Annotated in this window: 62 protein-coding genes, 2 tRNA genes and 2 pseudogenes (1 of these 66 running past the window's edge); 42 read left to right on the plus strand and 24 right to left on the minus strand. The window is 59.5% G+C overall.

Features of this window, described 5'->3' with window-relative positions:
* A pseudogene (locus tag ACTJLA_RS03240) lies at positions 1 to 209 on the plus strand (hypothetical protein); the annotation flags it as partial.
* Positions 210 to 401: 192 nt separating this feature from the next.
* Here the strand turns inward: ACTJLA_RS03240 and hemH are convergent.
* Together hemH and ACTJLA_RS03250 are read right to left on the minus strand one after the other, a co-directional pair.
* Positions 402 to 1427 carry a ferrochelatase gene (hemH, locus tag ACTJLA_RS03245; RefSeq protein WP_034128066.1) on the minus strand — a complete coding sequence of 342 codons (1026 nt, stop codon included), beginning with the start codon at positions 1425 to 1427 and terminating at the stop codon, positions 402 to 404.
* Positions 1428 to 1441: 14 nt separating this feature from the next.
* Positions 1442 to 2341 (minus strand): TIGR01777 family oxidoreductase, encoded by a 900-nt coding sequence (locus ACTJLA_RS03250; RefSeq protein ID WP_054896874.1) that lies wholly within the window; start codon positions 2339 to 2341, stop codon positions 1442 to 1444.
* A 212-nt stretch (positions 2342 to 2553) separates the two neighbouring features.
* On the opposite strand from ACTJLA_RS03250, the gene ACTJLA_RS03255 reads away from it, so the two are divergent.
* The 12 genes from ACTJLA_RS03255 to ACTJLA_RS03310 all read left to right on the plus strand — a co-directional run bounded on the left by ACTJLA_RS03255 (position 2554) and on the right by ACTJLA_RS03310 (position 12543).
* Positions 2554 to 3540 (plus strand): NAD(P)/FAD-dependent oxidoreductase, encoded by a 987-nt coding sequence (locus ACTJLA_RS03255; protein WP_034128068.1) that lies wholly within the window; start codon positions 2554 to 2556, stop codon positions 3538 to 3540.
* Complete coding sequence (locus tag ACTJLA_RS03260; RefSeq protein ID WP_054896873.1) at positions 3537 to 3752, plus strand: TIGR02450 family Trp-rich protein; 216 nt, start codon at positions 3537 to 3539, stop codon at positions 3750 to 3752. Before ACTJLA_RS03255 ends, ACTJLA_RS03260 begins: the two co-directional genes overlap by 4 nt.
* A 112-nt stretch (positions 3753 to 3864) precedes the next feature.
* Positions 3865 to 4824, plus strand: a complete 960-nt coding sequence (locus ACTJLA_RS03265; RefSeq protein WP_054922531.1) for a YbgA family protein — start codon at positions 3865 to 3867, stop codon at positions 4822 to 4824.
* A 3-nt stretch (positions 4825 to 4827) separates the two neighbouring features.
* On the plus strand, positions 4828 to 5757 hold the full coding sequence (locus tag ACTJLA_RS03270) for a MerR family transcriptional regulator (protein ID WP_034128070.1): 930 nt from the start codon (positions 4828 to 4830) through the stop codon (positions 5755 to 5757).
* A complete protein-coding gene (gene phrB / locus ACTJLA_RS03275) occupies positions 5758 to 7200 on the plus strand; it encodes a deoxyribodipyrimidine photo-lyase (RefSeq protein WP_057977386.1) in 1443 nt (480 codons plus the stop codon). It abuts the gene before it with no gap.
* On the plus strand, positions 7193 to 7615 hold the full coding sequence (locus tag ACTJLA_RS03280) for a nuclear transport factor 2 family protein (protein WP_057977388.1): 423 nt from the start codon (positions 7193 to 7195) through the stop codon (positions 7613 to 7615). The genes phrB and ACTJLA_RS03280 overlap by 8 nt, the downstream gene beginning before the upstream one ends.
* On the plus strand, positions 7612 to 8394 hold the full coding sequence (locus ACTJLA_RS03285; RefSeq protein WP_054922540.1) for an SDR family NAD(P)-dependent oxidoreductase: 783 nt from the start codon (positions 7612 to 7614) through the stop codon (positions 8392 to 8394). Before ACTJLA_RS03280 ends, ACTJLA_RS03285 begins: the two co-directional genes overlap by 4 nt.
* Entirely contained in the window at positions 8391 to 9638 is a 1248-nt protein-coding gene (locus ACTJLA_RS03290) for an NAD(P)/FAD-dependent oxidoreductase (protein ID WP_314550826.1), read from the plus strand. The genes ACTJLA_RS03285 and ACTJLA_RS03290 overlap by 4 nt, the downstream gene beginning before the upstream one ends.
* Positions 9635 to 10444: a DUF1365 domain-containing protein gene (locus ACTJLA_RS03295; RefSeq protein ID WP_054922544.1), complete on the plus strand. Its 810-nt coding sequence runs from the start codon at positions 9635 to 9637 to the stop codon at positions 10442 to 10444. Before ACTJLA_RS03290 ends, ACTJLA_RS03295 begins: the two co-directional genes overlap by 4 nt.
* Positions 10431 to 11702, plus strand: coding sequence for an SAM-dependent methyltransferase (locus ACTJLA_RS03300; protein WP_054896866.1), 1272 nt, complete (start codon positions 10431 to 10433; stop codon positions 11700 to 11702). The genes ACTJLA_RS03295 and ACTJLA_RS03300 overlap by 14 nt, the downstream gene beginning before the upstream one ends.
* A complete protein-coding gene (locus ACTJLA_RS03305; RefSeq protein WP_057977391.1) occupies positions 11695 to 12186 on the plus strand; it encodes a DUF2878 domain-containing protein in 492 nt (163 codons plus the stop codon). Before ACTJLA_RS03300 ends, ACTJLA_RS03305 begins: the two co-directional genes overlap by 8 nt.
* Positions 12187 to 12240: 54 nt before the next feature.
* Positions 12241 to 12543, plus strand: a complete 303-nt coding sequence (locus ACTJLA_RS03310) for a YkgJ family cysteine cluster protein (RefSeq protein WP_054922553.1) — start codon at positions 12241 to 12243, stop codon at positions 12541 to 12543.
* Between the two features lie 108 nt (positions 12544 to 12651).
* On the opposite strand, the gene ACTJLA_RS03315 is transcribed toward ACTJLA_RS03310, so the two are convergent.
* The 6 genes from ACTJLA_RS03315 to hemA all read right to left on the minus strand — a co-directional run bounded on the left by ACTJLA_RS03315 (position 12652) and on the right by hemA (position 18017).
* Positions 12652 to 13170 carry an acyloxyacyl hydrolase gene (locus ACTJLA_RS03315; RefSeq protein ID WP_014716838.1) on the minus strand — a complete coding sequence of 173 codons (519 nt, stop codon included), beginning with the start codon at positions 13168 to 13170 and terminating at the stop codon, positions 12652 to 12654.
* Positions 13171 to 13281: 111 nt separating this feature from the next.
* Positions 13282 to 14076 (minus strand): glutamate racemase, encoded by a 795-nt coding sequence (gene murI, locus ACTJLA_RS03320; protein WP_034128078.1) that lies wholly within the window; start codon positions 14074 to 14076, stop codon positions 13282 to 13284.
* Positions 14069 to 14824, minus strand: a complete 756-nt coding sequence (locus tag ACTJLA_RS03325; RefSeq protein WP_034128079.1) for a molybdopterin-synthase adenylyltransferase MoeB — start codon at positions 14822 to 14824, stop codon at positions 14069 to 14071. The genes murI and ACTJLA_RS03325 overlap by 8 nt, the downstream gene beginning before the upstream one ends.
* Positions 14818 to 15648: a peptide chain release factor N(5)-glutamine methyltransferase gene (gene prmC, locus ACTJLA_RS03330; RefSeq protein ID WP_034128080.1), complete on the minus strand. Its 831-nt coding sequence runs from the start codon at positions 15646 to 15648 to the stop codon at positions 14818 to 14820. The genes ACTJLA_RS03325 and prmC overlap by 7 nt, the downstream gene beginning before the upstream one ends.
* The gene (gene prfA, locus ACTJLA_RS03335) at positions 15649 to 16731 is read right to left on the minus strand and encodes a peptide chain release factor 1 (protein WP_440840641.1); all 1083 of its coding nucleotides are present in this window, start codon (positions 16729 to 16731) and stop codon (positions 15649 to 15651) included.
* On the minus strand, positions 16728 to 18017 hold the full coding sequence (gene hemA, locus ACTJLA_RS03340) for a glutamyl-tRNA reductase (protein ID WP_003188356.1): 1290 nt from the start codon (positions 18015 to 18017) through the stop codon (positions 16728 to 16730). Before hemA ends, prfA begins: the two co-directional genes overlap by 4 nt.
* A gap of 316 nt (positions 18018 to 18333) precedes the next feature.
* Between hemA and ACTJLA_RS03345 the strand changes: the two genes are divergently transcribed.
* The 19 genes from ACTJLA_RS03345 (at position 18334) to ACTJLA_RS03435 (ending at position 32644) form a co-directional block, all read left to right on the plus strand.
* Entirely contained in the window at positions 18334 to 20058 is a 1725-nt protein-coding gene (locus ACTJLA_RS03345) for a tetratricopeptide repeat protein (protein WP_314550806.1), read from the plus strand.
* Between the two features lie 4 nt (positions 20059 to 20062).
* The gene (gene lolB / locus ACTJLA_RS03350) at positions 20063 to 20680 is read left to right on the plus strand and encodes a lipoprotein insertase outer membrane protein LolB (protein ID WP_314550803.1); all 618 of its coding nucleotides are present in this window, start codon (positions 20063 to 20065) and stop codon (positions 20678 to 20680) included.
* Between the two features lie 49 nt (positions 20681 to 20729).
* Complete coding sequence (gene ispE / locus ACTJLA_RS03355) at positions 20730 to 21533, plus strand: 4-(cytidine 5'-diphospho)-2-C-methyl-D-erythritol kinase (RefSeq protein WP_232103882.1); 804 nt, start codon at positions 20730 to 20732, stop codon at positions 21531 to 21533.
* A gap of 37 nt (positions 21534 to 21570) precedes the next feature.
* A tRNA-Gln gene (locus ACTJLA_RS03360) sits at positions 21571 to 21645 on the plus strand.
* A 46-nt stretch (positions 21646 to 21691) separates the two neighbouring features.
* Complete coding sequence (locus tag ACTJLA_RS03365; protein WP_003171603.1) at positions 21692 to 22633, plus strand: ribose-phosphate pyrophosphokinase; 942 nt, start codon at positions 21692 to 21694, stop codon at positions 22631 to 22633.
* 137 nt (positions 22634 to 22770) lie between these two features.
* The gene (locus ACTJLA_RS03370) at positions 22771 to 23370 is read left to right on the plus strand and encodes a 50S ribosomal protein L25/general stress protein Ctc (protein ID WP_003188351.1); all 600 of its coding nucleotides are present in this window, start codon (positions 22771 to 22773) and stop codon (positions 23368 to 23370) included.
* Between the two features lie 167 nt (positions 23371 to 23537).
* Positions 23538 to 24122 (plus strand): aminoacyl-tRNA hydrolase, encoded by a 585-nt coding sequence (gene pth, locus ACTJLA_RS03375; protein WP_054921813.1) that lies wholly within the window; start codon positions 23538 to 23540, stop codon positions 24120 to 24122.
* A 22-nt stretch (positions 24123 to 24144) separates the two neighbouring features.
* On the plus strand, positions 24145 to 25245 hold the full coding sequence (ychF, locus tag ACTJLA_RS03380) for a redox-regulated ATPase YchF (protein WP_014716830.1): 1101 nt from the start codon (positions 24145 to 24147) through the stop codon (positions 25243 to 25245).
* 370 nt (positions 25246 to 25615) lie between these two features.
* Entirely contained in the window at positions 25616 to 26533 is a 918-nt protein-coding gene (locus ACTJLA_RS03385) for a sigma 54-interacting transcriptional regulator (protein WP_440840642.1), read from the plus strand.
* 181 nt (positions 26534 to 26714) lie between these two features.
* Positions 26715 to 26882, plus strand: coding sequence for a hypothetical protein (locus tag ACTJLA_RS03390; protein ID WP_034128085.1), 168 nt, complete (start codon positions 26715 to 26717; stop codon positions 26880 to 26882).
* A gap of 53 nt (positions 26883 to 26935) precedes the next feature.
* Positions 26936 to 27298, plus strand: a complete 363-nt coding sequence (locus tag ACTJLA_RS03395) for a hypothetical protein (protein WP_057977397.1) — start codon at positions 26936 to 26938, stop codon at positions 27296 to 27298.
* Between the two features lie 6 nt (positions 27299 to 27304).
* The gene (gene sctJ, locus ACTJLA_RS03400) at positions 27305 to 28093 is read left to right on the plus strand and encodes a type III secretion system inner membrane ring lipoprotein SctJ (protein ID WP_060764129.1); all 789 of its coding nucleotides are present in this window, start codon (positions 27305 to 27307) and stop codon (positions 28091 to 28093) included.
* Positions 28094 to 28262: 169 nt separating this feature from the next.
* Positions 28263 to 28628 (plus strand): type III secretion protein, encoded by a 366-nt coding sequence (locus ACTJLA_RS03405; RefSeq protein ID WP_374935844.1) that lies wholly within the window; start codon positions 28263 to 28265, stop codon positions 28626 to 28628.
* Positions 28629 to 28652: 24 nt separating this feature from the next.
* Entirely contained in the window at positions 28653 to 29225 is a 573-nt protein-coding gene (sctL, locus tag ACTJLA_RS03410) for a type III secretion system stator protein SctL (protein WP_054897137.1), read from the plus strand.
* A 104-nt stretch (positions 29226 to 29329) separates the two neighbouring features.
* Positions 29330 to 29548, plus strand: coding sequence for a hypothetical protein (locus tag ACTJLA_RS03415; RefSeq protein WP_034128090.1), 219 nt, complete (start codon positions 29330 to 29332; stop codon positions 29546 to 29548).
* A 1-nt stretch (position 29549) separates the two neighbouring features.
* Complete coding sequence (locus tag ACTJLA_RS03420) at positions 29550 to 29939, plus strand: type III secretion system chaperone (RefSeq protein WP_034128091.1); 390 nt, start codon at positions 29550 to 29552, stop codon at positions 29937 to 29939.
* 14 nt (positions 29940 to 29953) lie between these two features.
* Entirely contained in the window at positions 29954 to 32092 is a 2139-nt protein-coding gene (gene sctC, locus ACTJLA_RS03425; protein ID WP_440840643.1) for a type III secretion system outer membrane ring subunit SctC, read from the plus strand.
* Complete coding sequence (gene hrpT, locus ACTJLA_RS03430; RefSeq protein ID WP_054897139.1) at positions 32089 to 32292, plus strand: HrpT family type III secretion system protein; 204 nt, start codon at positions 32089 to 32091, stop codon at positions 32290 to 32292. Before sctC ends, hrpT begins: the two co-directional genes overlap by 4 nt.
* A 94-nt stretch (positions 32293 to 32386) precedes the next feature.
* Positions 32387 to 32644, plus strand: a complete 258-nt coding sequence (locus ACTJLA_RS03435; protein WP_332873873.1) for a transcriptional regulator — start codon at positions 32387 to 32389, stop codon at positions 32642 to 32644.
* Here the strand turns inward: ACTJLA_RS03435 and sctU are convergent, their stop codons facing one another.
* The 11 genes from sctU to ACTJLA_RS03490 are packed head-to-tail and all read right to left on the minus strand — an operon-like array spanning position 32645 to position 42787.
* Positions 32645 to 33742, minus strand: a complete 1098-nt coding sequence (gene sctU, locus ACTJLA_RS03440) for a type III secretion system export apparatus subunit SctU (protein WP_034128095.1) — start codon at positions 33740 to 33742, stop codon at positions 32645 to 32647.
* A complete protein-coding gene (sctT, locus tag ACTJLA_RS03445) occupies positions 33739 to 34527 on the minus strand; it encodes a type III secretion system export apparatus subunit SctT (protein WP_054897140.1) in 789 nt (262 codons plus the stop codon). Before sctT ends, sctU begins: the two co-directional genes overlap by 4 nt.
* Before the next feature lie 9 nt (positions 34528 to 34536).
* A complete protein-coding gene (gene sctS, locus ACTJLA_RS03450; RefSeq protein WP_034128097.1) occupies positions 34537 to 34800 on the minus strand; it encodes a type III secretion system export apparatus subunit SctS in 264 nt (87 codons plus the stop codon).
* Between the two features lie 7 nt (positions 34801 to 34807).
* On the minus strand, positions 34808 to 35464 hold the full coding sequence (gene sctR, locus ACTJLA_RS03455) for a type III secretion system export apparatus subunit SctR (RefSeq protein ID WP_034128098.1): 657 nt from the start codon (positions 35462 to 35464) through the stop codon (positions 34808 to 34810).
* Entirely contained in the window at positions 35461 to 36474 is a 1014-nt protein-coding gene (locus tag ACTJLA_RS03460; RefSeq protein ID WP_440840644.1) for a FliM/FliN family flagellar motor switch protein, read from the minus strand. The genes sctR and ACTJLA_RS03460 overlap by 4 nt, the downstream gene beginning before the upstream one ends.
* 2 nt (positions 36475 to 36476) lie before the next feature.
* The gene (locus ACTJLA_RS03465; RefSeq protein WP_054921804.1) at positions 36477 to 36932 is read right to left on the minus strand and encodes a type III secretion system HrpP C-terminal domain-containing protein; all 456 of its coding nucleotides are present in this window, start codon (positions 36930 to 36932) and stop codon (positions 36477 to 36479) included.
* Positions 36929 to 37357 (minus strand): type III secretion system stalk subunit SctO, encoded by a 429-nt coding sequence (gene sctO / locus ACTJLA_RS03470; protein ID WP_054921802.1) that lies wholly within the window; start codon positions 37355 to 37357, stop codon positions 36929 to 36931. Before sctO ends, ACTJLA_RS03465 begins: the two co-directional genes overlap by 4 nt.
* On the minus strand, positions 37344 to 38702 hold the full coding sequence (locus ACTJLA_RS03475; protein ID WP_034128102.1) for a FliI/YscN family ATPase: 1359 nt from the start codon (positions 38700 to 38702) through the stop codon (positions 37344 to 37346). Before ACTJLA_RS03475 ends, sctO begins: the two co-directional genes overlap by 14 nt.
* Positions 38699 to 39604 carry an FHA domain-containing protein gene (locus ACTJLA_RS03480; protein ID WP_054897143.1) on the minus strand — a complete coding sequence of 302 codons (906 nt, stop codon included), beginning with the start codon at positions 39602 to 39604 and terminating at the stop codon, positions 38699 to 38701. The genes ACTJLA_RS03475 and ACTJLA_RS03480 overlap by 4 nt, the downstream gene beginning before the upstream one ends.
* 37 nt (positions 39605 to 39641) lie before the next feature.
* Positions 39642 to 41735, minus strand: coding sequence for a type III secretion system export apparatus subunit SctV (gene sctV / locus ACTJLA_RS03485; protein ID WP_054921797.1), 2094 nt, complete (start codon positions 41733 to 41735; stop codon positions 39642 to 39644).
* Positions 41732 to 42787 carry a TyeA family type III secretion system gatekeeper subunit gene (locus ACTJLA_RS03490; protein ID WP_096144145.1) on the minus strand — a complete coding sequence of 352 codons (1056 nt, stop codon included), beginning with the start codon at positions 42785 to 42787 and terminating at the stop codon, positions 41732 to 41734. The genes sctV and ACTJLA_RS03490 overlap by 4 nt, the downstream gene beginning before the upstream one ends.
* Positions 42788 to 43050: 263 nt before the next feature.
* Between ACTJLA_RS03490 and ACTJLA_RS03495 the strand changes: the two genes are divergently transcribed.
* From ACTJLA_RS03495 to ACTJLA_RS03520, 6 genes are all read left to right on the plus strand, one after another.
* Positions 43051 to 43602 (plus strand): RNA polymerase sigma factor, encoded by a 552-nt coding sequence (locus tag ACTJLA_RS03495; RefSeq protein ID WP_034128106.1) that lies wholly within the window; start codon positions 43051 to 43053, stop codon positions 43600 to 43602.
* Between the two features lie 235 nt (positions 43603 to 43837).
* Positions 43838 to 43914, plus strand: a tRNA-Met gene (locus tag ACTJLA_RS03500).
* Between the two features lie 128 nt (positions 43915 to 44042).
* On the plus strand, positions 44043 to 44822 hold the full coding sequence (locus ACTJLA_RS03505) for a PhzF family phenazine biosynthesis protein (protein WP_440840645.1): 780 nt from the start codon (positions 44043 to 44045) through the stop codon (positions 44820 to 44822).
* Positions 44823 to 44860: 38 nt separating this feature from the next.
* A complete protein-coding gene (gene ggt / locus ACTJLA_RS03510; RefSeq protein WP_440840646.1) occupies positions 44861 to 46690 on the plus strand; it encodes a gamma-glutamyltransferase in 1830 nt (609 codons plus the stop codon).
* A gap of 194 nt (positions 46691 to 46884) precedes the next feature.
* Positions 46885 to 47205 carry a hypothetical protein gene (locus tag ACTJLA_RS03515; protein ID WP_056786992.1) on the plus strand — a complete coding sequence of 107 codons (321 nt, stop codon included), beginning with the start codon at positions 46885 to 46887 and terminating at the stop codon, positions 47203 to 47205.
* Positions 47192 to 47506, plus strand: a complete 315-nt coding sequence (locus tag ACTJLA_RS03520; RefSeq protein ID WP_019817027.1) for a helix-turn-helix domain-containing protein — start codon at positions 47192 to 47194, stop codon at positions 47504 to 47506. Before ACTJLA_RS03515 ends, ACTJLA_RS03520 begins: the two co-directional genes overlap by 14 nt.
* Before the next feature lie 22 nt (positions 47507 to 47528).
* On the opposite strand, the gene ddlA is transcribed toward ACTJLA_RS03520, so the two are convergent.
* A complete protein-coding gene (gene ddlA / locus ACTJLA_RS03525) occupies positions 47529 to 48626 on the minus strand; it encodes a D-alanine--D-alanine ligase (protein WP_440840647.1) in 1098 nt (365 codons plus the stop codon).
* 162 nt (positions 48627 to 48788) lie between these two features.
* Between ddlA and ACTJLA_RS03530 the strand changes: the two genes are divergently transcribed.
* Entirely contained in the window at positions 48789 to 49598 is an 810-nt protein-coding gene (locus tag ACTJLA_RS03530) for an AraC family transcriptional regulator (RefSeq protein ID WP_440840648.1), read from the plus strand.
* Positions 49599 to 49706: 108 nt separating this feature from the next.
* Here the strand turns inward: ACTJLA_RS03530 and ACTJLA_RS03535 are convergent, their stop codons facing one another.
* The 4 genes and pseudogenes from ACTJLA_RS03535 to ACTJLA_RS03550 all read right to left on the minus strand — a co-directional run bounded on the left by ACTJLA_RS03535 (position 49707) and on the right by ACTJLA_RS03550 (position 52088).
* The gene (locus ACTJLA_RS03535; protein ID WP_072446965.1) at positions 49707 to 50282 is read right to left on the minus strand and encodes a flavin reductase family protein; all 576 of its coding nucleotides are present in this window, start codon (positions 50280 to 50282) and stop codon (positions 49707 to 49709) included.
* 60 nt (positions 50283 to 50342) lie between these two features.
* Positions 50343 to 50774 carry a methyl-accepting chemotaxis protein gene (locus ACTJLA_RS03540; protein ID WP_370712620.1) on the minus strand — a complete coding sequence of 144 codons (432 nt, stop codon included), beginning with the start codon at positions 50772 to 50774 and terminating at the stop codon, positions 50343 to 50345.
* A gap of 108 nt (positions 50775 to 50882) precedes the next feature.
* Positions 50883 to 51659: pseudogene (locus tag ACTJLA_RS03545) on the minus strand (PAS domain-containing protein); the annotation flags it as partial.
* 96 nt (positions 51660 to 51755) lie between these two features.
* Positions 51756 to 52088 (minus strand): DUF2790 domain-containing protein, encoded by a 333-nt coding sequence (locus ACTJLA_RS03550; protein WP_014716799.1) that lies wholly within the window; start codon positions 52086 to 52088, stop codon positions 51756 to 51758.
* A 226-nt stretch (positions 52089 to 52314) separates the two neighbouring features.
* Here ACTJLA_RS03550 and ACTJLA_RS03555 point away from each other — a divergent pair, with 226 nt between their 5' ends.
* From ACTJLA_RS03555 to ACTJLA_RS03565, 3 genes are all read left to right on the plus strand, one after another.
* Complete coding sequence (locus tag ACTJLA_RS03555) at positions 52315 to 53634, plus strand: OprD family porin (protein ID WP_054921782.1); 1320 nt, start codon at positions 52315 to 52317, stop codon at positions 53632 to 53634.
* A 336-nt stretch (positions 53635 to 53970) separates the two neighbouring features.
* Positions 53971 to 54645: a heavy metal response regulator transcription factor gene (locus ACTJLA_RS03560; RefSeq protein ID WP_032893695.1), complete on the plus strand. Its 675-nt coding sequence runs from the start codon at positions 53971 to 53973 to the stop codon at positions 54643 to 54645.
* Positions 54642 to 55627, plus strand: partial view of a heavy metal sensor histidine kinase gene (locus ACTJLA_RS03565; protein WP_072446962.1) — the 5' portion only. The gene runs 406 nt beyond the window's last position; 986 of the gene's 1392 nt are visible here — the first part of the coding sequence; the start codon lies at positions 54642 to 54644; its stop codon lies beyond the right edge, outside the window. Before ACTJLA_RS03560 ends, ACTJLA_RS03565 begins: the two co-directional genes overlap by 4 nt.

Raw genomic sequence — 55627 nt, forward strand, 5'->3', positions numbered from 1 at the left:
CGAACGCAGGCTTGAATTCGTGGGTAACCCGGCAGGACGCCGGGTTAGCCGCCCCGCGCCATGGATGGCGCGTGGCGGCGACCCACGGATTCAAGCCTGCGTTCGGGCACACCGAGCCTAGGCGAGGTGCCGAGTGGTGGGGCAAGAGCCCTTTGGTTACTTTGGGCTGGGCCGGCATTCCGGCTCTTTTCCAAAGTGACCCGCTGTAAAAGCGGAACCCTAAGCAGCCGTTACCGCAGGAATGGATATGTACACAATCCAACTGTGTTGACTGCCATGCCGCCTTCGCGAGCAAGCCCGCTCCCACAATTGGTCCGCGGGGGGGCAAGTAGGGAAGCGTCGCGGTTAGGCCGCCATCGCAGGCAAGCCAGCTCCCACAATTGGATCACCGCAGGGCTCGATTACAAGGCAACCGGCGCTCGTTCGCACAGGGTATTAAGCGCTGCCGCCCACTGCGGCTCGTCATTCAGGCAAGGCACCAACACCAGCTCCTCGCCCCCCGCTTCACGAAATTGCTCGCGACCGCGATCGCCAATTTCCTCCAACGTTTCAATACAGTCGGCGACGAACGCCGGGCACATCACCAGCAGCTTCTTCACGCCTTGCTGGGCCAATGCCTCAAGGCGTGCCTCGGTGTAGGGTTCGATCCACTTGGCCCGGCCCAGGCGGGACTGGAACGCCACCGACCATTTGCCCTCCGGTAAACCCAGCCGCTCGGCCACATCCCGCGCCACGCTGAAGCACTGCGCGCGGTAACAGGTGGCAAGCACTTCAGGGGATGCGTTCTTGCAGCAGTCGGCATCCTTGAAGCAGTGCTGGCCCGTGGGGTCGAGCTTGGTCAGATGACGCTCAGGCAAGCCATGGAAACTGAGCAGCAAGTGATCGTAATCCTGCTCCACATAAGAGCGCACACTCGCCGCCAGCGCATCGAGGTACTCAGGCTGATCGTAGAACGGTTGCAGGATCGAAAACTGCACATTCAGTTGCTTGTCGCGCACCACTCGCTTGGCTTCCTCTATCACCGTGGTGACGGTGCTGTCGGCAAACTGCGGGTACAACGGCGCCAGTGTGATTTTTTGAATACCCTGGGCGGCCAGGCGTGTCAGGACCGTTTCCAGGGACGGCTCGCCGTAACGCATCGCCAATTCCACCGGGCCCTGGGTCCACTGCGCGGTCATCTGCTGCTGCAGGCGGCGGCTCAGCACCACCAACGGCGAACCCTCGTCCCACCAGATCGACGCATAGGCATGGGCCGATTGCTCGGGGCGCTTGATCAGGATCAGCGATACCAGCAAGCGCCGCACCGGCCACGGCAAGTCGATCACATAAGGGTCCATCAGGAACTGATTGAGGTAGCTGCGCACATCGGCCACTGAAGTGGACTTTGGCGAACCCAGGTTGACCAGTAACAACGCGTGATCGGTCATGCAACATCCTATCTTTAGAGGCGGCTGGACAAGTCGTCCAGAGCCGCACGCAACTCAGTGAACTGGAAAGTGAAACCTGCGGCCTGCAGCCGTTCAGGCAAAGCCTTTTGCCCGCCCAGCAACAAGCCGGACAACTCACCCAGGCCAACCTTCAACGCAAATGCCGGCATCGGCATGAACGCCGGGCGGTGCAGCACCTGGCCCAGGGTCTTGGCAAATTCGCGGTTGCGCACCGGGTGCGGCGCGCAGGCATTATAAGGACCGTTGGCGTCTTGCTTGTGCAGAAGAAAATCAATCAGGGCGATTTGATCCTTGATATGCACCCAGGGCATCCACTGCCGTCCATTGCCAATCGGCCCGCCCAGCGCCAGTTTGAACGGCAGCAGCAGGCGCGACAAAAAGCCGCCCTCGGCAGACAGCACCAACCCCGTACGCACCAGCACCACGCGAATGCCCAAGGCTTCGGCACGCTGGGCGGTTTCCTCCCAGGCGATACACAACTGGCTGGGGAAGTCATCCAGCACCGGGCCGCTGGCTTCGGTCAGTTCGCGCTCGCCGCCGTCGCCGTACCAACCCACCGCAGAGCCGGAGATCAGCACCGCCGGTTTTTGTTCCAGGCTTTCCATCCAGGCCAGCAAGGTTTCGGTGAGGTGAATGCGACTGTTCCACAGCAATGCCTTGCGCTTATGGGTCCAAGGCCGGTCCGCGATAGGCGCGCCTGCCAGGTTGACCACCGCGTCCACCGTGCCAATCACCTCTTGTAGGCGAGCCACTCCGAGCACCTGCGCACCGCACACCCGGGCGACCGTTTCCGGTTGCCGGCTCCACACCGTCAGGCGGTGGCCTTGCGCGAGCCAGTGCTTGCAGAGTTGACGGCCGATCAAGCCGGTACCGCCGGTCAGCAAAATATGCATGGGACTCTCCTCATGTAACGTTCGCCGCCGCTCACTGGTCTATTTTATAAGCAGGGATCAATTTGATAATTGAGCGTGACGGGGGTTCAAGCCTTAGCTTAACCATAGGTCACGCCACACAATCAGGCACGCCAAAACTTATACCAAAAAACAATATTGTACAGCTATTGGTGTCGGCGTAGTCTGTACCCAACGGTAAAACGAGGCCTCCCATGACTGTTCCCATCGCGATCATTGGTACCGGCATCGCCGGTCTCTCCGCCGCCCGAGCGTTACAAGACGCTGGGCATGCAGTGCATCTCTTCGATAAAAGCCGCGGCAGCGGTGGCCGCATGTCCAGCAAGCGCAGCGACGCCGGCGCGCTGGATATGGGCGCGCAATACTTCACCGCTCGCGACCGGCGCTTCGTCAACGAAGTGCAGCGCTGGCAAAGCAACGGCTGGGCCGAGCAGTGGAAGCCCCAGTTGTATAACTTCAAGTCCGGGCAATTGACGCCCTCCCCCGATGAGCAGATCCGCTGGGTGGGCACGCCGCGCATGAGCGCCATCACTCGCGCCCTGCTCGACGACTTGCCGGTGGAGTTCGGTTGCCGCATCACCGAAGTCTTCCAGGGCACGCAGCACTGGAACCTGCTCGACGCGGACGGCGGCAATCACGGCCCTTTCAGTCACGTGATCATTGCCACGCCGGCGCCCCAAGCCACCGCCCTGCTGGCCGCCGCGCCCAAGCTGGCGAGCGCCGCCGCCGGGGTAAAAATGGACCCTACCTGGGCCATCGCCCTGGCGTTCGACAAGCCCCTGGATACGCCGATGGAGGGCTGCTTCGTGCAAGACAGCCCCCTCGACTGGCTGGCGCGCAACCGCAGCAAGCCCGGGCGCGATACCACCCTCGACACCTGGGTGCTGCACGCCACCAGCGCCTGGAGCAAGGCCCACCTGGACCTGCCCAAGGAAGCGGTGATCGAACACCTGCACGGCGCCTTTGCCGAATTGCTGCACAGCGCCATGCCTGCGCCGTCGTTCAGCCTGGCGCACCGTTGGCTCTACGCGCGCCCATCGAGCAGCCATGAATTCGGCGTGCTGGCCGACGCCGACCTGGGCCTGTTCGTCTGTGGTGACTGGTGCCTCTCCGGCCGGGTGGAAGGTGCCTGGTTGAGTGGCCAGGAAGCGGCGCGACGCTTGATCGAGCACTTGCAATGAACCGCATCAACCCCGCCAAACTGCTGCTGTCAAAATGGACGGCAGCTCATCCCCGCCACAAGGAAAAACACTTCCTGGTCACCGAATTGTTCCGTGACGACGAGGGCACGGTGCTGGACATCGAACTGCAGGCCATCCTTACTCGGCGCGCCGAACGCCTGCCCTGGCAGACCCTGAAAAACGCTGAGGACTGGACAATCGGCTGGAAATAAAGCGGCGGCACAACCCTGTACAAAATATTTGACTTGTACAACATCGAGCCTATGATGAGATTTAGTTGTACAAGATTTGTAGCTTGTACAGGATTCTTGCAGAGGTTTGCTTATGTCCAGCCGTGTGAAACCGAAGATCGCCATCAGCGCCTGCCTTCTGGGTGAGAACGTGCGCTTCAATGGCGGTCATAAACAGTCCCTGCTATGCAGTCAGACCCTCAGTGACTATTTCGATTTCGTCCCGTTGTGCCCTGAAGTTGCCATCGGCCTGGGCATTCCTCGGCAAGCGATCCGCCTGGTCGGGGACCCCAACCACCCGCAGGCCGTGGGCAGCGTAAACCCTGCGCTCAATGTCACTCAGCCACTGGATGATTACGGCCAGCAAATGGCCCGGGAACATACCGACCTGTGCGGCTACATCTTCATGCAAAAGTCACCGTCCTGCGGCCTGGAGCGGGTCAAGGTGTACCGCGACAACGGCACGCCCGTCGACGGTGGCGGGCGCGGCATTTACGCCCAGGCGTTTTGTGCTCGACACCCCAACCTGCCGGTGGAGGAAGACGGTCGCCTGAACGACCCGGTGCTGCGGGAAAACTTCCTCACCCGCGTATTCGTGTACGCCAGTTGGCAGCAACTGTTGGCCGACGGCCTTACCCGTCACCGCTTGCTGACGTTTCACTCGCGCTACAAGTACCTGCTGATGGCACACAGCCCGGCGCATTACAAAAGCCTGGGCCACTTGCTCGGCAGCATGGGCAAGGGCATTGACCTGCAAGCTTTGGCCGACGGCTATTTCAGCGAACTGATGGCGGGCCTGAAAAAATGCGCGACTCGCGGTACCCATACCAATGTGCTGCAACACATCAGTGGCTATCTCAAGCAAGCCATCAGTGCCGATGACAAACAGGAAATGCAGACCGTCATCGGCCAATACCGCCACGGCATCGTGCCACTGGTGGTGCCGCTGACCCTGCTCAAACACCACTTTCGCCAACATCCGGACCGCTACATCGCGCAGCAGGCCTACCTGCAACCGCACCCGGAAAACCTCAGCCTGCGTAATGCGATCTAACCCATGAAACCTGCCCTGCTCGACGAACCCGGCGAAGACCTCGCCCTGGCCCTGGAAAACGGCTGGCTGCCGATCCGCGAGGTGGCGCGCCAGACCGGCGTGAATGCGGTGACGCTGCGCGCGTGGGAGCGCCGCTACGGCCTCATCGTGCCCCAGCGCACGCCCAAAGGGCATCGGTTGTTCAGCGCCGAACATGTGCAACGCATCCAGGCCATCCTCACCTGGCTCAATCGCGGCGTGCCGGTCAGCCAGGTCAAAGGGCTGATCGACTCCGCCCAAGGTAGCCCGGAGCCGATGGAAAACGAGTGGCAGAGCCTGCGCCAGCATTTGGTGAGTGCCATCAGTGAACTGGCCGAGCGCCGGGTCGATGACGCCTTCAACCAGGCCATGGCGCTTTACCCGCCACGCACCTTGTGCGAGCAATTGATGCTACCGCTGCTCAACGAGCTGGAACAACGCTGGCAGGGCCAGTTCGGCGCGCAGATGGAGCGGGTGTTCTTCCTGTCCTGGCTGCGCAGCAAGTTTGGCGCACGGATCTATCACAACAATCGTCAACTCCACGGCGCGCCCCTGTTGCTGGTCAATCATTCCGACCTGCCCCTGGAACCGCACCTGTGGCTCAGCGCCTGGCTGGCCAGCAGTGCCGATTGCCCGGTGGAAGTATTCGATTGGCCACTGCCTGTCGGCGAACTGGCCCTGGCGGTGGAACACCTGCAACCCCGTGCGGTGCTGCTGTACTCAAGCAAGGCGTTGCAAGTGTCGGCACTCAGCAAACTGCTGGGCGGCATCCATTGCCCAACGGTGATTGCCGGACCAACGGTGTGCATCCACCACGCCGAGTTGGGCGTATTAACCCAGGACATCCCTGAGTTGTTCGTGGCCGAGGACCTGTTGGCGGCCCATCAATTATTGATCCAGCGTGGAATTGTCTAAATGCATCTGATCTGGCTGCGCACCGACTTGCGCCTGCACGACAACACTGCCCTGGCGGCCGCGTGCCAGCGCGGCCCCGTCGCGGCTGTTTACCTGATCACGCCCGAGCAATGGCAGGCGCATGATGACGCGCCGTGCAAAGTCGATTTCTGGCTGCGCAACTTGCAGCACCTGAGCCAGGCACTGGGCAACCTCAACATTCCGCTGTTAATCCGCCACGCCGCGACCTGGGACCAGGCGCCGACGGTACTGAGCCAACTGTGCCGCGAGCTGTCGGTGGAGTCGGTACACGTCAACGAGGAATATGGCGTTCACGAGAGCCGCCGCGACCGCGCCGTGGCCCAGGCCCTGGAAGCTGACGGCGTGACCTTCCACAGCTACCTGGACCAACTGTTTTTCCAGCCGGGTAGTGTGCTGACCAAGACCGGCACCTACTTCCAGGTGTTCAGCCAGTTCCGCAAGGTCTGCTACAGCCGCCTGCACAGCGCCCTGCCCCGCGTGGTGCCGACGCCAAAGGCCCAGGCCGAGCCTGGCGTGAAAAGCGACCCTGTGCCAACGGCAGTCGAAGGGTTCCCGACACCCAGCGAAACCTTGCGTGCCCTCTGGCCCGCTGGCGAAGACGAGGCGCGCCGTCGCCTCGATGCCTTCGCTGATCAGCAGATCAGCTATTACAAGGACGAACGCGACTTCCCGGCCAAGCCCGGCACCAGTCAGCTTTCTGCCTACCTGGCCGCCGGAGTGGTTTCGCCGCGCCAGTGCTTGCACGCCGCGCTGCAAACCAACCAGGGCGAGTTCGAAAGCGGCGACATCGGCGCCATCACCTGGATCAACGAGCTGCTGTGGCGCGAGTTCTACAAGCACATCCTGGTCGGCTACCCACGGGTTTCCCGCCACCGCGCGTTTCGCCCGGAAACCGAAGCGCTGGCCTGGCGCAAGGCGCCCGAAGACCTGGCCGCCTGGCAACAGGCGCGCACCGGCTTGCCGATCATCGACGCGGCCATGCGCCAACTGCTGGAAACCGGCTGGATGCACAACCGCCTGCGCATGGTGGTGGCGATGTTCCTGACCAAAAACCTGCTGATCGACTGGCGCGAGGGCGAGCGCTTCTTTATGCGCCACCTGATCGACGGTGATCTGGCGGCCAACAACGGCGGCTGGCAATGGAGTTCGTCCACGGGCACCGACTCGGCGCCGTATTTCCGGATATTCAGCCCGCTGAGCCAATCGGAAAAATTCGACGGTGACGGCGTGTTCATCAAACGCTGGCTCCCGGAACTGGCCGCGCTGAATAAAAAACAAGTGCACAACCCCGAAGCGGCTGGGGGCCTGTTCGGCGTGGCGGATTACCCGCGTGCCATCGTCGATTTGAAACAGTCTCGCGAGCGCGCCTTGGCCGCATTTCGCCGGCTGCCTTCGCGTCAGGAGATGGCCGAACATGAGTGACTTCCTGCACCAGTTTGCCCACACCTTCGCCACGCTGGACAAGCACAACCTGCACCTGCTCGGCCGCCTGTACAGCGAGGACACCGCCTTTGCCGACCCCCTGCATGAAGTCCAGGGCCTGCCAGCGTTGCGGCGTTACTTTGCCGACTTGTACAGCAACGTCAGCGAGCTGCATTTTGACTTCCACGGCTTCGATACCGTGGCCGAAGGCGAGGGCTACCTGCGCTGGACTATGCGTTTTCGTCACCCACGCCTGGCCGGTGGGCAGGTGATCGAGGTGCCAGGCTGTTCCCATTTGTTGTGGCACGACAAGGTTTACCGCCATCGCGACTATTTCGATGCCGGCGCCCTGCTCTATGAACATGTCCCCCTACTGGGTCGCGTTATTCGTTGGCTGAAAAGGAGAATGGGATGAGCCTTACACCGCCCCGTCGTTATTGGCTGACCGGCGCCAGCAGTGGTATCGGTGCGGCGCTGGCCGTGGAGTTGCTCGAGAGCGGCGCCCAAGTGGCCCTGAGTTCCCGCACCCAAGGCCCGCTGGATGCCCTCGCCCTTCGATATCCAGGCCAGGTTCTGGTGGTGGCCGGCGACCTGACCAACAGCCAGACCGTGCGCGAGATCGGCGAGCGTATCAGCGAGGTCTGGGGTTCGCTGGACACGGTGATCCTCAACGCCGGCACTTGTGAATACGTCGACGCCCGGCAATTTGACGCCTCGATCATCGAGCACGTGGTGCGTACCAATCTGCTGGCCAGCAGTTATTGCATCGAGGCCGCGCTGCCACTGTTGCGCGCAGGGCGCACCCCGCACCTGGTGGGCGTGGCCAGTGCCGTGACCTACCTGCCCATGCCCCGCGCCGAAGCCTACGGCGCGTCCAAGGCCGGCCTGCGTTACTTGTTCGAATCCCTGCGTATCGGCCTATCGCCGGAAAACATCGATGTCACGGTGATCAGCCCAGGCTTCGTCGACACGCCGCTGACCGAGCGCAATGATTTCCCGATGCCCCTGAGCTGGCCGGCCGACAAAGCCGCGAAACACATTTTCGCCAAGCTGGAAAAACGCCCGCTGGAAATCGCCTTTCCGGCACTGTTCATTGCCACCTTGTGGCCGCTGTCGAAGCTGCCCAACCGCGCGCAACTGATCATCGGCAAACGCATGCTGCGCAGCCCGCCACCGAAGAAGGACGACCTGTGAAGATCGCCATTATCGGCAGCGGCATCGCCGGGCTGACCAGCGCCTACCTGCTCAGCCGTCGCCACGACATTACGCTGTTCGAGGCCAATGACTGCATTGGCGGGCATACACACACGGCCAACGTGACGGTCGACGGCAAAAACTATGCGGTGGACACGGGCTTCATTGTGTTCAACGACTGGACCTACCCGAACTTCATCCGTCTGCTGGAGCAGATCGGGGTCAGGTTCAAACCCACCGAGATGAGTTTTTCGGTGTGCGACCAAAGCACAGGCTTCGAGTACAACGGCAACAACCTCAACAGCCTGTTTGCCCAGCGCCGCAATATTCTGTCGCCGGGGTTCTGGGGCATGTTGCGCGATATCCTGCGCTTCAATCGCCAGGCGCCCCTGGACTTGCAAGAGCAGCGCATCAGCGCCGACATGACCCTGGGCGATTACCTCACCGCTGGCGGCTATGGCCCCAGGTTTATCCGGCATTACATCGTGCCGATGGGCGCTGCCATCTGGTCGATGTCCCTGGCCGATATGCTCAAGTTTCCGCTGCAGTTTTTTGTGCGCTTCTTCAAGAACCACGGCTTGCTCTCGGTGAGCAACCGCCCGCAATGGTGTGTGATCGAGGGCGGCTCCAGCTGTTATATCGAGCCGCTGACCCGCAGCTTTCGCGAACAGATACGGCTCAACTGCCCTGTGCATAAGGTGCAACGCAGCGACGAAGGTGTAGTTATCCACAGCCCGGCCGGCAGCGAAACCTTCGACCGCGTGGTATTCGCCTGCCACAGCGATCAGGCCCTGGCCTTGCTCGATGACCCCAGCCAGGCCGAACAGCAGATCCTCGGCGCCCTGCCCTACGCCGAAAACGACGTGGTGCTGCACACCGACACACGCCTGCTGCCCGACCGCAAACTGGCCTGGGCCAGCTGGAACTATCGGCTGACGGGCAACGTGCAACAACAGGCCGCCGTCACCTATGACATGAACATCCTGCAAGGCATCGACAGCGCCATTACCTTTTGCGTCAGCCTCAATCAGACGCCGATGATCAACCCGCTGAAGATCCTGGCGCGCTACACCTACGCCCATCCGCAATACAGCCTGGCCGCAGTCGCCGCACAGGCACGCTGGGAAGAATTGAACGGCGTGCGCAATACCTTTTACTGCGGGGCCTACTGGGCCAACGGCTTTCACGAAGACGGCGTGGTCAGCGCTCTGCGCGTGGCCCAGGCGTTTGGGGAAACCCTGTGAACAGCGCCTTGTACAGCGGCTGGATCGCCCATCGCCGGTTTACGCCCAAAGCCCACGCCTTTCGCTACCGCATCGGCCTGTTGTACCTGGACCTCAGTGAAGAGGATGAAGTACTGGGGCTCTCGCCGCTGGCCGGCACGGGTCGCCTGGCGCCTTTCGGTTTCCGCCAGCAGGATTACCTGCGTGAATTCACGCGCCACGGCATGAGCCTGAGCGATGCCGTGCGCCAGGAAGTCGGCAAGGCCCTGGGGCAAACACCCCAGGGCGCTATCTGCCTGCTGACCCAGGCCCGCAGTTGGGGCCTGGCTTTTAACCCGGTGAGTTTCTTCTACTGCTTCGAGGCTGACGGGCAACTGGCCGCGATCCTGTGTGAAGTGACCAACACCCCATGGCGCGAGCGCTATCACTACGTGCTGCCCGCCCAGGCACTGGGCGCCGATGAGCACCAGCATTTCGCCGTGGCCAAGGCCTTCCATGTGTCGCCGTTTTTGCCTCGCGAGCTGGAATACCGCATGAGTTTCAGCCAGCCCGCCGCCAGGCTCGGCGTGCATATGGCCGATTGGCAGGGCACGCAAAAAGTCTTCGACGCCACCTTGAGCCTGGAAAAACAGGCACTGAGCCGCGCCAGCCTGCATCGCTATTTGCGGCGCTTTCCCTGGATGACCGCCAAGACCGGCCTTGCGATCTACTGGCAAGCCTTGCGCCTGCTGCTCAAACGCACTCCGATTTTTTCCCACCAGGCCGCCGATGGCGCCTCTCGCACCGCAGTCGGGTATACCAAGGATCGCCACCATGAAATCCCCTAGCTTATCGGTCAAGGCTAACCGCCTGAACGTCAACGGCATGACCGCTGCGCTATTGCGCAAAGGCGTGTTGCGCCAGCTCAGCCAATTGCGCCATGGCCAGTTGGTCATCATCGAGGATGGCGAGCGGCAAGTCTTCGGCGCACGGGAAGCGCACCTACTGGGCGAGATCCAGATTCTCGACGCGGCAGTATGGGGGCTGGTGGCGGCCAATGGCTCGATCGGCGCCGGCGAAGCGTTTATCCATGGTTACTGGACCAGCCCCGACCTCACCGCCGTCGTGCGGGTGATGGTCAGCAACCTGGAGGTGCTCGACGCCATGGAAGGTGGCCTGGCACGCCTGGCGCGGCCGTTCACTCAGGGCCTGCACTGGCTCAACCGCAACACACGCAAAGGCTCGCAAAAAAACATCGCCGCCCATTACGACTTGGGCAACGACCTGTTCGAAGAATTTCTCGACCCCACCATGATGTACTCGGCCGCGCAATTCCTGACCCCCGATGACACCCTGGAACAGGCACAACTGAACAAATTAGCGCGCATCTGCCAGAAACTGGCGCTCAAGCCCAGCGACCATCTGCTGGAAATCGGTACCGGCTGGGGCAGCATGGCGTTGTATGCGGCGCAGCATTACGGCTGCCGGGTCACCACCACGACCCTGTCCAAGGAACAGTTCGCCTACACCGCGCAGCGTATCCAGGCGGCGGGCCTGCAAGATCGTGTGACCGTGCTGCTGAGCGATTACCGCGACCTCACCGGTGAGTACGACAAGCTGGTGTCGATCGAAATGATTGAAGCGGTGGGCCATCGTTTCCTGCCCACCTATTTCAAACAATGTGCCCAGCTGCTCAAGCCCGACGGCCTGATGCTGCTGCAAGCCATCACTATTCGTGAACAACGCTTTGAGCAGGCCAAACGCAGCGTCGACTTTATCCAGCGCTACATCTTCCCTGGTGGCGCGCTGCCCTGTGTACAAAACATGCTGCAGATCGTCAGCCGTGACACCGACATGAACCTGCTGCACATGGAAGACTTCGGCCTGCACTACGCCCGCACCCTGCGCCTGTGGCATGAAAACTTTCGCCGCGCCCATGGCCGTCTTGCCGAACTCGGTTATGACGAATACTTCCTGCGCCTGTGGGAGTTTTACCTGTGCTACTGCGAAGGTGGCTTTATGGAGCGCACCATCGGCACCGCGCAGTTGCTGCTGGCCAAACCGGCGGCCATCAATCCGCCGCTGCTTGGGCGTTTCAGTGCTTAAATCCCTGGCCAACACCGTGCTGTTTCAGTGCGGCTGGTTTGCCTGCGTGCTCGGCGGCGATAGCCGTTGGCTGCTGATCGGCATCGCGGTACTGGGCGCACACTTGCTGTGGATAAGCTCTTGGGCAAGAGAGGGGCAAGTGATTCTGGCCGTGACGGTGCTGGGAACACTGGTCGATACGGCACTGCGTGGGCTCGGCGTGTTTGAGTTCAATACGCCGGGGCCACTGATTCCGCTGTGGCTGATACTGTTATGGGCCTTGCTGGCCACCACCTTGCGCCATTGCCTGGCCTGGAGCGCACGGCCCTGGTGGCTCGCCAGCCTGCTAGGCGCGGTGGGCGGGCCGTTGTCTTATTACGCCGGCAGTCAATTGGCAGGCGTGAGTTTTGCGTACGGCACCGCCCCAACACTGATCGGCCTGGCGCTGTTATGGGCCATGCTCTTTCCGCTGTTACACGGGGTTGCGCAGAGGCTGGAACACTGACGCCCGTCCGAGCATTCATACGCATCTGACGCACTTGCCTTACACTGCGCGCCTATGACCAACATCCCTCACATTCAAATCACCGAACCCGTCACGTGCTCGACGTGCGCGGCTTGTTGCTGCCAGCTGGAAGTCATGCTGATCACCGACACCGGCGTGCCACAACGCTTTATCGATACCGACGATTGGGGGGGTGAGGTGATGATGCGCCTGGACGACGGCTGGTGCGCAGCGCTGGACCGCGACACGATGATGTGCACGATCTATGAGCTTCGGCCGTTGATTTGCCGGGAGTTCGAGATGGGGGCGCCGGAATGCCTTGAAGAGCGTGAAGGCATTACCACGGCCTACCGCTGATTCTGTAGGAGCGAGCTTGCTCGCGAAAAACCTGAGAACGCCGCGTTAAACCTGATTCGCTGCGTTATCGTTGAGGTTCTTCGCGAGCAAGCTCGCTCCTACAGTGCATTACAGCGGCATGGTGTAGTGCAGCGAGTAACTCTCTACACCATCGTTATTGCTGCTGATGCCGGCGTTGGAATAATGCGTGGCACGAATGCCCACTTCATGCCCGCCGTTGAACCGCAGGCCGAAACCCAGGCGGTCTTCGAACTGGAAGGACTGGCCGATGTTGTTGTCTTCCAGCCGAGTGCGAGAGAACAACGCCACGCCGATACCGGCTTCGATGTAGGGTTTGACCGACTCGCCGGCAAACTCATACACAAACACCGGCGAGAACGACAGGCTGCTGGCGCCCGCACGATCATCCCCTTCCCAATAGGTATAGGCGCCGCTCCAGTAGCCGGTCAGTCGGCCGACATTGCTCTGCATCCAGCTCTTGTCCCAATCGGAGGTCAGGCCCAGGCGGTAGGTCAGCGTCGAATCGCTGGTGCTCCCCAAGCCGAACTCCAGGCCGGCGGCCTGGGCTGAAACAGAGTGTCCCAACATAGCGGCCGCAATCGCAGCCAAACAGAACAAGCGCTTCATGTGAAACATCCTTTGCAAACGAGATAATTGGGTTGTGTACAGGCTAACGGGCTATAGAAGCCGACGCATAGCCAGAAGTTCAGCTTTTTTCAGGCTGATTTCACGAAATTTTCACGAGCCAAAGCTTCGCACAACTCCAGGATGTTTCCAAAGTGTCGGTAGGATGTTTCTTAGGTGACACAGATCGCCGCTGGTCCAGAACTGTGCAGGTTCAGGTTCGCCAATGGCCAGCAGGTCGCGCTCACCCAGCAAGCGCTTGAGCTGGCGCGCCACGGCGGCGCCGGTATCAATGAGGATGATGCTGGGGGGCAGCATCTGCGCCAGGAGTGGCTTGAGGAAGGGATAATGAGTGCAACCCAGGATGATGGTGTCGCAACCGGCGCTAAGCAGCGGCTCAATATAGCCTTGCAGCAGGGAGTGCAAGGCGGGGCTGTTGAGGTCGCCGGCTTCAATCAGCTCCACTAGGCCCGGGCACGGCTGCGTAATCACCCGCACATCGGTGGCAAAACGGTCGAGCAAGGCGGCGAACTTGGCGCTTTGCAGTGTGCCCGTAGTGGCGAGCACACCCACCACACCACTGCGCGTGGCCGCGGCAGCAGGTTTGACCGCAGGCTCCATGCCTACCAGCGGCCAGTCGGGGTAGTCCTGGCGCAAATCGGCCACCGCGGCGACCGTCGCCGTGTTGCAGGCAATCACAAAGGCCTTGGCGCCCCGCTCGCGGAAAAACTCAGCGACCGAGCGAGAACGTTCAAGAATGAACGCCGGCGTTTTCTCACCATAGGGAATGTGCCCGCAGTCCGCCACGTACAGCAGTGACTCGTGGGGCAACAACTGCTGGATTTCTTCCAGCACCGTCAGGCCGCCGATACCGGAATCGAACACACCAACAGGCGCGCCCTTAACCATGCTTTGCCCCGCAGACGCTGCAGCCTGGGTCACGCTTGACGCGCAACTCGCGAAAACGCGTGGTCAGCGCATCGATCAACAACAGGCGCCCTACCAACGACTCACCAAAACCGGCCAGCAGCTTCAAGGCTTCCAGCGCTTGCAGGCTGCCAACCACACCGACCAACGGCCCGACAACGCCGGCTTCGCTGCAGGTCAGTTCAGTGTCGCTGCCGTGCCCATACAAACAGTGGTAGCAGGGACTGTCAGCGCGGCGGGGGTCGAATACCGACAATTGCCCCTCAAGGCGAATGGCCGCGCCACTGACCAACGGTTTGCCGGCGGCAACGCAGGCTACGTTGACCGCCTCGCGGGTAGAGAAGTTATCGCTGCAATCGAGCACCAGATCCACTGCGTTGACCGCAGCAGCCAGCGAGTCGGCATCCAGCGCAGCACGATGGGCGACCAGGGCGACTTCAGGGTTGATCGCTCTCAGGCGCCCCATGGCCGAATCGACCTTGGTCTGCCCCACGCTGTTAGTGTCATGGATGATCTGGCGTTGCAGGTTGGTCAAATCGACCGTATCGAAATCCGCCAGGTGCAATTCGCCCACCCCAGCAGCGGCCAGGTAAAGCGCCACCGGAGCGCCCAGGCCACCCAGGCCGACGATCAACGCGCGGCTCTGTTTCAGGCGTAATTGACCATCAATGTCGACATGCTGCAACAGAATCTGCCGGCTATAGCGCAACAGCTCCTGGTCGGTCAGCACGGGCGGCGCCCCAAGGTGATGCGTTCGTGACCGCCGAGGTCGATGCGACTGTGTACGCCGTCAAAGCCTTGGTTGAGTAACAAATCGCGCACGACCTGGGCCTGGTCGTAACCGTGTTCGAGCAACAGCCAGCCGCCGTCGTTCAGGTGAGCAGGAGACTTTGCAATGATGAGGCGCAAATCGTCCAGGCCATCGTGCCCCGCCACCAGCGCACTGGCCGGTTCGAAGCGCACATCGCCGGCCACCAGGTGCGGGTCATTGTCGGCAATGTAGGGCGGGTTGCTGATGATCAGGTCGAAGCGCTGGCCTTGCAGGGCGCTGAACCAGTGGCTGTTGAGCACCGTGGCGTTAGTGAGGTGCAGGCGTTGACGATTGCGCTCGGCCAGGGCCACGGCCTCCAGCACACGGTCGACCGCCGTGACCTGCCAGGCCGGACGTTCGCTGGCCAAGGCCAAGGCGATGGCGCCGCTACCGGTGCCCAGGTCCAGGACCTGGGCGGGCGTGGCGGGCAGCAATTCCAGGGCAGCTTCCACCAGCAACTCAGTTTCCGGGCGGGGGATCAAAGTGTGCGGTGCTACTTCCAGGTCGAGTTTCCAGAAGCCTTGCTGGCCGAGGATATAGGCCACCGGCTCGCCGCTGCGGCGGCGCTGCAGGTAGCCGGAAAAGGTCAGCGCGTCTTCGCTGCTGACGATCTTTTCCGGCCAGGTATGCAGGTAGCTGCGCGATTTGCCCAGGGCAGCGGCCAGCAGCAACTCCACGTCCAGGCGCGCCGTCGGCGAGTCGGGCAGGTCAGCGGCGCGCAGCAGGCTGGCGATGATGGTCATTTAGTCACCTATCGCTGCCAGTTGGTCGGCCTGGTATTCGGCGAGCAAAGGCTCGATCACCGCATCCACGCCCCCGGCGAGAATTTCGTCGAGGGAATACAGGGTGAGGTTGACCCGATGGTCCGTGACCCGGCCCTGGGCAAAGTTGTAGGTACGGATACGCTCGGAGCGGTCGCCGGAGCCCACCAGCAGCTTGCGTTCGCTGGCAATTGCATTGGCCGCGGCGCTGGTCTGCTGGTCGTTCAACTTGGCCGACAACCAGGACATGGCCCGCGCACGGTTCTTGTGCTGGGAACGTTCTTCCTGGCACTCCACCACAATGCCCGACGGCAAGTGTGTGATACGGATCGCCGAGTCGGTCTTGTTAACGTGCTGGCCACCCGCGCCGGATGAGCGGTAAGTGTCCACGCGCAAATCCGCCGGGTTGATCTCGATGGCTTCCTGTTCGTCCGGCTCAGGCAACACGGCGACGGTGCACGCCGAGGTGTGGATGCGGCCCTGGGATTCCGTCGCAGGCACCCGCTGTACGCGGTGCGCACCGGATTCGAACTTCAGCTTGCCGTAGACATTGTCACCTTCAACCCGGGCGATGACTTCTTTATAACCGCCGTGCTCGCCCTCGTTCTCGGAGAGGATCTCCACGCGCCAGCCGCGACGCTCGGCATAGCGCGAATACATGCGGAACAGGTCACCGGAAAAAATCGCCGCCTCGTCGCCACCGGTACCAGCGCGGATTTCGAGGAAAACGTTGCGTCCGTCGTTAGGGTCCTTGGGCAGCAACATGCGTTGCAGGTCACCCTCAAGCTCAGCGAGTTTTTCCTTGGCTTCGCGGACTTCTTCCACGGCCATTTCGCGCATGTCCGGGTCGCTGTCCTTGAGCAGGGCCTGGGCGCCTTCGAAGTCGGCCTGGACTTTCAGCAGGTGTTTATAAGTGGCCACAATGGGCTCAACTTCGGCGTATTCCTTGGAATAAGCACGGAATTTGGTTTGATCGGAAATGACCTCGCCATCGCCGAGCAAGGCGGTCAGTTCTTCGAAACGGTCCTGGAGCACGTCCAGTTTATTGAGCAGTGACGCTTTCATTGCGGTTTTTTATCCGAAGAGCTGTCTGACGCGCCCTCACCGAGGGCAAAGAGTTCCTGGGCCATGGCCAGCGCATCGAGGCGGCCTTCGGCGGTAAGCTTTTTCAACTGGACGCTAGGAGCGTGGAGCAGTTTGTTGGTCAGGCCACGGGCCAATTGCATCAGCACTTCCTCGGCGCCGCTGCCGTTGGCCAGCATGCGCTGGGCCTTGAGCAACTCTTCATCACGCAGGCGTTCACCCTGCTGACGATACGCCTTGAGCACATCCACTGCCGCCAGCTCACGCAGGCGCACCATGAAATCTTCGGCGCCGGTGCTGACCATTTCCTCGGCGGCCTGGGCGGCACCCTGACGACTCTTGAGGTTTTCAGCGACCACTTCATGCAGATCGTCGACGCTATAAAGGTAAACGTCGTCCAACTCGCCGACTTCGGGCTCGATATCCCGTGGAACGGCGATATCTACCATGAAGATCGGCTTGTGCTTGCGCAGCTTCAACGCGCTCTCGACCGCGCCCTTGCCCAGAATCGGCAATTGGCTGGCGGTGGAACTGATGACGATATCACTGCGCACCAGTTCAGCGGGAATGTCCGACAGCAGCACCGCATGGGCACCGAACTGCTCGGCCAGAATGCTGGCGCGCTCCAGGGTGCGGTTGGCGACCACGATGCGCTTCACGCCAAGATCGTGCAGGTGACGGGCCACCAGGGTGATGGTTTCACCAGCGCCGATCAGCAGGGCCTGGCTGCGCTGCAAGTCGCTGAAAATCTGCTTGGCCAGGCTCACTGCGGCAAAGGCCACGGACACCGGGTTTTCGCCGATGGCCGTATCGGTACGCACTTGCTTGGCGGAATTAAAGGTGGCCTGGAACAGGCGGCCCAGCAATGGGCCGACGGTGCCGGCCTCACGCGCCACGGCGTAGGCAGACTTCATCTGGCCGAGAATCTGCGGTTCACCCAACACCAGCGAGTCGAGACCGGCCGCCACGCGCATCATGTGACGAACTGCCGCATCCTCTTCATGCACATAAGCGCTGGCACGCAGGTCATCGAGGCTCAAATGGTGATAATCGGCCAGCCAGCGCAGCACCACATCCGCCGAGAGATGTTCCTGCTCTATATAGAGCTCGCTGCGATTGCAGGTCGAAAGGATCGCAGCTTCGCGGCTGTCGGTAAGTCGGCAGAGCTGCTGCAAGGCCTCAACCAACTGCTCTGGCGTAAACGCCACGCGCTCGCGCACGTCTACGGAGGCAGTCTTGTGGTTAATACCGAGTGCGAGGAAGGCCATTCAATATCGCTGATGATGTCGGGAAGCCGACAATTGTCCTACTTCGAAAGATTCAGAACAACCACCGTCGTCTATTGTCCCTATACCTTATGCCTATCAATGCACTTTTGCAGGAGCGAGCTTGCTCGCGAAAATCGTCAACGATAACGCGGCAAGCCGGGCGCCCAGCGGCGCTCTCAGGTTTTTCGTCAGCAAGCTCGCTCCTACAAAGGAAAGGCAAAAGGCAGCAATAGTCGTATTCCGAGTGCCCCGGTTATGTTTGGCCGAAGGCTTGTGTCATGATGATCCGACCGCAGGTTAGTCGTCCTCTTCCTATATGAATAGATCTTCCGCGTTGCTCCTCGCTTTTGTCTTCCTCTGCGGCTGCCAGGCCATGGCACCCGTGTCGCCGGACGCTACGTCGCCGGTGGAAGACAGCACTCCCGCCCCTGAAAAACCCAAGGTTTATTCCTCGTTCAGTGAAGAAACGATCTACAGCCTGCTGACAGCTGAGCTGGCCGGCCAACGCAATCGCTTTGATATTGCGCTGGATAATTACGTGACCCAGGCCATCAACACCCAGGACCCGGGGATTTCCGAGCGAGCGTTTCGCATCGCCGAATACCTGGGCGCCGACCAGGCAGCGCTGGACACCTCGCTGATCTGGGCCAAAAATGCCCCGGATGATCTGGAAGCCCAGCGCGCCGCAGCCGTGCAACTGGCGCGTGCCGGGCGCTATGACGACTCCATGGTTTATATGGAGAAGGTCCTGCAGGGCAAAGGCGACACACATTTTGACTTTCTTGCGCTGTCGGCCGCCGACACCGACCAGGACACGCGCAACGGCCTGATGAAGAGTTTCGATCGCCTGCTGCAAAAGCACCCGAAGAACAGCCAGTTGATTTTCGGCAAGGCCCTGCTGCTGCAACAGGACGATGAAGCCGACGCCGCGCTCAAGCTGCTGGAGCAGAACCCGCCGGAAGAAGGTGAAATCGCGCCCATCCTGTTGCGTGCACGCCTGCTGCAAAGCCTTAACCGCGGCAAGGAAGCGATTCCGCTGCTGGAAAAAAGCATCAAGAAATACCCCGGCGACAAGCGCCTGCTCCTGACCTATGCACGTATGCTGGTTGAGCAGGACCGTATGGAAGACGCCAAAGTGCAGTTCGCCAACCTGGTCCAGCAATACCCGGACGACGACGAACTGCGTTATTCCCTGGCATTGGTGTGCCTGGAAGCCAAAGCCTGGGACGAGGCCAAGGGCTACCTGCAAGAGCTGATCGAACGTGACAGCCACGTGGACTCGGCGCACCTGAACCTGGGCCGCATCGCTGAAGAGCGCAACGACCCTCAAGCGGCCCTGCTTGAATACGCCCAGGTCGGCCCCGGCAATGATTATCTGCCAGCGCAGTTGCGCCAGGCCGATATCCTGATGAGCAACGGCCGCACCGACGAAGCGGAAAAACGCCTGGCCGCGGCCCGCGATGCCGAACCGGACTACGCCATCCAGCTGTACCTGATCCAGGCCGAGACCTTATCGGCCAACAAACAGGGCGAACGCGCCTGGAAACTATTGCAACAAGCGTTGCTGCAATACCCCGACGACTTGAACCTGCTGTACACCCGCGCCATGCAGGCGGAAAAACGCAATGACCTGGCACAGCTGGAAAAAGACCTGCGCCTGATCATCAAGCGTGACCCGGACAACGCCATGGCCCTTAACGCCCTGGGCTACACCTTGTCCGACCGCACCACGCGCTACGCCGAAGCCAAGGTGCTGATCGAACAGGCTCATGCGCTCAACCCGGAAGACCCGGCCGTACTCGACAGCCTGGGCTGGGTGAATTACCGCCTGGGCAACCTCGACGAGGCCGAACGCTTGCTGCGCCAGGCACTGGAGCGTTTTCCGGACCAGGAAGTTGCCGCACACTTGGGCGAAGTGCTCTGGGCCAATGGCAAGCAGCGCGAAGCCCGACAAATCTGGGAAAAATTCCTCAAGGAACAACCCGACAGCCCTATCCTGCGCAGCACCATCAAGCGCCTGACCGGATCCGAGACCCTTTAAATTTATGTTCTTGCGCCACGTTATCGTTTTCAGCTTCATCGCCCTGCTCGCCGGTTGCGCGGGCATCGGCAGCCGTGAATCCGTTGAAGGCCAGGGCAACCCGGCCCAATGGAAACAACACAAGGATCAGCTCAGCAGCATCGATGGCTGGCAGATCGAGGGCAAGGTCGGAGTACGTGCGCCGAAAGACTCTGGCAGCGGCACGCTGTTCTGGCTGCAGCGCCAGGACTATTACGACATTCGCCTCTCGGGCCCCCTGGGCCGTGGCGCGGCCCGCCTGACTGGCCGGCCAGGGCAAGTGAGCCTGGAAGTGGCCAACCAGGGCCGCTACGAGGCAACCTCCCCGGAAGAATTGCTGGAGCAGCAAATTGGCTGGAAGTTGCCCGTCTCGCATCTGGTCTGGTGGGTGCGCGGTCTGCCGGCGCCGGACAGCAAGAGCCGTCTGAGCCTCAATGGCGACCGCCGCCTCGCCACCCTGGAGCAGGATGGCTGGCAGGTCGAATATTTGAGCTACGTGGAGCAAAGCGGTTATTGGCTTCCCGAACGTATCAAGCTGCATGGCACCGACCTTGATGTCACGCTGGTGATCAAGGACTGGCAACCGCGCAAACTGGGGCAATAACGTGTCCGCACAAAAATTGACCCTGCCCTCCCCGGCCAAGCTCAACCTGATGCTGCACATCCTCGGTCGCCGTGAAGATGGCTACCACGAGCTGCAGACGCTGTTTCAGTTTCTCGACTACGGTGATGAACTCACCTTTGCCGTGCGCGACGATGGCGTGGTCCAGTTGCACACCGAATTCGACGGCGTGCCCCACGACAGCAATCTGATTGTGCGGGCGGCAAAAAAACTTCAGGAACAATCTGGCTGCAGACTCGGCATCGATATCTGGATCGACAAAATTCTGCCCATGGGCGGAGGTATCGGTGGCGGCAGCTCCAATGCCGCGACCACTTTGTTGGGCCTCAATCATTTATGGCAACTGGGCTGGAACCACGACCGCCTTGCTGCGCTGGGCCTCACGCTGGGCGCCGACGTCCCGGTTTTCGTGCGGGGGCACGCCGCATTTGCTGAAGGCGTCGGGGAAAAACTCACCCCTGTAGAGCCCGAAGAACCTTGGTATGTCGTGCTGGTGCCGCAAGTATCTGTAAGTACAGCAGAAATTTTTTCAGATCCGTTGTTGACACGTAACTCTTCTCCCATTAAAGTGCGCCCCGTTCCCAAGGGAAACAGTCGAAATGACTGCTTACCGGTTGTAGCAAGGCGTTATCCAGAGGTACGTAACGCTTTGAATTTGTTAGGTAAATTTACCGAAGCAAAATTAACCGGAACTGGAAGTTGTGTGTTTGGGGGCTTCCCAAGCAAAGCTGAAGCTGATAAAGTCTCGGCCCTTCTTACAGAGACCCTTACAGGGTTTGTAGCAAAAGGAAGCAACGTTTCGATGTTGCATCGCAAGCTGCAAAGTCTGCTCTAAAAGGAACCGAGTGTTAGGCACTCGTTGCAACAGATACAGGGGCGTCGCCAAGCGGTAAGGCAGCAGGTTTTGATCCTGCCATGCGTTGGTTCGAATCCAGCCGCCCCTGCCATTTTCTAATACTCATCCAGGTTACCCTCAGCCTCTAGGTACTGCGCGTGTCCAAGATGATGGTCTTTACGGGGAATGCCAACCCCGATCTGGCTCGACGTGTCGTACGTCAGCTGCATATCCCTCTCGGTGACATCTCTGTCGGTAAATTCTCCGACGGCGAAATTACAGCCGAGATCAATGAAAATGTCCGCGGTAAAGACGTCTTCATTATTCAGCCGACCTGCGCTCCGACCAACGATAACCTGATGGAACTCGTCGTGATGGCTGATGCCTTCCGCCGCTCCTCAGCGACTCGAATCACAGCTGTAATCCCTTACTTTGGTTATGCCCGTCAGGATCGCCGTCCGCGCTCCGCACGTGTAGCTATCAGCGCGAAAGTCGTTGCTGACATGCTGACCGTGGTAGGTATCGACCGTGTGCTCACGGTTGACCTGCACGCTGACCAAATCCAGGGGTTCTTCGATATTCCAGTAGATAACATCTACGGCTCCCCCGTCCTGGTGGATGACATCGAAGACCAGCGCTTTGAAAACCTGATGATCGTGTCCCCGGACATTGGTGGCGTCGTGCGTGCACGGGCTGTTGCCAAATCCCTGGGCGTGGACCTCGGGATCATCGACAAACGCCGTGAGAAAGCCAATCACTCTGAAGTGATGCATATCATCGGTGATGTCGAAGGGCGCACCTGTATTCTGGTTGATGACATGGTCGACACCGCCGGCACCCTGTGCCACGCGGCGAAAGCCTTGAAAGAGCACGGTGCAGCAAAAGTCTTCGCCTACTGCACACACCCTGTGCTGTCGGGCCGAGCGATCGAGAACATCGAGAACTCCGTGCTGGACGAACTGGTGGTGACCAACACCATCCCGTTGTCCGCCGCAGCTCAAGCCTGTGCACGTATCCGCCAACTGGATATTGCACCGGTCGTTGCCGAAGCGGTTCGCCGCATCAGCAATGAAGAATCGATCAGCGCGATGTTCCGTTAAGGGTCAAACCAACGGATCACCTCACTGACGAAAAGCGCCCCGCCCCAGCATTCCGCTGGGGCGGGGCTTTTTTGCCCATATCGAGTTCGGCGCTGGTCGCAAACGCCCCTCGATGATGGCTATTTTGGAGATACAACATGAACGAATTTACTCTGAACGCCCAAGCGCGTACTGACCTGGGGAAAGGTGCGAGCCGCCGCCTGCGTCACGCCGCCAACATCCCAGCCGTTGTCTACGGTGGTAACAAGCCTGCTGAATCCGTGACCATCCTGGCCAAGGAAATCGCCAAGCTGTTCGAAAACGAAGCTGCCTACAGCCACGTTATCGAGCTGAACGTCGACGGCGCCAAGCAGAACGTCATCGTTAAAGCAATGCAGCGTCACCCTTCCAAGCAGTTCATCATGCACGCTGACTTCGTTCGCGTTGTAGCTGGCCAGAAACTGACCGCCATCGTGCCTGTGCACTTTGTGGGTGAAGAAGCTCCGGTCAAGAAAGGCGGCGAGATCTCTCACGTCCTGAACGAAATCGAAGTGACCTGCCTGCCGAAAGACCTGCCTGAGTTCATCGAAGTCGACCTGTCGGCTCTGGAAATCGGCGCCATCGTTCACCTGTCCGACCTCAAGGCCCCTAAAGGCGTTGAGTTTGTTGCACTGGCTCACGGTGATGACAAAGCTGTTGCCAACGTTCACGCTCCACGCGTTGCTCCAGAAGAAGCTGAAGAAGGCGCTGCAGAGTAATTCACTCTGTATTGCCGGAGCTTGAGGAAACATCGCGGACCGAAACGTAGCGAGAAAGCGGGCGATAACGCGGCGTTTACTCTTGAGTAAATGATGTAGTGTCGTCCACTTTCGCCGCATCTGGGTACGGCGATGTTATCCACAACTCCAAAGGAAGGGCCCCTGTCGTGACTGCCATTAAACTGATCGTTGGCCTGGGAAATCCAGGCGCCGAATACGAACAGACCCGGCATAACGCGGGGGCCCTTTTTGTTGAGCGTATCGCCCACGCCCAAGGCATCAATCTGGTGGTCGATCGCAAATATTTTGGCCTGACCGGGCGCTTCTCGCATCAGGGTCAGGATGTTCGTCTGTTGATTCCCACCACCTACATGAACCGCAGCGGCCAGGCTGTCGCGGCGCTTGCGGGCTTCTTCCGGATCAAACCCGAAGAAATCCTGGTGGCCCATGACGAACTGGACCTGCCACCCGGCGTAGCCAAGCTCAAGCTCGGCGGCGGGCATGGTGGGCACAATGGCCTGCGTGACATCATCGCGCAGTTGGGCAATCAGAATAATTTTTACCGTCTGCGGCTCGGCATTGGCCACCCAGGCGTTGCCAGTATGGTTTCAAATTTCGTCCTGGGTCGTGCGCCACGCGCCGAACAGGAAAAACTCGATGCCAGCATCGATTTTGCCCTCGGCGTGCTGCCGGATATCTTCGCCGGTGAATGGAACCGTGCGATGAAAAACCTGCACAGCCAGAAGGCTTGACTCTTATCCGAGGGGAAACACCATGGGATTCAATTGCGGCATCGTCGGCCTGCCCAACGTCGGCAAGTCCACCCTGTTCAACGCCCTGACCAAGTCCGGTATTGCGGCGGAGAACTTCCCCTTCTGCACCATCGAACCCAACAGCGGCATCGTACCAATGCCGGACCCGCGTCTTGACGCACTGGCGGCCATCGTCAATCCCAAGCGCATCCTGCCGACCACCATGGAGTTCGTCGACATCGCGGGCCTCGTCGCCGGCGCCTCGAAAGGTGAAGGCCTGGGCAACAAGTTCCTGGCCAACATCCGCGAAACCGATGCTATCGCCCACGTGGTCCGCTGCTTTGAAGACGAGAATGTGATTCACGTCTCCAACAGCGTAGACCCCAAGCGCGACATCGAGATCATCGACCTGGAACTGATCTTCGCCGACCTCGACAGCTGCGAAAAGCAACTGCAGAAAGTCGCGCGTAACGCCAAGGGCGGCGACAAGGATGCAGTGGTCCAGAAGGGCCTGCTGGAGCAGTTGATCGCGCACTTTACCGAAGGCAAACCGGCGCGCAGCCTGATGAAGAATATGGGGGCCGATGAGAAGGCCGTGATCAAGGGCTTCCACCTGCTGACCACCAAGCCTGTGATGTACATCGCCAACGTTGCCGAAGACGGCTTTGAGAACAACCCGCTGCTCGACGTGGTCAAGGCCATTGCCGACGAAGAAGGCGCCATCGTTGTTCCGGTGTGTAACAAGATCGAAGCGGAAATCGCCGAGCTCGATGACGGCGAAGAAAAAGACATGTTCCTCGAGGCCCTGGGCCTGGAAGAGCCGGGCCTGAACCGCGTGATCCGCGCCGGCTACGAAATGCTCAACCTGCAGACCTACTTCACCGCCGGTGTCGAAGAAGTCCGCGCCTGGACCGTCAAGGTCGGTGCTACCGCGCCACAGGCGGCTGGCGTGATCCACACCGACTTTGAGAAAGGCTTTATCCGCGCTGAGGTGATCGCTTACAACGACTTCATCCAGTTCAAGGGTGAAGCCGGTGCCAAGGAAGCCGGTAAGTGGCGCCTGGAAGGTAAGGATTACATTGTCAAAGATGGCGATGTGATGCACTTCCGTTTCAACGTGTAAGCGTTAGCTGAACCTCTGCCCGATACAAAAAAACCGACGCGTTGCGTCGGTTTTTTATTGCCTCCTGTTTCTACCTGCCACCCAACTAAAAGCCCCACACATAGAAAACTTAATCACTCATAACCCTTGATCGATTTAAACGATGAATCCTTCAAGCCTTAAGTCTTCTCCTACACTAAAGATTCAACAACCATCAAGAATGCACTTGAACAATACAGCGCCCTGACATAGTTAATATTTGACACGCTCTCGCGCAGTATTTTCATACTAATAAGCACGATGACATTTTTGATTATTTGCGCTCTACTGACCGCACGCCAACAGCGTTCTATCAACAGTGAAGTGATAGCGATAGTGGAGCACCCTGACTATGTCAGCCTCTTACAAGACAACAAATGAGACATACTTCCCTTCTGTTGAAACCTTGGATATCGAACGTACGCTCAAGAGTACCGCAGCGCTCGATATCGATATTTTGTTGTTGGGGGAGACGGGTACTGGCAAGGATACCCTGGCCCAACGAATCCATCGTTTGTCGAGGCGACGAGGTCATTTTGTCGCAGTGAACTGCGCCGCCATCCCGGAAAGCCTCGCAGAGAGCCAACTGTTCGGCGTCAACAGCGGCGCCTATACAGGAGCAGTGCAATCACGTGCGGGTTTTATCGAAACCGCACACCTGGGCACCTTGTATCTGGATGAAATCGACAGCATGCCGCTTTCCATGCAGGCCGAACTGCTACGTGTGCTGGAGTCACGTGGCGTCGAGCGCCTGGGCTCAACCCGGTTTATCCCGGTGGACATGCGAGTCATCGCCTCTGCGCAACAATCCCTGCATGAGATGGTCGAGCAGGGAAAGTTCAGGCGCGACCTGTATTTCCGCCTGAACGTCGTAAATATCAATCTGCCTGCGCTGCGCAATCGCCGTGACCGAATCGTCCCGTTGTTCCTGAGTATGATTCAAGAGGAAGCCGAGCACTATAAGTGTCTCGCCCCAAACCCTTGCAGTGAGCTAGTCCAACAGTTGCTGTGCCATCCATGGCTGGGGAATGTGCGTGAACTGCGCTCGACTGCCAAACGTTTCGTGCTGGGTCTGGCGCCATTATCAAGCTCGCCCTCGAACGCTACAAACCAACCCACCAACCTGAAAGAACGCCTGCAACAAATCGAGAAAGCTCTGATTGAAGAGTCGCTGCGGCGTCATACCTACTGTGTGGACGAGGTGGCTGTAGAGTTGGGCATGGCAAAGAGAACGCTTTACTACCGAATGAAACAACTAGATATACAGTAGCCCGCTGCTCAGCCCACACCGAAGACACCTTCAGACACACCCTTTAAGTAAAAGCGGGAACCATATTCGAGCCTGAACCACACAAGGATGAGCCTGATATATTTAGTGCCTATCGGCAGCAACACTATTGCAACTACGCATCAAGGCTCAAATGTCATTTCTTAGATAGCGGAGCATCACTATGAGTATTTCTGGCATCAACCCGCAAAGCTACCACCCCCCGGTCACCGGTGGCGAAAACGCAGACCTTAAGGCAGAAAGGAAGCAACTGCTTCGCGAATCCATGAAAGAAAGCAATGAGGCGTTCAGGATCAGTGAGCAGAAAAAGAACAACGACGCGCTGCGTTAAATAGCTTCACCGCCCTTGGTCATCAAAGGGCGGGTTTCCCCTTAGAGGTCCATATGCAAATAGAAGAAGTCGACGTATTACGCGAATATCAAAACGGCCTTACAGCCCACAGGTCCCCTACCCAACCTACGCACCACAGCGAAGATGCGAGCTTTTTCAGCGCGTTATTGGCCCCCTCGATGCAACGGGTTACCGCCACGCCATCCGCGAACGCACTGACCGACGCTTTGCAGTATTTGGACAAGGCTAAAAGTGGTATGAGTCGAGGTCTCAAGGACTTCAACAATGAGTTCAAAGAAAAAAATCGGCTCAACTACACCCCCAATCTTTCAGACTCCATTCTACTGACCCAAACCCTGGTGAAGTGCGTCGGCAAGGGCGCGCAATGTCTAGAAAAAATCAGCAACCTGCAGTAGGAAAAAATGACTCGTTTTCTATCCGTCGGATTAGTTTTCTCGCTGGCGCTGATGCTGGGCGGCTGCGGCGAAAGTGTCGAACTGCATCGCCAACTCTCCGAGCAGGATGCCAATGAGGTCATCGCGGAACTGGCTGACAAACACATACGCGCACAAAAAGTGCCTGCCAAGGACGGCGTCGTGGTGCGTGTCAATGCAGCCGATATCAGCCGCGCCGTTCGCACACTGGAAGCGGTCGGATTGCCCAAGGTCGCCCGTGCCACGATGGGGGACACCTTCCGCAAGGAGGGCGTCATCTCTACGCCACTGGAAGAGCGTGCCCGGTATATCTATGCCCTGTCCCAGGAGTTGGAGGCGACCCTGTCAAACATCGATGGGGTCATCGTCGCTCGTGTGCACGTGGTGCTGCCCGAACGCGTGGCTCCCGGTGAGCCCGTCCAACCCGCCTCCGCCTCAGTGTTCATCAAACATGACCCACGACTGGAGCCCGACAGCATCCGCGCGCGCGTACGCAGGATGGTATCCAGTAGTATTCCTGGCATGACCACTGCACTGGATAACGCGCAGAAGCTCACGGTGGTTTTTGTACCGGCAACGGCTTACCAGGAACAACAACGCCTGAGCTACTTCGGTCCGTTCCTGATCCCCGAGGAAGACATCGGTTTTTGGCGTACCGCTATGAGCGCTCTGGTTATCGGCGCGATACTGACACTCGCCTTGGCGCTGTTCTGGCGCATACGAAGCCAACGATCCAGGCAGGAACCTGTCGCCCCAGCGCCTCTAGCGAATGAGTGATCATCTGGCCTGGGCCCAATGGTGGGCAAGTCCGTGGCAGTTTTCGCACCCGGACGCGACCAGCGCTCACGTCTACCACGCAGTACCCGCCTTGTGCCGCAGCCAACCCGCGCTGGCGTGCGCAGCGTTGGGCATCGAGCCATGCCTGCCTCCCCCTCCCTGTGCAACGGTGCTTGGTTTGGCCCTGGCTTCACGGGAGCAGTTCGATCTGGCGATAGCACTGCTGGAGCTTACGTGCCATCCCAACCTCGACAGCCCCTTGTGCGATGAACACCGCAAGTGGTGTGAGCGCCTTGCCAAGGCGCTACACCCTGACGCCCTGTTGCAGCCGGAGGATGATCCAATGCAATTGCTGAGGGCCTGGGTCGAGCCTGCTGTCTGGCAACGCCTTCGTCTGCGCTTGCCGCCTGACCGGGTGCAGGCACTTGAAACCACACACCTGCCATTTGACGATGCGCATGGCCGGCTCAATACGCTGTGGCAGGCGATTGTCTGGCGTATCGACGCAACGGGTAGTGAAACAACTCGTCGTTAACGGCAACACACCAGAGCATTGTCTATGTTGACCCAACGCAAAATCGAATTGCACGACGGCGCTTCCGGGCAGCCAAAAGTACTGATTACCCGGGAGATGCTCGCCGATTGCTTTCAGTCCGCGCAGTTGCTAGATAGCGCACGGGCCCAAGCTGAAGAGCTGCTGCGCCAGGCGGTTGAGCATCGTGAAGAAATGCTTGAGCAGGCCCGCCTCGACTTCTGGTCACGCGCCCACGCGCAACTCAGTGCGTGGGAGCGCCAACGCAAGGCGATGTGTGACAACCTCGAACACTACGCAACATCCATCGCCAACCGAGCCTTCCACTGCCTGTTGGAGGAAGTGCCTCCCCCAAAGCGCCTTTCGGCATTGGTCAAACAGTTGGTAACGACGCAAATTCCACCTATGAAGGCCACCCTGGTTTGCAACCCGCTCGAGCATGAGCAGATAGCCCAAGCCTTGGTCCAGCTGGGCTCTACACCTTGGAAGCTTCGCCCCGATGACCAGGTCAAACCTCAATCGCTGCTACTGGAAACAGATGAAGGCGATTTTCGGATCGACTGGGCCTCGATGCGAGAAATATTGTTTACAAACTTGTAGGGACATAGCGGTAGAGGCGGGCGATATCTTTAAAAAAATTTCTTCCGATGGAACTGGTGGCAAACAACCCGCCACACAGTTCAGACACATCTGGAGTAAAAATCATGGACTTTCACGGAAACCTGAAAAACCATCTATTGAGGCAAGTTCAGGCTGATATCAAGCGGGTGAATACGGCCTATAAAGATCCGGAAGCGCTCGATGCAGATATCGATTACTTCAGCAACCTCATGAAACAACAGAAGCTCTCAGTCATCGCGTTCAACGAACACACGCGCTCCAGACATACACTGCTCAAAACAGCGCTGGATGGCGTGCAATAAGTTGCAAGCACTCCTTGCCGGTTGGCTGAATGGCCACGAAGAGCAGCTCACCTTGTTTGAGAGCGACGACGAAATCATCTTTCAACGCGTTTCGAACAGACTGCTGGTAAAGGTCCAGTTGACCCAGGCGGGCGATCACAAAGCCCAGTTGCGCACCTGGATGCGCCTGGGAGGCCCTAGCCTGAGCTATTTTCACGGTGCAGTTGCATTGGCGCCGACCACCGGTGCGCTTTGGCTTATTCAATGCGTGGAGAGGGGGCACGGCGAAGCGCTGGCGAAGTGTCTCGAGTCCCTCCTCAACCAACGCGACACCTGGCGCGCCGTCGTCGCGCGCCAGGCGCGGCCTGTACGCACATTCATATCCACGTCGCTGCGCTCGACACCGTACTAACCAGAGACTTTCCCATGCCTGATAAAAACGACAAGCACAAACGCTTGCGCCCTCACGTACCTGCTTTTACTCCCCGCGCCGCCTGGTGTTGGCTCATTTTGCTGCCTGGGTGGCTGCTACCACTGGATAGCGCGCTGGCCGCAATACCTCCTGAGTGGAAGAACACGGCCTACGCTTATGAAGCCCAGCACAAGCCAGTGCGCGAAGTGTTGGAGGATTTTGCCCAGACATTTGGTACTCAGCTCCAGGTCGAGGGCCTGCTCGAAGGTAACGTCAACGGCAAGATACGCGCAAATACGCCGCAATCATTGCTCGACCGGTTGGGGGTCGAACACCGTTTCCAATGGTATATGTATAACAACACCCTCTATATCAGCACCCTGGACCAGCAAGAATCCGCGCGCCTGGAAGTCTCCTCCGAGACCATCGCGGACCTCAAACAAGCGCTGACCGATATAGGCTTGCTCGACAGTCGTTTCGGCTGGGGCGAGTTGCCGGAAGACGGTGTTGTGCTGGTCTCCGGCCCGAAGGTTTATATCGAACAGATCAAGCGCTTCAGCAGCCAGCGCCGTTCTACGGATGAAAAACAGAGCGTGCTGAGCTACCCACTGAAATTCGCCAGCGCGGCGGATCGCCAAATGGAATACCGCAACGAAAAAATCATCATCCCCGGTGTAGCCACCATGCTACGAGGGCTCCTGGAACCGCGCTCACCCTCATCGTCTTCGGCGCAGTCTCAACGCTCCATCACCCAGCCCCCGTTCATCACACCGGTGGTGCCACGCTTGAGCAACCCGTTGCTGGGGCAAATGCTCGGCTCCACGCCGACAACCGGGTTGAACGACTCGACCGATACGGGCATGTCAATCACCCGGCGGGGCCCCCTCAGCCCTGCCCGTATCCGCGTCGAAGCCGACTTGCGCAATAACGCCATCCTGATTTATGACGTGCCGGAACGGCAGGCAATGTATCGCGAACTGATCACCCAGCTCGACGTGGCACGCAAACTGGTGGAAATCGATGCCATCATCCTCGACATCGAGCGCACGCAACTGCGCGAATTCGGGGTGAGATGGGGCTTTCAGAACAGTCGCTTCAGTGGCGCAGCCAACATGATTTCCGGCAACGCTCAGCTGACAATTGAAAACCGCGGTCGTTTCGACGCGGAGATACGCGCGCTGGAAGCCAAGGGCCTGGCAACCATGGTGTCCAATCCGTCAGTCCTGACACTGGAAAACCAGCCAGCGGTAATTGATTTCAACCGGACCCAATACCTGACTCGCGGTCGGCAGAACGCTACGATTTTACCGATCACCGTGGGTACCAGCTTCCAGGTCGTGCCCCGCGTCATCACGAGCCGTGGTGGCCATCAGATTCAGCTGTTGGTAGATATCGAGGACGGTAACTTCGAAGAGGCCAACCCTACTCCCGGTAGCTTCGATGTACGCCGAGGCAAAGTCAGCACCCAAGCCATCATGGCCGAAAAACGTTCGCTCGTGGTCGGTGGTTTCCACGTCACCGAAAGCACCGACAAGCACAGCAAAGTACCCCTGCTGGGGGATATTCCGCTGTTGGGCAAGGCGTTGTTTTCCTCCACTGAACGACAGAACAATCGGCGCGAACGTCTATTTATCCTCACGCCACGCGTTATCGGCGACCAGACCGACCCGTCACGCTACCTGCCCCAGGCAGACCAGGTCGAATTGCAAGCCGCTCTCACCCCCCTGGCCAGGCGCTACGACCCTCACCAGCCAGTGATCAAGCGCAGCGACATTATCAGTACCCTGGCGCACCTGGTCACCGGGCAAGTGCCCAAAGCCTTCAAGGTAGCGCCGATGCCCCTGGGGCTGAACACCTTGTGCAGTACCCGCAACTTGCTGGCGCTGAACACCGAGCGCAGCCAGTGGTACGCCGGCCCGCAGTACAACGTAGCCGTGGTGGTGCTGCGCAACCAGTTCAATCGCAATGTGCGCATCGACGAAAAGGAATGCAGTACTTCGCAAACCCTGGCCGTGAGTGTCTGGCCCCGCGCCTGGCTCAAGCCGGGCGAGGAAGCAGAAGTGTTTATCGCCATGCGCCCGGTGGTCAAGGATGAACACATCAGCGTGCCCCGTCCCTCCCTGATCACTCCAACTCAAAAGGCCAAGCCATGAAACATCGCTCGCTGTACGTCACCCTGATCGGCGCGGCGCTGCTCGTCGCCGGTTGTACGCCCACCTGCAAGGGCGACTCCTGCTCACGTCCGCAATCGTCCAAGGACAAGCTGGTGATTTGGTGGCCTTCACAAACGCGCGTCGAACCCGGCCCTGCCGGAGAGCGTCCGGACTATCAGACGGTGTCGCTGGAACGATGAGCGCCCAGGGAACCCCGGCCGATGAACGCCAGGTCTTCCTCGACAGCCTGGTGGGNCCCACCTGACGCTTGGCCCGGGGGTAACAGCCAGCAACATGCAAGCCGGAACCCGTCAGGGTCTGGCCCTGCACGTGGCTCGCGAGGCGCTGCAAGCTTCACAATTGCAGAACGCGCTGGAGCGGCGTTTCGAGCAGGCCGTGGCATTCGATGGCTGCTTTATCTACATTGACGCACAGGACGCGCTGGTGATCTGGCATGCACTGCCCCCACAGCCCAACCTGCTCGACAGGCTCCTCAGCCGAATGTTGTCGTTGGCCAACCTTGAAACCCTGGATGCGCGTACCCGGCGCTGATCAACGCAGATCAAGCTCCGGCAATTCCAGGGTTTCACGCTTGGCCTCATCATCAAGCTCGCGCAGGGTGCGGTAGATCAATGCCACGGCCTGCAGGGTTTCACGAGGAATTGTCGCCCCCAGCTTGTTCGTATACAGCGTACGGGCCAGCCACACGCACTGGATCACCGGTACATCAGCCGCTTTGGCGCGAGCGATCAACGCACGGGCGTCATCATCAGTCCCTTTGCTCACCAGCAGGGGCAGCGGCGTTTTGCCGGGGCGGTAATACAAGGCCACGGCAAAGTGCGTCGGGTTGACCACCAGCATATCGGACTCCTCCAGCTTGGGCAGCTTGACCTTCGGCTCCTCCTGGGCCAATTGCTGTGCCAGGGCGCGGCGCTGCCCCTTCACGTGGGGATCGCCCTCCATGTCCTTGTACTCTTTCATGACCTCGACCTGGGTCATGCGCATGCGCTTGGCAAAGAAGTATTTCTGCATCGCCAGGTCGATAAGCGCCAGCACCAGCAATAACCCGAGACAGGCATGCAGCAGATAGCGGAACAGGGCGATCAATCCCAGGAGGTAGCTTTGCAGATCGCTGGTGGCCATATTGATCAACGCCCCCAGGGAAGGCCAGATCACCACGTACAGGATCAGGCCCAGCAGTGTGGCCTTGACGATGCTCATCAACAGGTTCATTACCGACTGGGCAGAAAACATTTGCTTGAGTTGGCTGAGCGGGTTGAGACGATTGAAGTCGAGCTTCAAGGCGTCCGGCGCGAACAGAATCCCGAACTGCATCCAACTGCTGACCAGCTTCGTGATAATCGCCACCGCGGCCATCAACAGGGCGAAGGAGAAAAACAACATCAAACCTTCGACCATCACTTCTTCCAGCGCCTGCGGGAAAGGCAAGGACAGACGCGTGATCGGCAGCAGCATCAACTGCTGGAAACGTTGCAGGCTGCTCTCGGCGGTGAACAAGGCGATTTCGCTGATGGCTGTCAGCACCAGTAGCTTACCCACATCCTGGCTTTGGGCGACTTGGCCTTTCTTACGCTGATCACGCAGCTTCTTGGCTGATGCGGGGTGCTTCTTTTCCCCCGAATCACTCATGACAGCGAGACCTTGAAGAACACGCCCAGGGAGTGCTTGAGGTCTTTAAGCAAGCCCATGCGCCCGACGATCAGATCCTGCAGCAACGCAAAATACAACAACAGCACACCGATACCCGCCAGGCTCTTGAGGGGCGGCGCCAGCGTACTCACTTGCAATTGCTGACTGTAGACCCCCAGCAGCGCGATGCCGAACTCCAGCAACAGCAGCACCGCAATAAAGGGGGCAGCGTAGAGCATCATGTGCGTGAAGGTATCGCCAAGCAGGCCGACAAATACATCGAACCCATCGGCAGCGGGCAGTGGAAACCACACCGTCGGTGGCCAGAGCAGATAGCTGTCCCAGATCACCTGCGTCAACGCCCCGAGGCCCATACTGGCCATCAGCAAAAAAATCGCCAATTGTTTGAACAGATGCCCGGCCGGCGTCGCGTCTGGCCCAAGCGAGGGGTTGAGCTGACCACCGGCCAAAGCTCCCCGCTGGTTATCCAACAACGCCCCGACCGACTCGAACAGCCAGAACGGCATCGACAGCAACACGCCCAGCAATAACCCCAGGGCCAACTCTTTGAGGACCAGCCCTCCGAGCATCAGCGCCGAGTGTTCCTGGCCCTCCAGCATGACATGAATGGCAGGTGCAGGCAGCAGTGCCATGACCACCACAATGGTATGCCGCAGCATGCCGCGTATATGTTGAAAACAGAATGCCGCCACGAGGAAAGCGCAGGGGTAGATACGCGCCATGGCGACCAGCAGGGAGGGCAAATACTCAAGATATAACAGCACAGGCAGACCTCAGTGCAGGGCCGATCGACCGATCATGTCAAAGGTCAAGTTCATCAACTGGATCAACTCCACACCGATCCAGCGACCGGTCATGATCAGGGTGATCCCCACTGCCACCAGCTTGATACCGAAGGGCAACGTCTGGTCCTGTACCTGCATCAGCGCCTGCACCAGGGAGGTCATGACCCCCACCACCACCGCCACGATCAGCGGCGGCGCCGTCAGCATGACTACCAGCAACATGCCCTGCTTGAACAGTACGATGGGTTCCATAGGTCACTCAGAGATAGGAAAAGAACAGGCTGTCGAGCAACCGCGACCACCCGGAGACCATCACGAACAAGAGCAATTTGAGCGGCAGGGAAATGGTCATGGGCGAGACCATTTGCATACCCAAAGCCAAGAGGAGATTGGAAACGATCAGGTCAATCACGATGAAAGGGATATAGATCAGGAAGCCGATTTCGAACCCCGCCTGCAACTGTGACAGCACAAAGGCCGGCGCCAGCAGGATCAGGTCCTCACGTTGGACCTCCTGCGCCATCTGCGCCGGCCACATGCGCATGGCATTTTCCAACAGGTGGGTAAGAATATCCGGGTCACTGTTGCGCAGCATGAAGGTGCGCAATGGTTTGATCGCCTCCATTCCCGTCTGTTGGAGTGCGCCTACGCTGGTCAGGTCCAGGGGCGACACCTTGACGATCTCGGCCATCTCATAACCTACAGGCGCCATGATGAACAGGGTTGCCGCCAGGGCAATACCATTGATGGCCATGCCCGGAGGCACCTGCTGCACACCGATGGCATTGCGGGTGATCATCAGCACAATCACGATCTTCAGGAACGCCGTGCAGACGACCAACAGCATGGGCATCAACGACAGTGCCCCAAGAAATATTGCCAGGACGACCGGATCTATTCCCTGGAAACTATTCATCGAGAAAAGATCACGCGAGACATCTGCAGCCCCAGCCGCCCGTCCACTTCAACCAACTGGCCCAGGCCGAGGGGGCGGTCGCCGTAATAGAGACCGGCAGTGCCGGGGGCATAGCCGGCAACCCCCAACACCGCGCCGGGCGCAAGGTTGCGTAATTCGCCGAGGGTCAGGTTCAGCGTACCGCACCGTACATTGAGCGCCATGCTCAGCTCGTCGAATGGTTCATGCCCGAACACATCCATCACCGCTGTTTCATCCTCATGCTCTGAGTAGGGCTGTGTTGCAAAATCCTCATCCACAAACATATCCTCGATAGAAGTAAGGGTCAGGCGCATCGGCCCGGACTCAGCGTCGATCCAGCCCACCAGGCGCTGTTTGCCAACCTGCACGTGGCCGGCTCCCGACGCACTGAAAAAGGCTCGCTCAAGCACCAGCACGTCACCAGCCCGCAAGCCGCGCAGTTGGTGCATGGGCAACCGCAGGTGCCCAAGCGTTACGTCAACCGCCAGCCGAAACTGCGCCGGCATCGGCTCAGCCCTGGATCGCCACGGCCCCGCCTTGCATAGCGCCAGAAAGCTCTCGACAGACAGCCACAGATAGCCCGCCACGCGAGAGGCCCCAAGCGTCACGCAGAGTCGACAACCAAAGTTCATGGGGCGAGCGCCTGGCAGCAAACGCAGGTACCCAAACAACGCCTGCACCTGAGGGCTCAGATGATGCTGGAACAACTCCCAGAACCAGGCGTCCGGATCATTCCCGGCCTGCTCGAGCGTCACGGGGCATTCACCCATCAAGCTGAACTGTGGTCCTGGCTCACTGAAGGCCAAGACGCCACAGGCGGTTTCGAAGCAGAGCGGCTGGATGCCCACAGGAGCAGTACCAGGCTCCATTCTCAACTCGCCACTCGACCCAGCGACCTCGAACGGCATACACAATCCTTGCCCCAACCGCTGCCGGGCAGCCGCAATGTCGGTTTTGAATCTGGGAAGTATCAAAGGTGGCAGCATCATGCCTACGTCGATTTTGCCAGATACAAACTGACAGGCTGGCGCAGGCTCTGCGCCAACCGTTGCTCACATTGTTGGCGTACACCACTGAGCCAGTGCACCGTATTGTCTTGCTCTGCATGCAGCTCGACATTCCAGCCCCCCTGCTCCCGGCGGATACTGGCGTTGATCCGCCCCAGGCGGCCCAGGTGAAAAACAGCCATCAACGGCCATTGCGAACCAACGAGCATTCGCGGCGCCAACTGCTCGGTCAGTGCCCCGATCATGGCGACATCGCCCGAGGCTTTGATTCCGTTCAGAGACGCTCCATATCCCCCGCTGTCCTGGCCACCATCGTCAAACAACCGGGCGAACAATCGCCCTTGCTCCCAAGGCACCAGGGCACCGAATTCAGGTGCACGATCATCGCGAGACTCTCGCGGACGCTGACGTTCAGGCGGACTAACTGAAACCTGTTTCATATCGGCTCCTGCCTCAGTAACTCAGATAACTCTTGTATTTTTTCTACCTGGCGCAAGCACAAGGTGACGTGTTTCTGCGCCTGGCCGACCCGTGCCGCCCGCTCTTGCTGCTGCTCTTGGAGTTGCAACAATTGGCCTTCTTCACGCCGGGTACCCGCCGATAATTGCCGCTCCTTGGCACTCCAGTTTTTCAGCGCCTTGAATGTCACCACCTGCCCCTGGTGCTGACTCAACAGCTGCGCGCATTGCCGGGCCTCTTCCAGGCGGGTTTGCTCGAGGATTTCCTGCGCTTCCCGGATATGCGCGACCAGCGCTTGCTGCGCCCTTTTTGCCTCACGCAGCGCACGCTCGGCGCGGTCTGCACGGTGTCGGCGCAAACGTCGCAGGGTATCGATTTCAGCCGGTAACACTTCAGAATGGGACATGGGCGGTCAGCTCAGCCAATTGGTCCATGGTGGCGGCAAGCGGCGAAGGTTCGCGCAAGTCCTGGCGCAGAAAGCCATCTACCGCCTGCCGACTGTCAACAGCCAGGTCGGTGAGTGCATCGTTGCCGGGCTGATATTCCCCCAACTTGAGCATCAGCTCGATCTGCTGGTAAGCCGACAGCAAGCGTCGTAGCGCCGTGCCGGCACGGATATGCACGGGCTCGGCAACATTGCTTAGAATCCGCGAAAGGCTGGCCAGGACATCGACCGCCGGGTAATGGCCGCGCTCGGCCAGCTTGCGCGACAGGACGATATGACCGTCGAGCAGAGAGCGCACCTCATCCGCTACGGGATCGTTCATGGAGTCCTGTTCGATCAACACTGTATAGATGGCCGTGATCACGCCTTCACGGGTCAAGCCGGCACGCTCCACCAGACGTGGCAGCAAACTGTAGACCGACGGCGGCAGACCACCGCGCCCCAAGGGTTCACCGGCAGCCAGGCCGATTTCACGTTGGGCCCTGGCAAAACGGGTCAGAGAGTCGATCAGCAACAGCACCCGCTGGCCCTTGCGCCGGAAACCTTCGGCCAGCGCAGTTGCCGTGAACGCGGCACGCGCGCGCTCCATGCTTGAGCGGTCGGAGGTTGCACACACCAACACGGCCTTGGCACGCAACTGCTCATCCAGTTCATGATCGAGAAACTCGCGCAGTTCCCGGCCCCGCTCCCCGATGAGACCGAATACGATCACATCGCACTCCACGTTACGGGCGATTTCGGCCAACAAGGTGGTCTTGCCACAACCGGCTCCGGCAAACAGCCCGACACGCTGGCCCTCCCCCAGGGTCATCAGGCCATCAATCGAGCGCACCCCCGTAGCCAGTGCGCGGTTGATCCGCGGCCGTTCGGTAGGAAGAGGCGCCTCGCATAACACTGTGGTCGCCCCAGGGGTGTCCGCTTCCACGAACGCGCTCACACCATCGCCCGCAATAGGGCGGCCAAAACCATCCAGCACCTGCCCCAACAACTCATCACCGACCCGGACCTGATGCGGAACCCCCAACCGCTCGACGCTGGCGCCTACACGCACGCCTTCAAGGTTGCCCAGGGCACTGAGCACCGCATCGCGCTGATCGAACCCGATGATCTCGGCGAGCATGTAGTCGCCCGGCCCTTTTTCGACTTTGCATAGGTCACCAATACGTGCCTGCGGCAACCGGCACTGCAGCAGCATGCCGTTCACGCGCTGGATACGACCGAGCATTGTCACCGGCGCGAAACTGCTCAACGCCTGTGACTGGTTCAGTTGCCAGGCCTCCAGACGCTCCTGCAGCGACCCCTTCACCAGCCCACCTCATAGCGTTGCTCGCCGTCAAAAACCACTTTGCTGTTATCGATCAGAACCAGGCGCAGGCCATCCACTTCATCACCCACGAATAAGCGGCTTCCTTCCTCCAGCACCACGTGGCCATTCGGGCCACCCACTATCTGCGAGATCTTGAACGGTAACCTGCCTTCGCGTACCCGTACGCGACTGAGCACCGGCACCACAGTGTCGAATTGCTCGGCAAAACGGTCGAGCATGCGCGCAATCAGTTCCACTTCATCCTGGGAAACAACACCATTGAGGGCAATCTGACCATTGACGATCTGCAAGCTGACGCGCTGGAGCAATTCACGTTCGTTGAGCATCTTCATGAGTTGCTGACGCACCTCAGCGGGTGAGTCCAACCCGGGTTTCTGAATGACCGCCGGCATCAGCGATGCCTGGGCCTCACGCTCACCGCTGAAGATAATGCCGACCGCAGCGATGATCACGGCGCATAGCAGAACCAGGCTGACCAAGCGTTTTTGCTGCAACAAGGGAATGGAAGACAGCGTCAGCGGCAATGGCGCCTGGGGAAAGGGCTCCGTTGCCGGCCGGGGCGGCTTGAGCACCGATGCCTGCCGCCAAGGATGATCGGCAGGGCAGACACACAAGCTGACGGGGCCAATCATAAACGGCGTGTTGAGTGCCAGATCGCCGATCTGCGCCAACATTTGCCCATCGCCGTTTTTTAGCAGCCCCGCTTCAGCCTGCACCGACCAGCGCCCTTCGAGCAATAGCAGGCGCGCGTGGTGCTCGGCGATACCTGGATCATCCAGCAAGAGATCAGCGTCCGCGTTGGCGCCAAGGCTCCACTGCTCACCAAACAGAGGCAGCGCAGCCCCTTGATGCAAACCATCCAACACTCGGAGTTCGAACATCAGTACGTCCCCCCGTACTCTGCAAGTAGCGCTGTGTTCATGCCAATGTCCCGTGCATCAACTCATCCTGGCCAAGGTCAAAACGCCCCAGCACCTTGACCTTGGAAGTGCTCCCCAGCTCGGCGAAAGACAACACCGGCACATGGTTGAACTCCTCAAGCAACAAGGTGCGCAAGGGGCTGCGCAAATCCTGCGCCACCAACAACACACTTTTTATTTTTGCCCGTGCGCTGAAGGCCTGGTTGAGCAGGTTGACCAGCGCAGCGCTATTGTCGCCGTCGAGTGCAAAGAACACCCCGGTCTGGGTCTGGCGCAGCGCCTCGCGCAGGATGTTTTCGGTATGCGGTGACAACAGCCAGGCATGCAGCCCATCGGCCTCGCTGTACTGGTGGTAGATCTGCGACTTGAGGGCAATGCGCGCATAGTCAGCCAGTGCTTCCGGCTCGCGTTCGTGCTGGCCATATTCGATCAGCGATTCGACAATCAACCTCACGGCCCGCAGCGGAACCCCTTCGCTGGCCAGGCGTTGCAGCACCGCCGAAAAGCGCGAGATCGGCATGATGCGTTGCAGTTCCTGCACCAGCTCGGGTTGGTTGTTCTCAAGCCAACTGAGGATCGACTTGCTCTCTTGAATCCCCAGGAACTGCGGCCCGCTGAGCATCATCGCCTTCTTCATGCGGTCGACGATCAGGCTCGTCGCCGTGAAGCGCTCCAACTGCGCGTCATTGAGCAGTGGGTCGTCGGGTGGCAGCCAGAGCCAATCCTGTTCATTGCGCTCGGCCAATCCCGGTACGCCATGCTCAGGCTCAACCGTCAGGGCGCTGCGCTCCACGGCAACGTGCTGGACCACCGACGCCTTGACCATGGGTACCTCATGGACGCAGAAGCGCATTTCATCATCGTCCAGCGAGTCATCGATCTCGACTTCAAACGGCGGCAACGTCAGGCCAATATTGGCAACCAGGGAATTTCGAACCTGACGGATTCCGTGAATAAGATCGGTCACCTCAGGCGTGCCGCGCAAAGCCGAGGGAAACTGCAGCAGATAGGGCCGGGACGGATCAAACCCGCGCAGATCCTCTTTGCCATTTTCTTCAGGCCGCACGGCTTCGACGGCTTCGGCTTCTGGCTGCGCTTCACGTCGGCGCCGACGGTCGAGGTAATAACCCAAGGCGCCGGTCATCATCGCCAGCAGAATAAACACCAGGGTCGGCATGCCAGGCACGATCGCAAACACCAGCATGGCCACCGAGGCGATCATCCAGCTCTTGGGCTCACTGGTCATCTGGCGTGCGATCTCGGCGCCCATGTTCGTGATGCCCTTGCGCCCTTCCGGCGCCACGCGGGTAATGATCATGCCGGCGGTGAGAGAGATCAACAGCGCCGGTATCTGCGCAATCAGACCATCGCCAATCGTCAGCACCGAATACAGCGCCATTGAATCGGCGGCACTCAAGCCGTGTTGGAACATACCTGTGGAGAAGCCGCCCAACAGGTTGACCACAACGATGATCAACCCCGCGATGGCATCCCCCTTGACGAATTTCATGGCACCATCCATGGCCCCGAACAGCTGACTCTCGCGGGACAACTGCTCACGCTTGTCCCGCGCTTGCACGCCGTCAATCAAGCCGGCACGCAAGTCACTGTCGATGGACATCTGCTTGCCCGGCATTGCGTCCAGGCTGAAGCGCGCCGCCACTTCGGCAACCCGCTCAGAGCCCTTGGTGATCACCAGAAAGTTGACCAGGGTCAGGATCAGAAAGATCACCATCCCAACAGCCAGGTTGCCGCCCACTACGAAATTACCGAAGGCCTCAACGATATCGCCGGCGTCCTGTTCGAGCAGGATCAAGCGCGTCGTTGCGATCGACAACGCCAGGCGGAACATGGTGGTCAGCAACAAAATCGACGGGAAGGAAGAGAACGCCAAAGGCCCGGGCAAGTAAAGCGCCAGCATGATCAGCAGGCAGGCAATACAGATATTCAGCGCAATCAGAATGTCCACCAGCCAGGTAGGCAGCGGCACGATGAAAATGAACACAATGGCCATGATCACCACGGCGCCCAAGACCTCGGCACGCTGCGCCACCTTGAGCAGTACACCGTTGAGGGTGGACAGCACGCTCACGCCAGGATAGTCGAATTAGGAAAACCAGGGCGTATGCCTTCGAGGCGGGCAAGCTCGTCCATCACCAGCAGAAAATTGTGCAGCGCCTCTTGGCGTGATTTGCTATCCGGCCACAAGGCCTCGGGCAACTTTTGAAACAACTTATAAAGCGCATTGAGAGACACGAGTTTTGATGTGCTGGCCCCCATATCTTCAGCCAGGCGCATGACTTCATTTGTCACGATGCCGGTGTCTGCATAACCCAGCATGCGTCGCAGCAGGCTTACCGCATGCATTTCGATTGCAAGGTTCTGAATCAGCTCACGACAGCTGCATAACACCCCGCTCAATGCGCCGCATTTGCCCAGTCCTGTCAGCAAGGTGCGCAACATTGCCGTAGGGACGGAGGACACATGGGCGGCAATGTCGGCCGTCAGGGCGCTGGACATCATTTTCAACCCATGTGCAAAACGGTCGTCACTGTAGATGCCGAGCAGCGCGTGCATCATGGTCGCCAGGGATTGCCGTGTCACCACACTGGCGTAATAGAGCGCGCGCAGCGCCTGGAGCTCTTCTGGATCGCCACTCTTCTTATGCAAGGCCATGGCAATATTCAGGCCCGCCTGGATCTCCCCTTTGAAGCGGATCTCCAACTTGGCAATTGCATCCCGCGCCAGGTCGGCTTCGGAGTTGCGCACGTCGGCCTCGGCCTGCCCGCACACCGCCTTGAGTACCACGAAGGTGCGTGCCGGATCACCGCCAGTGAGCCCCAGCAATGTATCGATGCTGGGTTGCGTGAGTAATTTCTGCCTGATTCGACGTACTACCGCGGCAAAGCTTTCCTGGGCCGGATGCCCCAACTGCTCATAGAGCTGCGCGAGCACCTGGACAGGAGGCACACGCACGTCAATTACACGCTTATCCAACGTACGACTGCTGGATTCCACCTCCTGACTGAAGTGCAGAGAAAGATCATCGACACCTTGGCCTGGCTCAGGCTTGGCGGCCGGGCTAGCGGTGGGGAGTTCCACTCGCGGGGTCATTGGCACTTCGTTGGTAGATTCGACTTTCATGGGCAGGCCAGTACAGGAAGAGAGTGTCCATATGTGGTCAGGCCCGCCCAGATGGTTCCACTGAAACTCACTCATCCAACAAGATGAAAAAACCCGCACAGGTCCCTGGTGCCTTTTGCAAATTACTGCACAAAAACACCGCGACCATAACGTATTTATTTATATAAATCATATATTTACACAGTAATTCTCCTTTGGCACAGGCAGTGCAAAAGAGGTAACCGCCGAAACTATTTCGACTGCGTCTACCTTAAGGAAAAATCATGAATATCCCTATTGAAGCCCTCGTTCACCTTGGTGGCAGTTCGCCTCAATTCATGCTCCATCTGACAGACGATCAACAGAAAAAACTTCGCCGTTTCATTCACAAACGGGTCCTGAACCCGGAAGACGCGGATGATCTTTTGCAATTGACTTACCTGGAGGCCTGGCGCAATCGCGAACGTTTCAGTGGTACCGCGACACTCAGCACCTGGATGTGCGGCATCGCACAGAACCTGATCCGCAATCACTTCCGGCGCCTGTATGCCAAGCCTGCACATTGCGAATTCGACGAGTCGCTGTGGCATGGCCATGAAGAAAACCACAGCCTGGACTGGGAGTTCGAAGTCAACCGGCGCTTGGAAAATACCCTGAGTGCGATTGACCACTTGCCGACCGAGATGCGCAGAACGCTGTACGCCTCGCTGGAAACCGACGGCAGTTACCAGGACACCGCCGACGTACTGGACATTCCTATCGGCACCGTGCGCTCGCGCCTGTCACGGGCCCGCGAACAGCTCAAGCGCGTCACCCACACCCCACTGCATCGGTAAGTTGAGTTAGCCAGTCATGTGTTGGGCGACAGGGATATCTGCCCAACACTGTCGGACATGGCCTGCGAGTAAACCTTCGAAAACGCCAAGCGCTTCCACTCCCCTCATCCACAACGCATTCGTCACCGCCCGTCGCCAAAACTAGGGCTTTGGCTTAAACAGTTGAAAGCGTAGAAAAAAATTCAACAAAAACGCTTGACGCATTGCCGTTCCAAGCGAATAATGCGCGCCACTTGGCTACATAGCTCAGTTGGTTAGAGCATAGCATTCATAATGCTGGGGTCCGGGGTTCAAGTCCCTGTGTAGCCACCAAGTACTAAAAACGGCTTACCGAAAGGTAGGCCGTTTTTTTATGCGCGCAAAAAAACCCCTAACTGTATTTTGACGCCCCCCTACCCCACTGTTAGTGTCCAGCCTCCCCTGAACACGGAGTGCCCACGATGCAACTGGACATCTACCAAGTCGACGCTTTCAGCCACCATCCCTTCGGCGGCAACCCGGCAGCAGTGTGCCCGCTCACCGAGTGGCTGCCCGACGAGCAACTGCAGCAGATCGCGGCCGAGAATAATCTTTCGGAAACCGCGTTCTTTGTACCCCGTGGCGAGTTCTATGAGTTGCGCTGGCTCACGCCGGAAGTTGAGGTAGACCTGTGCGGCCATGCCACGTTGGCAGCCGCGTGGGTATTGATTCACAAGTTGGCGGACGCCCCGCAGGTTCTGCGCTTTGCCACCCGTAGCGGCGAGTTGCGGGTAACGCGCAACGGCGATGAGCTGGCGATGGATTTTCCGGCAAAGAAACCCGAACGCTGCGAGCCGCCCCACGGCATGTTGAGTGCCCTGGGGCTTGAAACCGCCGAGGTGTTTGGCACCGACGACTACATCGTGCTGGTGGAAGATGAAGCACAGGTGGCGGCTCTCACACCGGACTTTGCGCGGCTCAAAGGCCTGCCTAAACGCGGGGTTGCGGTGACCGCTAAAAGCACTCGGTTTGATTTTGTCTCGCGCTGGTTCGGCCCGAATGTGGGCGTCAATGAAGACCCGGTTACCGGCTCGGCGCACACCTCGCTGGCACCGTTCTGGGCCGAGCGCCTGGGCAAGTCGCAATTGAGCGCCGAACAAGGCGGCCAGCGTAAGGGCCAGTTGCGCTGTGAACTCCAGGGTGACCGGGTGATTATTTCCGGCAAGGCCGTGCTGTACATGCAAGGCACAATTTACCTGTAAAAAACGCAGTAGCCCAAGGACCACAGCACCTTCTCAACATGAACGGAGTTCAGCGCGTGTTTTTGATTTCCTGCCGCAGCCTGACAGTCATCGCCGCAACCCTGGCCCTCGCAGCCTGCCATACGCCCGTCAACGAACAGCCTCCGGCGCCAGAGCTGGGTTCGGGCTATCGCACCGACCTGAGCACCCGCCACGCCGAGCGCCATATGGCCGCCGCCGCCAACCCATTGGCCGCTGAAGCCGGGCGTGAAATGCTGCGTCAAGGCGGCTCAGCCATTGATGCGGCGATTGCCATGCAAGCGGTATTGACTCTGGTGGAACCGCAGTCGTCCGGCATCGGCGGCGGTGCATTCATCATGCTGTGGGATGGACAACAGGTGCAGGCTTATGACGGCCGCGAAACAGCACCGGCCGGGGCGACAGAGCGTCTGTTCCTGAAGGCCGACGGTACGCCGATGGCGTTCACAGACGCGCAGATTGGCGGCCGCTCGGTGGGCACGCCTGGGGTATTGCGCGCCCTGGAGATGGCGCACAAAAAGAGCGGCCACCTGCAATGGGCCAAGCTGTTCGAGCCGGCAATTCGTCTGTCGGAGCAAGGCTTTGCCATTTCCCCACGCTTGCATAGCTTGATCGCCGCTGACCGCTTTATCGCGCAATCACCCGACATGGCGGCGTACTTCCTGAATGCCGATGGCTCGCCAAAAGCCACGGGTACACGATTGAAAAACCCGGCACTGGCCGCGGTGTTCAAGCGCATCGCCAAGGAAGGGCCGGATGCTCTATACCAAGGCCCGATTGCCGATGAAATCGCACGCAAGGTACAGGGCCATCGCAATGCCGGCAGCCTGTCCCAGGCCGACCTCAAGGGCTACGCCGCCAAGCAGCGCGCACCGCTGTGCACCGACTACAAACAATGGAAGGTCTGCGGCATGCCACCGCCGTCCTCGGGCGGGATTGCCGTGGCGCAGATCCTGGGGACATTGCAGGCGCTGGAAACCCGCGACCCACGCCTGGCCATCGCCCCCATGACACCGGTCAAGAGTGTTTCGCCGGCCGGGCTTGAGCCGACACCCGAGGCCGTGCACCTGCTCGCCGAAGCCGGGCGCCTGGCCTTTGCCGACCGCGCGCTGTACGTGGCCGATGCAGACTTCACCCCCGTCCCGGTCGCCGGCCTCGTCGCGCCAGGTTACCTGGCACAACGCGCCACGCTGATCGGCGAGCGCAGCATGGGCATCGCCAAGCCCGGCCAACCCGCCGGTATTCAGGTGGCGTACGCACCAGACCGCTCGCCGCTGCGCATCTCCACCTCACAGGTGGTGGCGGTGGACGACCAGGGCGGCGCCGTGTCGATGACCACCACGGTTGAAGCAGCATTCGGCTCTCACGTGATGGTCCAGGGCTTTTTGCTCAACAACCAGATGACCGACTTCTCGTTCATCCCCGCAGAAAACGGCCAGCCTGTGGCTAACCGTGTACAACCGGGTAAACGCCCACGCTCGGCCATGGCGCCGACCCTGGTGTTCGACCGCAAGACAGGCGAACTGCTGGCTACCGTCGGCTCCCCCGGCGGCTCGCAGATCATCGAGTACGTGAGTAAATCCCTGGTGGCCATGCTCGACTGGAAGCTCGACCCGCAGGCGGCCATCAGCCTGCCTAACTTCGGCAGTCGCAATGGTGCTACCGAGTTGGAAGCTGGGCTGTTCAGCCCGGCGCTGAAACAGGTGCTCAAGGACAAGGGCCACGCCCTGAGCGAGATCGAGATGACCAGCGGCGTGCAGGCCATCGTGCGCACACGGGATGCCCAGGGCAAGGTGACGCTCAGTGGTGGCGCTGATCCTCGGCGTGAAGGTGAGGCGTTGGGTGATTAAGGTGTTGATCTATCCGTACAGGCTTATAAAAAAAGACCTGCAACCTTACGCCTTAAATCCTACGCGGAGCGCCAGAACTCAAAGTGCCATGTCATCTTTTGCGATAAAAACCTTCTTGAGCAGCCCCATCTCACCTGCGATTTTCTGGCCCGCCCTTTCTTGCCAGAGGCTACGTCAAAGACGTAGAATTTCGCGTGCTCACTCTCATAGAATCTCCTCTATTCAGCAGGCAATGGCCTGACTATTGGACTGAAGATGAAAAAGGTATCTTCATGGCGTTTCTCGCCAGCCATCCTGATGCTGGAAATGTCATCCCGCGCTCGGGAGGTTGCCGAAAGATACGCTGGAGCCTGGAGGGCCGGGGTAAAAGTGGATCAGTGCGGGTCATCTACACCACACAACTGGAGTGCGGAGCAGTCGTCGCGCTACTGATTTATGGCAAGAGCGCCACGGAGAATATTCCGGCACATATCCTGTACAAAATCGCAAAGGAAATGAACCATGCCACTCACTGATAAAGAACTGAAGGAACGTGACGCCAAACGCAATATAGGCGAAGAACTACTCACAGCCATTCAGGATGTCAAAGCGGGACGTTACGGTGCCGTGCAGCACGTTGAGGTCACTCAGGCTGCCGAAGCAAGAAGCAAGACAGGGCTCTCACAACCCAAATTTGCCGAGCTTCTGGGCGTGTCAGTAAGAACCCTTCAAGAATGGGAGCAAGGGCGTCGCGCACCTTCCGGAGCAGCACGTTCGCTACTGCATATTGCGGCCATAAGGCCGGACGTTTTTCGCGAAGTACTCAGTAACGCCTGATCGCGTTACTGCTTCGGGCCAATCACTGGCGGTTGATCTTCAAGCCCTTGCGCCCCGCATGCCGCTCCAGCGCCAGCTCGATCAACCGGCTCACCAGCTCGCTGTAGCTCATGCCTGCCGCCTGCCACAGCTTGGGGTACATGCTGATGCGGGTAAAACCGGGCAGTGAGTTGATCTCGTTGATCAGTACTTCGCCGTCCTGCGTCAGGAACACATCCACCCGCGCCAACCCGGCGCAGCCCAACACTTCAAACGCCTCAATGGCCAGGCTGCGGATCCGCTCGCTGGCGTCATGACTGATCGCCGCCGGCACCACCACCTGGGCGGCCTGGCCATCGATGTATTTGCTGTCGTAGGAATAGAAACCACTGCTCACCACGATCTCGCCACAACCACTGGCGATGGGCTCGTCATTGCCCAGCACGGCGCATTCGATCTCACGGCCCTGGACGGCGGACTCCACCAGCACCTTCTCATCAAACCCCCACGCCAGTTCAACGGCAGCGCGGTACTCGGCTTCGCTGCCGACTTTGCTTACCCCCACCGACGAACCCTGGTTGGCGGGCTTGACGAACATCGGCACACCGAGCTTGCCAGCGGCCGTTTCAAATGAGGTGCGCGCCGCATTAGCTCGCGTAAGGGTGATGAACGGCGTGACCGCAATACCCGCGTCGCGCAGCAAGCGCTTGCTGATGTCTTTGTCCATGCACACCGCCGAGCCGAGCACGTCGGAACCGACGAAGGGCAAGTCCGCCATACGCAGCAAGCCTTGCAGGCAACCGTCTTCACCGAGGGTGCCGTGAACAATCGGGAAGATCACGTCGATGTGTTCCAGCATGCCCTGCCCGGAGGTTTCCACCACTTGCTGGCTGGCCTTGCCGGGCACCACGGCCAATTCACGGTTGGACTGGTTGAGGGCGATGAGTGCCGGGTTTTCCTGGTTGAGCAGAAAGTTCGAGGTGTCATTGAGGTGCCAGTGACCGGCCTTGTCGATACCGATCAAAACCGGCTCGAAGCGTGAGCGATCAAGGGCATCGACAATGTTGCGCGCCGATTGCAGCGAGACCTCATGCTCAGCCGAACGGCCACCAAAAATAATCCCTACCCGCACCTTGCTCATGACCCGGCCTCACTGTTGAAAGTAAGGCTTCTTACCATGGGTGGTTAGCGATTCGCTACCCGATGTGCATTGCCCCACACCTGCACAATCGTACAAGACCCCAGCAGACAACCGGTGCAGACTCAGTTAACGTGTTTCCACTTCCTTTTGTGACAAGTCACCATGGGCAACTCCATCCACTCCCTCGACTGGCTGCACCGCGCGCCCCACGCCAGTGGCCTGGACCGTATCGAGGCGTACTTTGCCGGCTTCGCCTTCGACCCTCATCGCCATGACACGTACGCCATCGGGCGCACGTTGTTCGGCGTACAGAGTTTTCATTATCGCGGCGGCACAACCCACAGCCTGCCCGGCACCACCATGGTGATCCACCCCGATGAAACCCATGACGGTCGCGCTGGCAGCGACGAAGGCTTCAAGTACCGGATGATCTATGTGGAGCCGGCGCTGATCCAGCAGATCCTTGGTGGGCAGCCGTTGCCGTTTATCCCCGGCGGCTTGTCCACCGACCCACGGCTGCACCGCGCCAGCGAAGTGTTGCTGCAGAGCCTGGATTGCCCGATAGACCCGATGCAAGAACAAGACGCTATGTTCGACCTGGCCCACGCGCTGAGCGCTGCGTCCGGGGCCCTCATTCGCCGTAAATCCTTCGACTACGTCGCGGCCGAACGCGCCCGTGAATTCATCCACAGCGCCCTGGGCCGCAGCATCACCCTGAATGAAATTGCCGACCATGCCGGCCGCGACCGCTGGGCGTTATCGCGGGATTTTCGTCTGTTGTTCGGCACCAGCCCCTACCGCTACCTGACCATGCGCCGGCTGGACCTGGTGCGCCACTTATTGGCCCAGGGCCAATCGTTGGTGGATGCGGCGATGACCGCAGGCTTCACCGACCAAAGCCACATGACCCGCCAATTTCGCAGCACCTACGGCATGCCGCCATCGCGTTGGGTGAAAATGCTCGGACGCTGAGTACTGGGTTGGACTGTGGGAGCTGGCTTGCCTGCGATGCAGACACCTCGGTACATCAGGTACACCNAGCCAGTTCCCACAGTTGATCTTCGTGGCTTTGCGCCTCTGTCAGAGCTGGCGCCCGACAATCGGTTGGCCAATGGCCAGGAAATTCCCGCCCGCCACATGGTGCAACGTGCGCAGTTCATCATGCCCTTCAAAATGCCAGCGGCCCTCGCTGAATACCCGCTCATCAGCATAGGCCGCGACCACTTCGCCCAGGAACAGGTCATAGGCCTGCTGATTATGCGGCTCGGGCAGCAAGCGGCATTCCAGCCAGGCCACGCAGCCTTCCAGCATCGGCGCCTCGGTGTGCTCACCGCTGAAAGAGTGCAGGCCGTAGGCTGCGAATTTGTCGGTTTCAACGCCGCGGGTATTGCCCACCGTCTGCACCAGATCAGCCTGCACAACACAAGGCACCTGCAGCACAAAAGTGCCGGCGCCTTCAAGTAGCTGGCGGGTCCAGGTGGCCTTGTCGAGCACCACCGCGACTTTCGGTGGTTCGAAATCCAACGGCATGGCCCAGGCAGCGGCCATGATATTGCGCTGGCCGTTGTGGGCTGCACTCACCAACACGGTCGGCCCGTGGTTGAGCAAACGGTAAGCCTTGGACAGTGGTACGGGGCGACGGAACGTAGGGCTCATGGTCGATCAGCTCTGCAAGCGATAAAAGACCTACGATACCTCAAGCACAAGCCCGACAGGTCAGCTCGACAGCTGATTGGCAAACTGCCCGACCGCACTCACTACTTTTTGCGCACCGTCCTGAATCTCGACGATCACGGTACCCGCCTCCGCCGCCAGGGCCAGGCCCTGCTCGGCTTGCGCACGACCGTCGGCCATCAAGGCCACCGCGTCGCGGGCCATGTCCTGGTTCTGGCGCACTACACCGACAATTTCCTCGGTGGCTTTGCTGGTACGTGACGCCAATTGCCGTACTTCATCGGCCACCACCGCAAAGCCACGCCCCTGCTCACCGGCACGCGCCGCTTCGATGGCGGCGTTGAGCGCCAAAAGGTTGGTTTGCTCGGCAATGCCGCTGATGGTCTTGACGATGCTGCCGATCACTTGGGACTGGGCATTCAACGCCTCGATGCCTTCACCGGCCTGCTGCATGTGCTGGGCCAGGTCGCGCATCACGTCCACGGCCTGGGTGACCACAGTGGTACCGCGCTGGGCGCTGTCGTCGGTTTGCAACGAGGTGCTGTAGGCAATATTGGCGGCCTCGGCCACCGCCTGCTCGCGGTTGACCTGGTCGGTAATGACCGTGGCGAACTTGACCACTTTGTACAACCGCTCATTGGCGTCCAGCACCGGGTTGTAGGTGGCCTCCAACCACACCAGGCGGCCGTGGCTGTCCACGCGTTTGAAGCGCGCGGCGACGAACTCACCGGCGTTCAGGCGCTTCCAGAACTGTTGGTATTCGGCACTGTTGTATTCCTGTGGTTCACAGAACATACGGTGATGTTTGCCTTCGATCTGCGCCAGACTGTAACCCATGGCGCCGAGGAAGCGGTCATTGGCGGTGAGTACATGCCCCTCCAGATCGAACTCGATCAACGCGGTAGAACGCATCAGCGCGGTGATCAGGTTTTCATGTTCACGCGAACTCTCGATGGTGCGAGTAAGGTCGCTGGAGAACATCGAAAACTGCTTGATGCGCCCCTCCGAACTGCGCACCGGCTGCACGATTGAGCGCAACCAGGCTTCCTTGCCATTGCCGCGCATAAGGCGCACGGCGCCGGCAAAGTGTTCGCCGCGGGCCAGCGCGTGCTTGAAGCGCAGCTGGAACTCGTCCTGGCGCACGTGGGCCGGCACCAGGTCTTCGATCGCGCGCCCGACAATCTCGCCCAGCGAGTAAGCCAGCTCCTGCAGGAAGTTGGCATTGGCCCACTCCACACGGCCTTCAGGGTCCAGTGTCAGGCAGAGCATTTCGCTTTCCAGGCTCTCTTTCACCTGGAGCAAGCTCGACAATTCTTCGCGCAGAGCGGTCAGCTCCTGCTTCAGGCGGGTATTGAACATGGGGCACCGTTAGGCAAGTGAGGTAGGTGTACTCACTTGCATCGGCGCTGCCGGGGTTTTCTGAAGAGCGCTTGAGCCCTGGGCCGAACTATATTTTCAACCGCCATTGTTACGGCATACGCCCATGACCTGATATTCCAGGGTATTGAGCTTGCCGCTGGAGTCTTCGTAGGTCATGCGCGACGGTACGGCGTTGCACGAGCGGATCGGCGGCGTCACGTTGACGACCTTGGCAATGTCCAGGTCCATGCCATAGCGGTACGCCTGGACCTCAGGCACCGGCTTGCCTTTTTTGATGGCGTACGCGGCCATGGCTTTCTCATTGCGCTCCATCATCAGGGCAAAGGTGCGGTCCCCACCCCCTTCGGCCAGTGCGCCAAATGACAACACAGCCGTTAATACAGCCAAACCTGCTTTATAAAAGTTCATCGCGGTTTCCTCGACTGAAAAGTTCAGTGTCGAGATTAACCAACCCACCCTGACGGCAGGTTCACCAGAACATTACTTATTTGTTAGATGGTCGTTAGTTTCCAGAATTGTAATGTGCAAGCCATGCAGTTGTTATCCGCCATTTGCAACTATCAGCCAGGGCCAGATCAATAAAAACGCCCGCCTCTATAAGAAGCCGATAACTGCCATCACCGAGGAGCGCATCATGAGCATTCGTCATTACACCCTTCCCTTTTCACTGATGGCTGCACTGCCCATGGCCGCCATGGCAGTGGAGGACAAGCCCGAGGGTTTTATAGAGGGCAGCCGCATCAACGTGCTGGCACGCAACTTCTACTTCAACCGCGATGACCGCAAAGGCCAGTCCAGCCCCACTGGCAATGGTTACTCCGAAGCCTGGGCCCAGGGTTTCATCGGCAAATTCGAATCCGGCTTTACCCAGGGCACCGTGGGTTTTGGCCTGGACGCATTCGCCATGTACGGCCTCACACTTGACTCGGGCAGCGGCCGCAGCGGCGGCAAAGGCTCGTTCGGCGTGCTGCCGGTGAACAGCGACAACCAGCCGGAAAACAGCTACAGCAAAATCGGCGGCGCGGCGAAACTGCGCGTGCTGGACACCGTGATCAAGGCCGGCGACGTGTTCCCACTTACGCCGGTGGTGGCCTACGGCGACTCTCGCCTGTTGCCCGAGAGCTTTCGCGGCGTCACCCTGCAAAACACCAGTCTGGAAGGCTTGAGCCTGCAAGGCGGGCGCCTGAGCGGCATGAGCCAGCCCAGTGAAAGCGGCATGAACAAAGGCTTTGCCACCTTCTATGCAGGCAAGGTCGACTCGCCCTGGATCGCCTACTTCGGCGGTGACTACCAGCTCAACAGCCATCTGGGCTTTAGCCTGTACAGCAGCCGCTTGAAGGACGCCTGGGATCAGTACTACTTCGGCAGCAATGCCAATTACGCATTGACCGACGACGTGTCATTGTTCGGTGACTTCAACTACTACAAGGCCGTGGACGAAGGCCAGAAACGGCTCGGCGAGTTCGACAACAACATCTGGAGCGCCAGGCTCGGGGTCAAGGTCGGTGCCCACAGCGTGGCCGTGTCGCACCAGCGTAACAACGGCGACGATGACTTCGACTACCTGCGCCAATCAGACTCGATCTTCCTCAATAACTCCATCCAGTACAGCGACTTCAACGCGCCCAAGGAGCGCTCATGGATGGTGCGCTACGACCTGGACATGCAAGCGTTCGGCATTCCCGGCTTGTCGTTCATGACCCGCTACGGCAAAGGCACCGGCGCCGACTATAGCAACGCCAATGCCGTGTATATGCGCCGCGATGCAGCGGGTAACCCCTTGACCGATCAACGCCGCTGGGAACGGGATATCGAGGCCAAATACGTGGTGCAAAGTGGGCGTTTGAAGGATTTGTCCCTGCGCTTGCGCCAGGCCACCGTGCGCTCCAGTGCGTTTGAATCAGACCTGGAAGAAGTTCGTCTGATTGCCGAATACCCATTGGTCGTGCTGTAGCCCTTACATTCGCTCGCGATTAACTAACATCTGATCACAAATAGCCAGTTATCAAAATTGTAATATTGGCCTCAGCTTCTCGTTAAGTGGAACTTTCTATACTCGCTTCAACTTATTCACCCGAGCACATTCATCTCTGAAGCTTTTGTGTAGCTCCTTTGGAAAGAGATGAATTTTTAACGCCCCGCTTGGGGCGTTTTTTTTGCCTGCGACACATGCGACCGACGGTCGCAGTTGACCCTAAAGCTACTTTAGCCTTCAGACTTTTCCCACTTCCGAACCCGCCGCCATAGGGACATGGGCGCCTTCTCTCCCCTAATTCAAGAGGTAACCCCCATGCGTATTCTTGTGGTTGAAGACGAGCAGAAAACCGCCGACTACCTGCAACAGGGCCTGAACGAAAGTGGCTATGTGGTCGACTGCGCCGCCAATGGTATCGACGGCCTGCACCTGGCCGGGCAACACGCCTATGAACTGGTGATTCTGGACGTGAACCTGCCGGGCAAGGATGGCTGGCAAGTACTGGAAGAATTGCGCCGCAACGGCACCCAGCGCGTGATGATGCTCACCGCCCGTGGCCGGCTGGCTGACAAGATCAAGGGCCTGGACATGGGCGCCGACGATTATCTGGTCAAGCCGTTCGAGTTTCCCGAACTGCTGGCCCGCGTGCGCACCCTGATGCGTCGCAGCGAGCACATTCCACAGCCGGAAGTGTTCCGCGTCTCGGACCTGGAACTGGACCCGCGCCGCCACCGCGCTTATCGCGGCACCCGGCGCATCGACCTGACCACCAAGGAGTTCGCACTGTTGCAAGTGCTCATGCGCCAGGCCGGCGAAGTGCTGACCCGCACACAGATTATTTCCCTGGTGTGGGACATGAATTTCGACTGCGACACCAACGTGGTCGAAGTCTCCATCAGCCGCCTGCGCGCCAAGGTGGATGACCAGAGCGAGGTCAAGCTGATCCACACTATTCGCGGCGTAGGCTACGTGCTGGAAGCGCGCCCATGAAGACCGGCAGCCTGTCGATGCGCCTGGGCCTGACGGTCAGCCTGATGGGCGCGGGCCTGGTGTTGCTGCTGGCGACCCTGGCCTACCTGGCCCTCACCCATGAGCTGGAAAAACTCGCGCGAAAAAACCTGGAAAGCAAGATGGAACAGATCCAGCACAGCCTGGCCCTGGGCCTGGACGCCCATGCCATCCGCGCCCGCCCGCACTCGCTGATGGACCTGGTGATCGGCCACGACAATTTCCACCTGACCATCGTCGGTACCGCGCCCGATAACAGCGTGCTGCTGAACGTCGGCAGCAAGCCCCAGGAACCACTGCTCACCGACTTCAAGCCACGGGAAACCCTGGGCTACCTCAATTGGGTCGACAGCTACGGCAACCAGGTACTCAGTGCCTCCAGCTTGATGCGCCTGGCCAACGGTGAACGTGTGCGGGTGCTGCTGTCCCTGGACCGCATGGACGACCAGGCATTGCTCAGTGCCTACCTGCGCGCCACGCTGATTGCGCTGCCGCTACTGCTGATACTGATTGGCATGGGCGCCTGGTGGCTGGTGCAACGGGGCCTGGCACCGTTGAAGCAGTTCAGCCAGGTGGCGGCGAAAGTCACCACCCAAGACCTCACCCATCGCTTGTCCGTGGACAACCTGCCCCACGAACTGGGTGAACTCGCCCACGGCATCAACGTGATGCTCGACCGCCTGGATGCCGGTGTGCAGCAACTCTCGCAATTCTCCGATGACCTGGCCCACGAACTGCGCGCACCCTTGACCAACCTCATGGGCAAGGCCCAGTTGACCCTGTCGCGTCAGCGCCCGCCGCAGGAATACAAGGCGGTGCTGGAATCCAACACCGAAGAACTCGAGCGCCTGGCGCGGATTGTCAGCGACATGCTGTTTCTGGCGCAGGTCAGCCACCCGGCGGCGCGGGCCTCATTCACCGAGGTGTCCCTGGCGCAGGAAGCCCAGCGCGTGATGGAGTTGTT

Origin of the sequence: Pseudomonas sp. 22072, assembly GCF_052046095.1 — a bacterium.
Lineage (GTDB): Bacteria > Pseudomonadota > Gammaproteobacteria > Pseudomonadales > Pseudomonadaceae > Aquipseudomonas > Aquipseudomonas paracarnis.

Coding starts and splice junctions, on each gene's coding strand:
- lolB (WP_314550803.1), top strand. CDS start 20,063: ATGTTCTTGCGCCACGTTATCGTTTTCAGCTTCATCGCCCTGCTCGCC.
- ACTJLA_RS03280 (WP_057977388.1), top strand. CDS start 7,193: ATGAGTGACTTCCTGCACCAGTTTGCCCACACCTTCGCCACGCTGGAC.
- ACTJLA_RS03415 (WP_034128090.1), top strand. CDS start 29,330: ATGGACTTTCACGGAAACCTGAAAAACCATCTATTGAGGCAAGTTCAG.
- ACTJLA_RS03260 (WP_054896873.1), top strand. CDS start 3,537: ATGAACCGCATCAACCCCGCCAAACTGCTGCTGTCAAAATGGACGGCA.
- sctU (WP_034128095.1), bottom strand. CDS start 33,742: ATGAGTGATTCGGGGGAAAAGAAGCACCCCGCATCAGCCAAGAAGCTG.
- sctS (WP_034128097.1), bottom strand. CDS start 34,800: ATGGAACCCATCGTACTGTTCAAGCAGGGCATGTTGCTGGTAGTCATG.
- ACTJLA_RS03285 (WP_054922540.1), top strand. CDS start 7,612: ATGAGCCTTACACCGCCCCGTCGTTATTGGCTGACCGGCGCCAGCAGT.
- ACTJLA_RS03460 (WP_440840644.1), bottom strand. CDS start 36,474: ATGATGCTGCCACCTTTGATACTTCCCAGATTCAAAACCGACATTGCG.
- ACTJLA_RS03300 (WP_054896866.1), top strand. CDS start 10,431: ATGAAATCCCCTAGCTTATCGGTCAAGGCTAACCGCCTGAACGTCAAC.
- murI (WP_034128078.1), bottom strand. CDS start 14,076: ATGGTTAAGGGCGCGCCTGTTGGTGTGTTCGATTCCGGTATCGGCGGC.
- ACTJLA_RS03540 (WP_370712620.1), bottom strand. CDS start 50,774: ATGCGCGACCTGGCCCAGCACATGCAGCAGGCCGGTGAAGGCATCGAG.
- hemA (WP_003188356.1), bottom strand. CDS start 18,017: ATGGCCTTCCTCGCACTCGGTATTAACCACAAGACTGCCTCCGTAGAC.
- ddlA (WP_440840647.1), bottom strand. CDS start 48,626: ATGAGCAAGGTGCGGGTAGGGATTATTTTTGGTGGCCGTTCGGCTGAG.
- ACTJLA_RS03435 (WP_332873873.1), top strand. CDS start 32,387: ATGCAAGCCGGAACCCGTCAGGGTCTGGCCCTGCACGTGGCTCGCGAG.
- sctL (WP_054897137.1), top strand. CDS start 28,653: ATGTTGACCCAACGCAAAATCGAATTGCACGACGGCGCTTCCGGGCAG.
- hrpT (WP_054897139.1), top strand. CDS start 32,089: ATGAAACATCGCTCGCTGTACGTCACCCTGATCGGCGCGGCGCTGCTC.
- hemH (WP_034128066.1), bottom strand. CDS start 1,427: ATGACCGATCACGCGTTGTTACTGGTCAACCTGGGTTCGCCAAAGTCC.
- ychF (WP_014716830.1), top strand. CDS start 24,145: ATGGGATTCAATTGCGGCATCGTCGGCCTGCCCAACGTCGGCAAGTCC.
- ACTJLA_RS03310 (WP_054922553.1), top strand. CDS start 12,241: ATGACCAACATCCCTCACATTCAAATCACCGAACCCGTCACGTGCTCG.
- ispE (WP_232103882.1), top strand. CDS start 20,730: ATGCTGCACATCCTCGGTCGCCGTGAAGATGGCTACCACGAGCTGCAG.
- ACTJLA_RS03270 (WP_034128070.1), top strand. CDS start 4,828: ATGAAACCTGCCCTGCTCGACGAACCCGGCGAAGACCTCGCCCTGGCC.
- ACTJLA_RS03395 (WP_057977397.1), top strand. CDS start 26,936: ATGCAAATAGAAGAAGTCGACGTATTACGCGAATATCAAAACGGCCTT.
- ACTJLA_RS03530 (WP_440840648.1), top strand. CDS start 48,789: ATGGGCAACTCCATCCACTCCCTCGACTGGCTGCACCGCGCGCCCCAC.
- ACTJLA_RS03505 (WP_440840645.1), top strand. CDS start 44,043: ATGCAACTGGACATCTACCAAGTCGACGCTTTCAGCCACCATCCCTTC.
- ACTJLA_RS03465 (WP_054921804.1), bottom strand. CDS start 36,932: ATGAAACAGGTTTCAGTTAGTCCGCCTGAACGTCAGCGTCCGCGAGAG.
- ACTJLA_RS03250 (WP_054896874.1), bottom strand. CDS start 2,341: ATGCATATTTTGCTGACCGGCGGTACCGGCTTGATCGGCCGTCAACTC.
- ACTJLA_RS03370 (WP_003188351.1), top strand. CDS start 22,771: ATGAACGAATTTACTCTGAACGCCCAAGCGCGTACTGACCTGGGGAAA.
- prfA (WP_440840641.1), bottom strand. CDS start 16,731: ATGAAAGCGTCACTGCTCAATAAACTGGACGTGCTCCAGGACCGTTTC.
- phrB (WP_057977386.1), top strand. CDS start 5,758: ATGCATCTGATCTGGCTGCGCACCGACTTGCGCCTGCACGACAACACT.
- sctC (WP_440840643.1), top strand. CDS start 29,954: ATGCCTGATAAAAACGACAAGCACAAACGCTTGCGCCCTCACGTACCT.
- ACTJLA_RS03390 (WP_034128085.1), top strand. CDS start 26,715: ATGAGTATTTCTGGCATCAACCCGCAAAGCTACCACCCCCCGGTCACC.
- ACTJLA_RS03520 (WP_019817027.1), top strand. CDS start 47,192: ATGCCACTCACTGATAAAGAACTGAAGGAACGTGACGCCAAACGCAAT.
- ACTJLA_RS03550 (WP_014716799.1), bottom strand. CDS start 52,088: ATGAACTTTTATAAAGCAGGTTTGGCTGTATTAACGGCTGTGTTGTCA.
- ACTJLA_RS03265 (WP_054922531.1), top strand. CDS start 3,865: ATGTCCAGCCGTGTGAAACCGAAGATCGCCATCAGCGCCTGCCTTCTG.
- ACTJLA_RS03255 (WP_034128068.1), top strand. CDS start 2,554: ATGACTGTTCCCATCGCGATCATTGGTACCGGCATCGCCGGTCTCTCC.
- sctR (WP_034128098.1), bottom strand. CDS start 35,464: ATGAATAGTTTCCAGGGAATAGATCCGGTCGTCCTGGCAATATTTCTT.
- ACTJLA_RS03560 (WP_032893695.1), top strand. CDS start 53,971: ATGCGTATTCTTGTGGTTGAAGACGAGCAGAAAACCGCCGACTACCTG.
- ACTJLA_RS03385 (WP_440840642.1), top strand. CDS start 25,616: ATGTCAGCCTCTTACAAGACAACAAATGAGACATACTTCCCTTCTGTT.
- ggt (WP_440840646.1), top strand. CDS start 44,861: ATGAACGGAGTTCAGCGCGTGTTTTTGATTTCCTGCCGCAGCCTGACA.
- ACTJLA_RS03495 (WP_034128106.1), top strand. CDS start 43,051: ATGAATATCCCTATTGAAGCCCTCGTTCACCTTGGTGGCAGTTCGCCT.
- prmC (WP_034128080.1), bottom strand. CDS start 15,648: ATGACCATCATCGCCAGCCTGCTGCGCGCCGCTGACCTGCCCGACTCG.
- sctO (WP_054921802.1), bottom strand. CDS start 37,357: ATGTCCCATTCTGAAGTGTTACCGGCTGAAATCGATACCCTGCGACGT.
- ACTJLA_RS03535 (WP_072446965.1), bottom strand. CDS start 50,282: ATGAGCCCTACGTTCCGTCGCCCCGTACCACTGTCCAAGGCTTACCGT.
- ACTJLA_RS03490 (WP_096144145.1), bottom strand. CDS start 42,787: ATGAAAGTCGAATCTACCAACGAAGTGCCAATGACCCCGCGAGTGGAA.
- ACTJLA_RS03480 (WP_054897143.1), bottom strand. CDS start 39,604: ATGTTCGAACTCCGAGTGTTGGATGGTTTGCATCAAGGGGCTGCGCTG.
- sctJ (WP_060764129.1), top strand. CDS start 27,305: ATGACTCGTTTTCTATCCGTCGGATTAGTTTTCTCGCTGGCGCTGATG.
- ACTJLA_RS03315 (WP_014716838.1), bottom strand. CDS start 13,170: ATGAAGCGCTTGTTCTGTTTGGCTGCGATTGCGGCCGCTATGTTGGGA.
- ACTJLA_RS03345 (WP_314550806.1), top strand. CDS start 18,334: ATGAATAGATCTTCCGCGTTGCTCCTCGCTTTTGTCTTCCTCTGCGGC.
- ACTJLA_RS03555 (WP_054921782.1), top strand. CDS start 52,315: ATGAGCATTCGTCATTACACCCTTCCCTTTTCACTGATGGCTGCACTG.